General features: G+C 66.2%; 52 protein-coding genes. 35 read left to right on the plus strand and 17 right to left on the minus strand.

From position 1 onward, the window contains the following. Positions 1-258: 258 nt before the first annotated feature. The 6 genes from AC1DZQ_RS08165 to AC1DZQ_RS08190 all read left to right on the plus strand — a co-directional run bounded on the left by AC1DZQ_RS08165 (position 259) and on the right by AC1DZQ_RS08190 (position 6,099). Positions 259-1,362: an ABC transporter ATP-binding protein gene (locus tag AC1DZQ_RS08165; RefSeq protein ID WP_476963046.1), complete on the plus strand. Its 1,104-nt coding sequence runs from the start codon at positions 259-261 to the stop codon at positions 1,360-1,362. Continuing rightward, positions 1,362-2,117, plus strand: coding sequence for an ABC transporter permease (locus tag AC1DZQ_RS08170; protein WP_476963047.1), 756 nt, complete (start codon positions 1,362-1,364; stop codon positions 2,115-2,117). Before AC1DZQ_RS08165 ends, AC1DZQ_RS08170 begins: the two co-directional genes overlap by 1 nt. Continuing rightward, complete coding sequence (locus tag AC1DZQ_RS08175) at positions 2,114-2,860, plus strand: ABC transporter permease (RefSeq protein WP_476963048.1); 747 nt, start codon at positions 2,114-2,116, stop codon at positions 2,858-2,860. The genes AC1DZQ_RS08170 and AC1DZQ_RS08175 overlap by 4 nt, the downstream gene beginning before the upstream one ends. Beyond that, positions 2,857-3,822 (plus strand): ABC transporter substrate-binding protein, encoded by a 966-nt coding sequence (locus tag AC1DZQ_RS08180; RefSeq protein ID WP_476963049.1) that lies wholly within the window; start codon positions 2,857-2,859, stop codon positions 3,820-3,822. Before AC1DZQ_RS08175 ends, AC1DZQ_RS08180 begins: the two co-directional genes overlap by 4 nt. Positions 3,823-3,953: 131 nt before the next feature. Beyond that, a complete protein-coding gene (locus AC1DZQ_RS08185) occupies positions 3,954-5,174 on the plus strand; it encodes a pyridoxal phosphate-dependent aminotransferase (RefSeq protein ID WP_476963050.1) in 1,221 nt (406 codons plus the stop codon). A 70-nt stretch (positions 5,175-5,244) separates the two neighbouring features. After that, positions 5,245-6,099: a polyphosphate kinase 2 family protein gene (locus tag AC1DZQ_RS08190; protein WP_476963051.1), complete on the plus strand. Its 855-nt coding sequence runs from the start codon at positions 5,245-5,247 to the stop codon at positions 6,097-6,099. A gap of 37 nt (positions 6,100-6,136) precedes the next feature. Here AC1DZQ_RS08190 and AC1DZQ_RS08195 read toward each other — a convergent pair whose 3' ends face one another. Continuing rightward, a complete protein-coding gene (locus tag AC1DZQ_RS08195; protein ID WP_476963052.1) occupies positions 6,137-6,367 on the minus strand; it encodes an exodeoxyribonuclease VII small subunit in 231 nt (76 codons plus the stop codon). A gap of 106 nt (positions 6,368-6,473) precedes the next feature. Next, a complete protein-coding gene (xseA, locus tag AC1DZQ_RS08200) occupies positions 6,474-7,760 on the minus strand; it encodes an exodeoxyribonuclease VII large subunit (protein WP_476963053.1) in 1,287 nt (428 codons plus the stop codon). Positions 7,761-7,991: 231 nt separating this feature from the next. Here xseA and AC1DZQ_RS08205 point away from each other — a divergent pair, with 231 nt between their 5' ends. Together AC1DZQ_RS08205 and AC1DZQ_RS08210 are read left to right on the plus strand one after the other, a co-directional pair. Then, positions 7,992-8,852 (plus strand): hypothetical protein, encoded by an 861-nt coding sequence (locus AC1DZQ_RS08205; protein ID WP_476963054.1) that lies wholly within the window; start codon positions 7,992-7,994, stop codon positions 8,850-8,852. 9 nt (positions 8,853-8,861) lie between these two features. Continuing rightward, complete coding sequence (locus AC1DZQ_RS08210) at positions 8,862-9,950, plus strand: 4-hydroxy-3-methylbut-2-enyl diphosphate reductase (RefSeq protein ID WP_476963055.1); 1,089 nt, start codon at positions 8,862-8,864, stop codon at positions 9,948-9,950. Positions 9,951-10,013: 63 nt separating this feature from the next. On the opposite strand, the gene AC1DZQ_RS08215 is transcribed toward AC1DZQ_RS08210, so the two are convergent. Beyond that, positions 10,014-11,252 (minus strand): DNA recombination protein RmuC, encoded by a 1,239-nt coding sequence (locus AC1DZQ_RS08215; protein ID WP_476963056.1) that lies wholly within the window; start codon positions 11,250-11,252, stop codon positions 10,014-10,016. 188 nt (positions 11,253-11,440) lie between these two features. Between AC1DZQ_RS08215 and ychF the strand changes: the two genes are divergently transcribed. The 4 genes from ychF (at position 11,441) to AC1DZQ_RS08235 (ending at position 17,510) form a co-directional block, all read left to right on the plus strand. Then, positions 11,441-12,526 carry a redox-regulated ATPase YchF gene (gene ychF, locus AC1DZQ_RS08220; protein WP_476963057.1) on the plus strand — a complete coding sequence of 362 codons (1,086 nt, stop codon included), beginning with the start codon at positions 11,441-11,443 and terminating at the stop codon, positions 12,524-12,526. Positions 12,527-12,863: 337 nt separating this feature from the next. Continuing rightward, positions 12,864-14,645 (plus strand): ABC transporter family substrate-binding protein, encoded by a 1,782-nt coding sequence (locus tag AC1DZQ_RS08225; protein WP_476963058.1) that lies wholly within the window; start codon positions 12,864-12,866, stop codon positions 14,643-14,645. Positions 14,646-14,823: 178 nt separating this feature from the next. Beyond that, positions 14,824-16,365, plus strand: coding sequence for an ABC transporter permease (locus AC1DZQ_RS08230; protein WP_476963059.1), 1,542 nt, complete (start codon positions 14,824-14,826; stop codon positions 16,363-16,365). 26 nt (positions 16,366-16,391) lie between these two features. Further along, a complete protein-coding gene (locus tag AC1DZQ_RS08235) occupies positions 16,392-17,510 on the plus strand; it encodes an ABC transporter permease (protein WP_476963219.1) in 1,119 nt (372 codons plus the stop codon). A gap of 24 nt (positions 17,511-17,534) precedes the next feature. Here AC1DZQ_RS08235 and AC1DZQ_RS08240 read toward each other — a convergent pair whose 3' ends face one another. Then, the gene (locus AC1DZQ_RS08240; RefSeq protein WP_476963060.1) at positions 17,535-18,161 is read right to left on the minus strand and encodes a PH domain-containing protein; all 627 of its coding nucleotides are present in this window, start codon (positions 18,159-18,161) and stop codon (positions 17,535-17,537) included. A gap of 77 nt (positions 18,162-18,238) precedes the next feature. Here AC1DZQ_RS08240 and AC1DZQ_RS08245 point away from each other — a divergent pair, with 77 nt between their 5' ends. The 5 genes from AC1DZQ_RS08245 (at position 18,239) to AC1DZQ_RS08265 (ending at position 25,884) form a co-directional block, all read left to right on the plus strand. Beyond that, on the plus strand, positions 18,239-20,065 hold the full coding sequence (locus tag AC1DZQ_RS08245) for an ABC transporter ATP-binding protein (RefSeq protein WP_476963061.1): 1,827 nt from the start codon (positions 18,239-18,241) through the stop codon (positions 20,063-20,065). A gap of 304 nt (positions 20,066-20,369) precedes the next feature. Continuing rightward, on the plus strand, positions 20,370-22,010 hold the full coding sequence (locus tag AC1DZQ_RS08250; protein WP_476963062.1) for a peptide ABC transporter substrate-binding protein: 1,641 nt from the start codon (positions 20,370-20,372) through the stop codon (positions 22,008-22,010). A gap of 223 nt (positions 22,011-22,233) precedes the next feature. Beyond that, on the plus strand, positions 22,234-23,163 hold the full coding sequence (locus tag AC1DZQ_RS08255; RefSeq protein ID WP_476963063.1) for an ABC transporter permease: 930 nt from the start codon (positions 22,234-22,236) through the stop codon (positions 23,161-23,163). After that, positions 23,153-24,151: an ABC transporter permease gene (locus AC1DZQ_RS08260; protein WP_476963064.1), complete on the plus strand. Its 999-nt coding sequence runs from the start codon at positions 23,153-23,155 to the stop codon at positions 24,149-24,151. Before AC1DZQ_RS08255 ends, AC1DZQ_RS08260 begins: the two co-directional genes overlap by 11 nt. A gap of 11 nt (positions 24,152-24,162) precedes the next feature. Further along, positions 24,163-25,884 carry an ABC transporter ATP-binding protein gene (locus tag AC1DZQ_RS08265; RefSeq protein ID WP_476963065.1) on the plus strand — a complete coding sequence of 574 codons (1,722 nt, stop codon included), beginning with the start codon at positions 24,163-24,165 and terminating at the stop codon, positions 25,882-25,884. Positions 25,885-26,036: 152 nt separating this feature from the next. Here AC1DZQ_RS08265 and AC1DZQ_RS08270 read toward each other — a convergent pair whose 3' ends face one another. Next, a complete protein-coding gene (locus AC1DZQ_RS08270) occupies positions 26,037-26,819 on the minus strand; it encodes an SGNH/GDSL hydrolase family protein (RefSeq protein WP_476963066.1) in 783 nt (260 codons plus the stop codon). Between the two features lie 450 nt (positions 26,820-27,269). Between AC1DZQ_RS08270 and typA the strand changes: the two genes are divergently transcribed. From typA to AC1DZQ_RS08285, 3 genes are all read left to right on the plus strand, one after another. After that, complete coding sequence (gene typA, locus AC1DZQ_RS08275) at positions 27,270-29,198, plus strand: translational GTPase TypA (protein WP_476963067.1); 1,929 nt, start codon at positions 27,270-27,272, stop codon at positions 29,196-29,198. 48 nt (positions 29,199-29,246) lie between these two features. Then, a complete protein-coding gene (locus AC1DZQ_RS08280; RefSeq protein WP_476963068.1) occupies positions 29,247-29,603 on the plus strand; it encodes a hypothetical protein in 357 nt (118 codons plus the stop codon). Between the two features lie 226 nt (positions 29,604-29,829). Then, positions 29,830-30,639 (plus strand): type IV toxin-antitoxin system AbiEi family antitoxin domain-containing protein, encoded by an 810-nt coding sequence (locus tag AC1DZQ_RS08285; protein WP_476963069.1) that lies wholly within the window; start codon positions 29,830-29,832, stop codon positions 30,637-30,639. A gap of 341 nt (positions 30,640-30,980) precedes the next feature. Here AC1DZQ_RS08285 and AC1DZQ_RS08290 read toward each other — a convergent pair whose 3' ends face one another. Then, the gene (locus AC1DZQ_RS08290; RefSeq protein WP_476963070.1) at positions 30,981-31,229 is read right to left on the minus strand and encodes a putative acetyltransferase; all 249 of its coding nucleotides are present in this window, start codon (positions 31,227-31,229) and stop codon (positions 30,981-30,983) included. Between the two features lie 150 nt (positions 31,230-31,379). Between AC1DZQ_RS08290 and fdxA the strand changes: the two genes are divergently transcribed. The 5 genes from fdxA (at position 31,380) to AC1DZQ_RS08315 (ending at position 35,923) form a co-directional block, all read left to right on the plus strand. Continuing rightward, positions 31,380-31,706 (plus strand): ferredoxin, encoded by a 327-nt coding sequence (gene fdxA / locus AC1DZQ_RS08295; protein ID WP_028275689.1) that lies wholly within the window; start codon positions 31,380-31,382, stop codon positions 31,704-31,706. A 12-nt stretch (positions 31,707-31,718) separates the two neighbouring features. Continuing rightward, positions 31,719-32,867 (plus strand): succinyldiaminopimelate transaminase, encoded by a 1,149-nt coding sequence (dapC, locus tag AC1DZQ_RS08300; protein ID WP_476963071.1) that lies wholly within the window; start codon positions 31,719-31,721, stop codon positions 32,865-32,867. A 228-nt stretch (positions 32,868-33,095) separates the two neighbouring features. Further along, positions 33,096-34,379: a citrate synthase gene (locus tag AC1DZQ_RS08305; protein WP_476963072.1), complete on the plus strand. Its 1,284-nt coding sequence runs from the start codon at positions 33,096-33,098 to the stop codon at positions 34,377-34,379. 207 nt (positions 34,380-34,586) lie between these two features. After that, a complete protein-coding gene (locus AC1DZQ_RS08310) occupies positions 34,587-35,264 on the plus strand; it encodes a TetR/AcrR family transcriptional regulator (RefSeq protein WP_476963073.1) in 678 nt (225 codons plus the stop codon). Between the two features lie 47 nt (positions 35,265-35,311). Continuing rightward, positions 35,312-35,923: a hypothetical protein gene (locus AC1DZQ_RS08315; protein ID WP_476963074.1), complete on the plus strand. Its 612-nt coding sequence runs from the start codon at positions 35,312-35,314 to the stop codon at positions 35,921-35,923. A gap of 50 nt (positions 35,924-35,973) precedes the next feature. Here AC1DZQ_RS08315 and AC1DZQ_RS08320 read toward each other — a convergent pair whose 3' ends face one another. Both AC1DZQ_RS08320 and dapD read right to left on the minus strand, forming a co-directional pair. After that, positions 35,974-36,825, minus strand: a complete 852-nt coding sequence (locus AC1DZQ_RS08320; RefSeq protein WP_476963075.1) for a hypothetical protein — start codon at positions 36,823-36,825, stop codon at positions 35,974-35,976. A gap of 110 nt (positions 36,826-36,935) precedes the next feature. Then, positions 36,936-37,946, minus strand: coding sequence for a 2,3,4,5-tetrahydropyridine-2,6-dicarboxylate N-succinyltransferase (dapD, locus tag AC1DZQ_RS08325; protein WP_476963076.1), 1,011 nt, complete (start codon positions 37,944-37,946; stop codon positions 36,936-36,938). A gap of 159 nt (positions 37,947-38,105) precedes the next feature. Between dapD and dapE the strand changes: the two genes are divergently transcribed. Then, entirely contained in the window at positions 38,106-39,203 is a 1,098-nt protein-coding gene (dapE, locus tag AC1DZQ_RS08330; RefSeq protein ID WP_476963220.1) for a succinyl-diaminopimelate desuccinylase, read from the plus strand. Positions 39,204-39,305: 102 nt separating this feature from the next. Here dapE and AC1DZQ_RS08335 read toward each other — a convergent pair whose 3' ends face one another. From AC1DZQ_RS08335 to AC1DZQ_RS08350, 4 genes are all read right to left on the minus strand, one after another. Further along, positions 39,306-40,142: an amino acid ABC transporter permease gene (locus AC1DZQ_RS08335; RefSeq protein WP_223913897.1), complete on the minus strand. Its 837-nt coding sequence runs from the start codon at positions 40,140-40,142 to the stop codon at positions 39,306-39,308. Next, entirely contained in the window at positions 40,139-40,789 is a 651-nt protein-coding gene (locus AC1DZQ_RS08340) for an amino acid ABC transporter permease (protein ID WP_476963077.1), read from the minus strand. Before AC1DZQ_RS08340 ends, AC1DZQ_RS08335 begins: the two co-directional genes overlap by 4 nt. Before the next feature lie 98 nt (positions 40,790-40,887). After that, a complete protein-coding gene (locus AC1DZQ_RS08345; protein WP_476963078.1) occupies positions 40,888-41,772 on the minus strand; it encodes a glutamate ABC transporter substrate-binding protein in 885 nt (294 codons plus the stop codon). Positions 41,773-41,830: 58 nt separating this feature from the next. Next, positions 41,831-42,586, minus strand: a complete 756-nt coding sequence (locus AC1DZQ_RS08350; RefSeq protein WP_476963079.1) for an amino acid ABC transporter ATP-binding protein — start codon at positions 42,584-42,586, stop codon at positions 41,831-41,833. Between the two features lie 209 nt (positions 42,587-42,795). Here AC1DZQ_RS08350 and AC1DZQ_RS08355 point away from each other — a divergent pair, with 209 nt between their 5' ends. The 4 genes from AC1DZQ_RS08355 to AC1DZQ_RS08370 all read left to right on the plus strand — a co-directional run bounded on the left by AC1DZQ_RS08355 (position 42,796) and on the right by AC1DZQ_RS08370 (position 45,804). Beyond that, positions 42,796-43,695 carry an LOG family protein gene (locus AC1DZQ_RS08355; protein WP_476963080.1) on the plus strand — a complete coding sequence of 300 codons (900 nt, stop codon included), beginning with the start codon at positions 42,796-42,798 and terminating at the stop codon, positions 43,693-43,695. A 48-nt stretch (positions 43,696-43,743) separates the two neighbouring features. Then, a complete protein-coding gene (locus AC1DZQ_RS08360) occupies positions 43,744-44,100 on the plus strand; it encodes a DivIVA domain-containing protein (RefSeq protein WP_476963081.1) in 357 nt (118 codons plus the stop codon). A gap of 101 nt (positions 44,101-44,201) precedes the next feature. Then, on the plus strand, positions 44,202-45,383 hold the full coding sequence (locus AC1DZQ_RS08365) for a hypothetical protein (protein ID WP_476963221.1): 1,182 nt from the start codon (positions 44,202-44,204) through the stop codon (positions 45,381-45,383). A 253-nt stretch (positions 45,384-45,636) separates the two neighbouring features. Beyond that, entirely contained in the window at positions 45,637-45,804 is a 168-nt protein-coding gene (locus AC1DZQ_RS08370) for a DUF3117 domain-containing protein (protein ID WP_079550332.1), read from the plus strand. Positions 45,805-45,936: 132 nt separating this feature from the next. Here AC1DZQ_RS08370 and AC1DZQ_RS08375 read toward each other — a convergent pair whose 3' ends face one another. Then, complete coding sequence (locus AC1DZQ_RS08375) at positions 45,937-46,569, minus strand: O-methyltransferase (protein ID WP_476963082.1); 633 nt, start codon at positions 46,567-46,569, stop codon at positions 45,937-45,939. Positions 46,570-46,840: 271 nt separating this feature from the next. On the opposite strand from AC1DZQ_RS08375, the gene sigE reads away from it, so the two are divergent. The 3 genes from sigE (at position 46,841) to AC1DZQ_RS08390 (ending at position 49,308) form a co-directional block, all read left to right on the plus strand. After that, entirely contained in the window at positions 46,841-47,494 is a 654-nt protein-coding gene (sigE, locus tag AC1DZQ_RS08380; RefSeq protein WP_476963083.1) for an RNA polymerase sigma factor SigE, read from the plus strand. A 104-nt stretch (positions 47,495-47,598) separates the two neighbouring features. Then, complete coding sequence (locus tag AC1DZQ_RS08385) at positions 47,599-48,831, plus strand: hypothetical protein (protein ID WP_476963084.1); 1,233 nt, start codon at positions 47,599-47,601, stop codon at positions 48,829-48,831. An 81-nt stretch (positions 48,832-48,912) separates the two neighbouring features. Beyond that, entirely contained in the window at positions 48,913-49,308 is a 396-nt protein-coding gene (locus tag AC1DZQ_RS08390) for a twin-arginine translocase TatA/TatE family subunit (protein ID WP_476963085.1), read from the plus strand. Between the two features lie 74 nt (positions 49,309-49,382). On the opposite strand, the gene AC1DZQ_RS08395 is transcribed toward AC1DZQ_RS08390, so the two are convergent. Genes AC1DZQ_RS08395 through AC1DZQ_RS08405 form a run of 3 tightly spaced genes read right to left on the minus strand, consistent with a single transcriptional unit; the run spans position 49,383 to position 52,619 of the window. Next, complete coding sequence (locus AC1DZQ_RS08395) at positions 49,383-50,510, minus strand: Mrp/NBP35 family ATP-binding protein (RefSeq protein ID WP_476963086.1); 1,128 nt, start codon at positions 50,508-50,510, stop codon at positions 49,383-49,385. 11 nt (positions 50,511-50,521) lie between these two features. Next, positions 50,522-51,343 carry a DUF1003 domain-containing protein gene (locus AC1DZQ_RS08400; protein ID WP_476963087.1) on the minus strand — a complete coding sequence of 274 codons (822 nt, stop codon included), beginning with the start codon at positions 51,341-51,343 and terminating at the stop codon, positions 50,522-50,524. Then, positions 51,336-52,619 carry a magnesium transporter MgtE N-terminal domain-containing protein gene (locus AC1DZQ_RS08405; protein ID WP_476963088.1) on the minus strand — a complete coding sequence of 428 codons (1,284 nt, stop codon included), beginning with the start codon at positions 52,617-52,619 and terminating at the stop codon, positions 51,336-51,338. Before AC1DZQ_RS08405 ends, AC1DZQ_RS08400 begins: the two co-directional genes overlap by 8 nt. Before the next feature lie 77 nt (positions 52,620-52,696). On the opposite strand from AC1DZQ_RS08405, the gene AC1DZQ_RS08410 reads away from it, so the two are divergent. After that, entirely contained in the window at positions 52,697-53,581 is an 885-nt protein-coding gene (locus tag AC1DZQ_RS08410) for a YflT domain-containing protein (RefSeq protein WP_476963089.1), read from the plus strand. A 99-nt stretch (positions 53,582-53,680) separates the two neighbouring features. Here AC1DZQ_RS08410 and AC1DZQ_RS08415 read toward each other — a convergent pair whose 3' ends face one another. Next, positions 53,681-55,264, minus strand: a complete 1,584-nt coding sequence (locus AC1DZQ_RS08415; RefSeq protein WP_476963090.1) for an aminopeptidase P N-terminal domain-containing protein — start codon at positions 55,262-55,264, stop codon at positions 53,681-53,683. A 124-nt stretch (positions 55,265-55,388) separates the two neighbouring features. On the opposite strand from AC1DZQ_RS08415, the gene AC1DZQ_RS08420 reads away from it, so the two are divergent. Then, on the plus strand, positions 55,389-56,234 hold the full coding sequence (locus AC1DZQ_RS08420) for a PHP domain-containing protein (protein ID WP_476963091.1): 846 nt from the start codon (positions 55,389-55,391) through the stop codon (positions 56,232-56,234). Positions 56,235-56,297 lie beyond the last annotated feature (63 nt).

Below are 56,297 nucleotides of genomic sequence, written 5' to 3' on the forward strand. Positions count from 1 at the left end.
GGCGGCATGGGGGGCTGGCGGCGCCCCCGCTCAAGCACCCCGCGCTGACGCAACGGGTCCCGGGGGCGCGCCGGAAGTTCTTCCGGCGCGCCACCCATCCAAAATCGTTGTGCTTCCGAAGCCTTACGGGAGCCCCGCGCCGCTGACATAGGCCGGGGTGCTGGTTAGTCTATGAGCTAACTGCTTTACTGCCAGCACACTGACTAAGAGTGCGCTGGCCCGACCCATGTTGCCGCCAACAGTTAGGTAAGCCCGGAAATGGCCGAAGCCATGATCGAGTTCCAGAACGTCACAAAGCAGTACCAAGGCGGTCAGGCCGCCGTTGACGGGCTGACCATGTCCATCGATAAGGGCGCCATCACTGTCTTCGTCGGACCCTCCGGCTGCGGAAAGACCACGTCCCTGCGGATGATCAACCGCATGGTGGAGCCCACGTACGGGATCATCACCGTCGACGGGGCCGATGTCACTTCAATGCCTGCCGCGAAGCTGCGGCGGTCCATGGGCTACGTCATGCAGTCCTCCGGGTTGATGCCGCACCGCTCCGTGCTGGACAACATTGCCACCGTTCCCCGGCTCAACGGAGTGTCCAAAGCCGAGGCCCGCAAGCGCGCCCAGGAACTGCTCGACGTTGTCGGGCTGGCCTCCTCCCTCGGCAAGCGGTACCCGTCCCAGCTATCGGGCGGCCAGCAGCAGCGCGTGGGCGTGGCTCGGGCGCTCGCGGCCGATCCTCCGGTGCTGCTCATGGACGAGCCCTTCAGCGCCGTGGACCCGGTGGTCCGCGATGAACTCCAGAAGGAGCTGCTCCGGCTCCAGCATGACCTGGCCAAGACGATCGTCTTCGTCACCCACGACATCGACGAGGCCACCGTCCTGGGCGACAAAGTGGCCGTGTTCGCCGTCGGCGGCAAGCTGGCGCAGTACGCCGCCCCGGCGGAGATCCTGCGGGCCCCGGCGAACGAGTTCGTGGCCTCCTTCGTGGGCCGCGACCGCGGGTTCCGGCACCTGGCGTTCAGCCCCTCGGACGGTGTCACCATCCACCCCGTCCACACCGTCACGCCAGATCAGCTCCGGGCGGAGGGCAGCTTCGATGAATGGCGGCTGGTGATCGACGACGCGCTCCGGCCCCTGGGCTGGGCCGGGCCAGGCAGCGCCACCGGAGCCGGCCCCGTGATGGTTCCCGGAGGTTCCCTGTTCCGCAAGGGGGACACGCTCCGCCGGGCCCTGGACGCGGCCCTGTCCTCACCCTCGGGCCTTGGTGTCGCCGTGGACGACGACGGCCGGGTGGCCGGAGTAATCGCAGCCGCCGAAGTCCTCGCCGTCATCGAGTCAGACCGCAGCGTCCGGCACGGAGGGCTCTGATGGAGTGGTTCCTGGCCAACAGAGCGGAAGTCTTCAGCCTCGCCGGCCAGCACCTCGTCCTGGCCATCCTGCCGATGGTGTTCGGGGTCCTAATTGCCGTCCCGCTGGCGCAGCTCGCCCGGTTGAGCGGCGGGCTCCGGTCCGTGGTGCTGACCGGGTCCTCGCTGCTGTATACGATCCCCTCGCTGGCGCTTTTCATCATCCTGCCGACCGTCCTCGGAACCCGGATCCTGGATCCGGTCAACGTGGTGGTGGCCCTGACCATCTACGCCGTCGCCCTGCTGGTGCGCGCCACGCTGGATGCCTTTGACTCGGTGGATGAGGACCTCCGGCAGGCCGCCGTCGCCATGGGGTTCAAACCCTTCGCCCGTTTTATGCAGATCGACCTGCCGCTGTCCTTGCCGGTGCTGTTCGCTGGGCTGCGCGTGGTTTCGGTCAGCAATATCTCGCTGGTCAGCGTCGCGGCACTGCTCGGCATCGGCAACCTCGGAATGCTCTTCACCTCTGGCCTGCAACGTGACTTCGTCACCGAAGTGGTGGTGGGCATCATCGCCATCCTTATCCTGGCGCTGCTGATGGACGCCGTCCTGGTCCTGCTCGAACGGCTGCTGACGCCTTGGACCCGGGCCGCGGCGGCCACGGGTGCCGGCACCGGTTCAGGTGCGGGCGCGGAGAAGACGGCCCCGGAGAAGACTGGCCCTGCCGCCGCGGCGATGCGGCTTTCGCGTCCCAAGACCGGAGGGGGAAACGCGTGAGCAACGTCGTTACGGACACCTTTGCCTGGCTCAGCGATCCGGAGAACTGGTCCGGCAGCGCCGGAATCCCCGTGCGGCTGACCGAACACCTGTTCTACACGGGCCTGGTGATGGTGATCGCCATCGCCATCGCCGTCCCCGTCGGCCTGTACGTCGGGCATACCGGCCGCGGGCGGGTTGCCATCGTGGCACTCGCCGGCGCGCTGCGCGCCCTGCCCACCCTCGGCTTGCTCACCCTGTTCGTCCTGCTCGCCGGCATCGGGCTGATGCCGCCGATCTGGGCGCTCGTGATCCTGACCGTGCCGCCCCTTCTTGCCGGCACCTACGCCGGCATCTCCAGTGTCGACCGCAATGTGGTGGACGCTGCCCGCGCCATGGGCATGACCGAGTGGCAGGTCCTGTTCCGGGCGGAATTCCCCAACGCGCTGCCCGTGATGTACGGCGGGTTCCGGACAGGGGTGCTCCAGGTGATCGCCACCGTCTCCGTGGTCGCCTACATCAACCTGGGCGGCCTGGGCCGTTACCTGTTCGACGGGCTCGTGCTCTCCGACTTCCCGCAAATGCTGGGCGGCTCCCTGCTGATCGCCGCCCTTGCCATCAGCGTCGACCTTGTCCTTGCCCTTATTCAGAGGCTGTTCCTGTCACGGGGCGCCTCGTCCCAGCCGAACCGCAGCCAACAGGCTGCGGTTGATCTCACAGACCCCGTAATCGCGGGGACTGTTGTTCAAGGAGGTACGTCATGAAGGAATCCCGCCAACGAGGCCTTGGCCGGCGCGCATTCGGCGGCCTGGCCGTCGGCGTCGGCCTGGCCATGGCTCTGTCCGCCTGCGGAGGCTCATCAAACCCGCTGAGCTCGGCCCCGGCCAGCAGCGGTGCCGCCTCCGGTTCCGGCGGCGCTCTGGTGATCGGCTCGGCTGATTTCCCCGAGAGCCAGATCCTGGCCGAGGTCTATGCCGGAGCCCTGAACGCCGCGGGCGTCACGGCCAGCACCAAGCCGAACATCGGCTCGCGCGAGGTCTACATCAAAGCAGTCCAGGACGGCTCGGTGGACGTCGTTCCCGACTACAGCGGCAACCTGCTGTTGTATGTAAACAAGGACGCCACCGAGGTCTCGGCCGAGGACATCGCGAAGGCCCTCCCGACCAAGCTCCCGCAGGGCCTGGCCGTGCTGGATGCCTCCAAGGCCGAGGACAAGGACGCCATGGTGGTCACCAAGGCTACGGCCGAGAAGCACCAGCTGAAGTCCATCGAAGACATGGCGAAGGTCTGCAGCGAGTTCGTCGTCGGCGCCCCGGCGACGTTCGCCGAGCGCGCGTACGGCCTGCCCGGCCTGGAGAAGAACTACAACTGCGTACCCAAGAAACTGGAGCCGTTCAGCGACGGCGGCGGCGCCGTCACGCTCAAGGCACTCCTCTCGGACCAGGTCCAGGTCGCGGACATCTACACCACCACCCCGTCCATCCCGGACAACGACCTCGTGGTCCTGGAGGATCCGAAGAACAACTTCATCGCCCAGCAGGTGCTGCCGCTCTACAACACGGCCAAGATGACGGACAAGGCGAAGGAAGCCCTCAACAACGTGTCCAAGGTCCTCACCACAGAAGACCTCATCAACCTCAACCGTGCCGTCAGCGGCAGCCAGAAGCAGAACCCGAAAGATGCCGCCGATGCGTGGCTGAAGGAAAAGGGCCTCGCCCAGCAGTAGACCACTGGCGACCCTGCGACGCCGGTGTCCGGGCTTACAGCCTGGGCGCCGGCGTCGTTGTTGTTACTGCCGGGCCTGCCTGTGAGTCATGTCTCAACGGAAGTACATCCTCCATATGGCATATTTGATGAATGGCAGAATTCAAGCAGTCCACCAAGCTTCATAATGTCCTTTACGACATCCGTGGACCGATTCTTCAGGCCGCCCAGCAGATGGAGGCGGAGGGTCATCGCATCCTCAAACTGAACATCGGAAACCCGGCCCCGTTCGGGTTTGAAGCGCCGGACGCGATCCTGGTGGACATGATCCGCCACCTGCCGCACGCCCAGGGCTACAGCGACTCGCGCGGTATTTTCTCGGCCCGCACCGCCGTCTCGCAGTACTACCAGACTCGCGGGATCCAGAACATCCACGTGGATGACATCTACCTCGGCAACGGCGTCAGTGAACTGATCACGATGTCGCTCATGGCCCTGCTTGACGACGGCGACGAGGTTCTCATCCCCACCCCGGACTACCCGCTGTGGACTGCCTCGGTTGCCCTGGCCGGCGGGAAGCCCGTGCACTACCTCTGCGACGAAGAAACCGGCTGGCAGCCCGACCTCGAGGACATGGAAGCGAAGATCTCGCCGCGCACCAAGGGCATCGTGGTCATCAATCCGAACAACCCCACAGGTGCGGTGTACCCGAAGGCGACGCTGAAAAAGATCGTCGCCCTGGCCGAGAAACACGGCTTGGTGCTCTTCGCCGACGAAATCTACGAGAAGATCCTCTACGAAGACGCGGTACACGTAAATCTCGCGTCGCTCACGGGCGACGATGTCCTGTGCCTGACCTTCAGCGGGCTCTCCAAGGCCTACCGGGTCTGTGGCTTCCGGGCCGGCTGGATGGCCATCTCCGGGCCGAAAAAGGACGCCGCGGACTACCTGGAGGGCATCAACCTGCTCGCCAACATGCGACTCTGCGCCAACGTTCCGGCCCAGCACGCCATCCAGACCGCCCTCGGCGGGTACCAGAGCATCAACGACCTGATCCTGCCCGGCGGACGCCTCCTGGAGCAGCGGAACAAGGCCTACGACATGCTCAACGCCATCCCGGGCGTCAGCACGCAGCAGGCTCGCGGGGCCATGTATCTGTTCCCGAAGCTGGACCCCGAGGTCTATCACATCCGCGACGACGAGAAATTTGTCCTGGACCTGCTCCGCGAGCAGAAGATTCTCCTGTCCCACGGCAGGGCGTTCAACTGGGTCCGGCCCGACCACTTCCGGATGGTGACGCTGCCCAACGTCAAGGACCTCGAGGAAGCGATCAACCGCATGGCGGACTTCCTGAGCCGGTACAAGGGGAACTAGGCTTCGGTCAGCAGCGGAGTTCGGGGACTCGCCCGCGCAGTGGCTGCACGAAACTGGAAAGAGGCTTTCCATGACAGATGCTGTGATGTTCGAACGGCGCCCCGCCGAGATGCTGCTGGTCGGAAAAAAATTCAAGCTTAAGGACTGCGACCCGGACTCCACCCCGGGCTACCCGGGCGGGAAATCTGACGGCGAGGCGCTCCTGGCAGAGCTCGATGGCAAGCTGACCACCCTGCAGGAGCAGCTTTTCGCCGAATCCCGGTTCGGCGGCACCAAGCGCGTCCTGCTGGTCCTGCAGGCGATGGATACCGCAGGCAAGGGCGGGATCGTCAACCATGTCATGGGCCAGATGGACCCGCAGGGTGTCCAGCTCAAGTCCTTCAAGGCGCCGACCCCGGAGGAGAAATCCTACGATTTCCTCTGGCGGATCGAGAAGGCAGTGCCGGGGGCCGGCATGGTGGGCGTCTTTGACCGCTCGCATTACGAGGACGTCCTGATTCACCGGGTCCACCGCTGGGCCAGCCCCGAGGAGCTGGAGCGGCGCTACAAGGCCATCAACGAATTCGAGGCAAGGCAGGCGGCAGCCGGGACCACGGTGGTCAAGGTCATGCTCAACATCAGCCGGGACGAGCAGAAGGACCGGTTGCTCGCCAGGCTGGATGACGAATCCAAGGTGTGGAAGTACAGCAACACTGACCTCAAGGAGCGCGCCTTCTGGAGCGACTACATGGATGCGTACCAGGAGGCGTTCGAGAAGACGGCCACTAACATCGCGCCCTGGTACGTCGTGCCGGCCAACAAGAAGTGGTACGCCCGCATCGCTGTCCAGCAGCTGATGCTGGACGCCCTGGAAGGGCTGAAGCTGCAGTGGCCGAATCCGGAGTTCGACGTCGATCTGGAACGGGATCTGGTCGAGCGCTCCTAGTACGGAGGGAACCGGCGCGCCGCGGCGGAGTCCGGCGTCAGCTGTCCTGGGTGGCCTGGTCCCGGGCTGCGGCGAGCCGCTTGCGGGCGCCTTCCAGCCACTGTTCGCAGCGCTTGGCCAGTGCCTCGCCCCGCTCCCACAGCGCGAGCGATTCCTCCAGGCTGGCGCCGCCGGCCTCCAGCTTGCCCACTACGGCGACCAGCTGCTCGCGGGCGTCCTCGTAGCTGAGGGCCTCGATGTCGGCGTTCGGGTTGGATGCTGCTGCCATGTGGGTGCTCCTTGGTTGTCGCGGTTTCGGCCGCGGTAGTGCCGTTCGGTGATGCTGTTCGGTGGTGCTGAAGGGTGGCCGTGTGGCCCGGTTCTGGTCCTCTGGGTTATTCCTCGGCCGGTTCCTGGCCGCCGGTGGATTGTGCGGTGAACCGGCCGCCGGCCACGCGTACGGTGAGGTCCGTGCCGGCGGGTGCCTGCGAGGGGTGCCGCACCACGTCGCGGTGCGTCGCGGGGGCGGTTCCCGCGTCGGCGAGCTGGACCACCGCGTAGCCGCGATCTAGCGTCTTTTGCGGCGAGAGCGCACGCACCTGCGCCTTGAGGTGGACCAGTTGGTCCGCTGCCCGCACGACGGCGGCGGTGATGGCCGAGTGTGAGCGGACTTTGAGCCGTTCGACGTCGTCGTGGCGCTGGCTGATCATGACGTCGGGGGAGAGCAGCACGGGGCGGGAGCGCAGGGACGCCAGCCGGTCGCCCTCGCGTTCGACCAGCCGGGTGACGCCGCGACGGAGCTGATCCCGGGCCTGGCGGACCCGGACGAGCTCCTCTGCGACGTCGGGGACTATCCTCTTCGCGGCGTCCGTGGGCGTGGACGCCCTGAGGTCTGCGACGTCGTCGAGGATGGGCCGGTCCGCTTCGTGCCCGATTGCGCTGACCACGGGGGTGGACGTGTCCGCGACGGCCCGGATGAGCTCTTCGCTGCTGAACGGCAACAGGTCCTCGAGGGCGCCTCCGCCGCGGGCGATGACGATGACGTCGACCACCGGGTGGGCATCGAGCTCCCGCAATGCCGCGATCATCTGGGCTACGGCGGTGTTCCCCTGGACCGCTACTTCGCGGATCTCGAATTCGACGGCAGGCCAGCGCAGGGCGGCGTTGCGCAGCACATCCTTCTTGGCGTCAGAGTCGCGGCCGGTGATCAGGCCGATCCGGTGCGGGAGCAGGGGGAGCCGCTTTTTGCGGGAATCGGCAAAGAGCCCTTCGGCGGCAAGGGCCTGGCGCAGCCGCTCAATCCTGGCGAGGAGATCGCCCAGCCCCACGGGCCGGATGTCCTTCACGGACATGTTCAGCCGGCCCGTCTTGAGCCAAAATTCGGCCTTGATCAGGGCGACCACCCGGGAGCCGCGTTCCAGCGGGGCGGCCTGGCGGTCCAGCACGGTGGTCCACACCGATGCCGGCAGCGAGATTTCGGCGTCGATGTCCCGGAGAGTCAAGTAGGCGTTGCTGCCGCGCCGGTTGAGCTCAATTACCTGACCCTCAACCCATGCCGAGGGCGCGCGGTCGATATGCATCTTGAGTTTCTGGGACAGCAACTGCAGCGGCCAGGGGTTGTCGGGGCTGGTTTGGGCCGCGGTGGCCGGTAGCGTGGTGGCCGCCGCCGCTTCCTCAGACATGCGTGGGCTCCATGGCCGAGAGCGCCTGGTGGAGTGCCTTGTGCATATGCGTGCGTGTCCTTTGCCCGAGGGGGACTGCCGGCGGCCCGCTCCCCGGCGGGTGGGCCGGCCGGCAGCCGGAAGTTGTCTCTTTCAACTCTATCCATAGCTCTACCACCGGGGCCCGACTTTATGGCCGGGCCCGTCACCGCCCTAGGATGGAAGGGATGCCACCAACCTCCTAGGAATCCCTTGCGCACTTTTGTCTCTGCCGTCGCCGTCCTTGTCGGGCTCCTGATGGCAGCCGTCGCCGTTCCAGCTATGTGGGTGGACCAGAACATCGTCCAGGAAGAGGGCTTCGTGGCCCTGACCGCGCCGCTGGGCAAGGACCCGGCGTTCCAGCAGCGGCTGGCCACGGCCGCCGTCGACGGGCTGGCCTCCAGCGCCGGCATTCCCGAAGTCTTCACGGAGCTTGCCCGGCCGGTCCTGAATAACGCGGCGCGCTCGCTGACGGGACTGCCCGGCTACGCCGAGGCCTGGGCGGAAACCCTGCGCAAGAGCCACCGCCTCACGTTTGCCGACCCCAGCACGCTGCCGCCGGAGGTTGACGGCACCTCGTCGCTCACCCTGGATGTCGCCCCGCTTGCCGGGCTGGTGGCCAAACAGGTAACTGAGGCGACCACACTTCCGCTGGAGGCGCCCGGCCAGGTGCTGATCCATATCGGGCAGTCCAACCAGCGCCAGATGATCGAACGCGTCATCGCCTACGCCCCGATGGGCTACGCCGTTGCCGTCGGCGCGGCCATCGCCTTCCTGCTGGCGTTCGTTGCGGCCCGGCGCCGGTGGACCGTGCTGGTCGGAATGGGCGTTGGAGCGCTGGTGCTCGCGGGGGTATGGAAGCTGGCCAGTGATGCCGCCGGCGCCGCCGTCGCCGGGACCTCGAGCGGCAACGATGTGGCGGAGCTCTTCAAGAACGAGTTCGTGGCGGCATGCGCTGCCAGCTTCGGCCAGTGGATCGTCGCTGCCGCAGTCGCTGGAGCAGCGCTGCTGGCCGCGGGAGTGGCCGTCCGCGTCGCCGACGGCCGCAAACGGAGCAGGATTGAACACCGGTAGCATGGGAGCATGACCACCACCGCTGTTTCCGTTCCGATGCCATCCGTACCGCGCCGGCGGCGTTCACCGGAAGACGTCCTGGCGGCGGCCCCTGTCGCCGGTCCCAAAAAGGTCCTGCTGGCAGCCCCGCGCGGCTACTGCGCCGGCGTTGACCGTGCGGTCATCGCGGTGGAAAAAGCCCTGGAGCACTACGGCCCGCCGGTCTACGTCCGCAAGCAGATCGTGCACAACGTCCACGTGGTCAGCTCCCTCGAGGCGAAGGGCGCCATCTTCGTCGATGAAACCGACGAGGTCCCGGAAGGTGCCCTCGTGATCTTTTCCGCGCACGGAGTATCGCCCGCCGTCGTCCAGTCCGCCGAGGACCGCGGCCTGCGCACCATTGACGCGACCTGCCCGCTGGTCACCAAGGTGCACCGCGAAGCCGTCCGGTTCGCCAAGGATGACTTCGACATCCTGCTGATCGGCCACGACGGCCATGAGGAAGTCGAAGGCACCGCCGGCGAGGCTCCCGAACACATCCAGATCATCAACGGCCCGCACGAGGTCGACAAGGTCACGGTCCGCGACCCGGAAAAGGTCATCTGGCTCTCGCAGACCACCCTCAGCGTGGACGAGACCATGGAGACTGTGCGCCTGCTCAAGGAGCGGTTCCCCACTCTGCAGGATCCGCCCAGCGACGACATCTGCTACGCCACCACCAACCGCCAGGTGGCCATCAAGAAGATCTCGCCCCAGGCGGAACTCGTGATCGTGGTGGGCTCCGCGAACTCCTCAAACTCGGTCCGCCTTGTGGAGGTGGCACTGGAATACGGTGCCAAGGCCTCCTACCGGGTCGACTTCGCCAACGAGGTCGACGAGAGCTGGTTCGAGGGCGTCGCCACGGTGGGCGTGACATCGGGGGCCTCCGTACCGGAAGTCCTCGTCAAGGACGTGCTGCGGCTCCTGGCCGACTACGGCTACGGATCGGTCGAGGAAGTCGTCACGGCCGAGGAAGACCTCCTGTTCTCCCTGCCGAAGGAGCTCCGCGCCACCCTGAAGCAGGCCGGCGACGTCACCCGCGCCCTCGGCGGCCGCGGCACCCGCCCCGAACAGTCCTAGGGACTGAACAGCCTCGGCGTTGAACAGCATTGGGCGCTGATCAGTCCCGGGCGCTGATCAGCCCTAGGCTGCGGACTCTTCCGACTCGTCACGGGACTGCAGTTCCGGGGCTGCGACTGCCCGCGGCGTGACCTCGACGGCGGGAGGAGTGGCCAGGCCGGCGGCTTCCAGGGCGTTCAGCTTCCTCGCGGTGGGCAGGACCCGGGCCTCCAGGGTGCCGACCATGGAGTTGTACCGCTCCACCGAGGTCTTCAGCGAGGACCCCAGCTTGGTGACGTTCTCGCCGAGCGTGCCCATCCGGTCGTAGAGCTGCCGGGCGAGCTCAAAGAGTTCCCGGGCGCTGTCCGTCAACACATCCTGCCGCCACGTGAACGCCACGGACTTCAGCACGGCCAGCAAGGTTCCGGGGGAGGCCAGGACCACGTTCTTGGCCAGTGCATAGTCCAGCAGGGCCGGGTCCGCCGTGAGGGCGGCGGCCAGGATCGACTCCGCCGGCAGGAAGCAGACCACCAGCTCCGGAGAGTTGCCGGGGATGTCCCAGTACTTCTTGCTGCCCAGCGCGTCCACGTGGGCCTTCAGGGCCTTGGCATGGGCGGCGAGGTGCGCCTGCTGGCTGCCGGGCAGCTGTGAGGACTGCTGGCCTGCCTGGGCGGCGCCGAGGTCCTGGGCGGCGAGATACGACGCCAGCGGGACTTTCGCGTCGACAACCAGCTGCTTGTCGCCGGGGAGCTGCACCACGAGGTCGGGCCGGAGGCTGCCGTCCGGGCCGGAGCTGTGGGCCTGCCCGCTGTGGACCTGTTCGTGGAAGTCCACGTGCCGCAGCATGCCTGCTGCCTCGACCACCCGGCGCAGCTGGACCTCGCCCCACTGGCCGCGGGCGCTGTTGGAGCGCAGGGCAGACTCGAGCGCATGAGTGGACCGCAGGAGCTGCTCATCGGACAGGCGGGCCTCCTGCAGCTGCTGGGCGAGCTGGCCGTACTGCTCCAGCCGGTCGCGTTCGAGCAGGGACACCTGCTGCTGCACGGCGGTGAGCTTTTCCGCCACGGGCGCCAGCGCGCGGAGCACACTGCCGTCCTGGTTCCGGGATTCTCCGAGCTCCCGGTTCTGGGCCGCGAGAAGGCGCCTCTCGGCGTCGGCGGCGGCGAACTGGGCGCTGACGTCGGAGAGCCGGGCCGATACGCCGTCGAAGTCCTGTTCCACGGCCTGATAGCGCCTGCGCAGCAGGACATAGACGGCGGCGGCGCCCGCGACGGCGCCCGTGAGCAGCATGAGCAGGGCAAGAATCAGTGCAAAAGCATCCATGACTTCACTGTGGCATGCCCCTGTGACAGTTTTGGCTTCGACGCCCGGAACACCCCGGATCTACACGCGGGAACACCCCGGCAAGGCCCACACTGCCACGCACACGCGCCCGCCTCGGCGGCCCCCACACCGGCCCACGCACCGGCCGCAGCAAGGATCGCCGGCGGGTGCGGGTAGAATATATGCTCGTGGCTCTTACTATTGGCATCGTCGGACTGCCCAACGTCGGCAAATCAACCCTTTTCAACGCACTGACCCGCAATCAGGTCCTCGCAGCGAACTACCCGTTCGCCACGATCGAACCGAACATCGGCGTCGTGAACCTGCCGGATGCCCGGCTTGAAAAGTTGGCCGGCATCTTCGGCTCGGCGCGCCTGCTGCCCGCCGCTGTGTCCTTCGTGGACATCGCCGGCATCGTCAAGGGCGCCTCCGAGGGCGAGGGCCTCGGCAACCAGTTCCTCGCCAACATCCGCGAGGCCGAGGCCATCGCGCAGGTTGTCCGCGTCTTCGATGACCCGGACGTCATTCACGTCGACGGCAAGGTCGACCCCAGCTCCGACATGGAGACGATCAACACCGAGCTGATCCTGGCCGATCTGCAGACCATCGAAAAGGCCATCCCGCGGATCGAAAAAGAAGTAAAGATCAAGAAGCGGGATGCGGCCGAGCTGGCAGCCATCCTGGCGGCGCAGGCAGTGCTGGAACGCGGCGACACCATCTTCTCGTCCATCAAGAGCGACAAGCTGGAGATGGAGCACCTCAAGGAACTCGGCCTGCTCACGGCCAAGCCCTTCATCTATGTCTTCAACTCCGACGAGGGGATCCTCGGCAGCCCGGAGAAGCAGGCGGAACTGCGTGCCCTCGTGGCCCCGGCCGACGCCATCTTCCTGGACGCCAAGCTCGAGTCCGACCTGGTGGAGCTCGACGAGGCAGAAGCCCGCGAGATGCTGGAAATGAACGGCCAGGATGAATCCGGGCTGGACCAGCTGGCCCGCGTCGGCTTCCACACCCTCGGACTGCAGACCTACCTCACCGCCGGCCCCAAGGAAACCCGCGCGTGGACCATCCGCCAGGGCGACACCGCCCCGCAGGCGGCCGGTGTGATCCACTCCGATTTCCAGCGCGGCTTCATCAAGGCCGAGGTCGTCTCGTTCGATGACCTGATCGAGGCCGGCTCCATGGCCGAGGCGAAGGCCCGCGGCAAGGTCCGGATCGAAGGCAAGGAATACATCATGGCCGACGGCGACGTCGTCGAATTCCGCTTCAACGTTTGACGCCCGCCGCCCGGCAGCGCGGTAATTCTGCCAAGTAATTAAGGATTAACTGGAGGAGCCCCGATTTTCGGATCGGGGCTTTTTCTGTGTGCGGCACATTTACCTTTTTGTTACGCCGCCGTCAATGTTTTGTGGGAAAGCTCGCCCCGCGGAACCTGCCGAATGTTGCAGCTCGATAACGAACTTTACGGTGAGTCAACTTTGGTGGCTCCGAACGGCCTTTAGGGTTACGCTTCATGCCATGTGAGACGGGCCACACTGCCGCTGGGGGAGTGTGGACGTCTGTCTGGCGCTTTCAGCGCCGGTCTCACCCACACCACAGAAACAAGGAGGCGGAATGCGCTTGGGTCGTATTTCCAAAGCAGTGGGCGTGGCGGCAGCAGCTGCCATCGCCCTCAGCGCCTGCGCGGGCAACAGCGGCGGGACAACCCCGACCACTGCGGCGGCAGCAAGCAAGCAAGGCGGATCGGCAACTGTAGTAGAGGTGAACGCGTTCAATACGTTCAACCCGAACACGGCCGATGGCAACACTGACATCAACTCGAAGATCAGTTACGCCACGCACTCGGGCTTCTTCTACATCGACAACAAGCTCAACGTTGTCCGCAATGAGAAGTTCGGCAAGATGGAAAAGGTCTCCGACGATCCGCTGACGGTGAAGTACACCATCAACGACGGCGTGAAGTGGTCCGACGGCACTCCTGTCACCGCGGCTGACCTTGTGCTGCAGTGGGCCGCCTTCTCGGGTTACTACAACGATGCAGATGCGGAAGGTAAGACTGGAACGTCCTACTTCTCCTACGCCGGTGACCCCACCGGTATCGCCCTCACCGACTTCCCGGAACTCGGTGACGACGGCCGCAGCATGACGCTGAAGTACTCCAAGCCCTTCGCGGACTGGGAAATCGCCATCGGCGGCCCCGGCATCGACATCCCGGCGCACGTCCTGGCCAAGAAGGCGGGCCTGGCGGACACCAAGGCCTTCATTGACCTGCTCAAGGGCATGCCCCGCGGCGATTCCAAGGCCCCGAAGCCGGCGAACGCACAGCTCAAGGCTATGGCGGACCTGTGGAACACCGGCTTTGACACCAAGACCCTGCCGGCTGATCCGAGCCTCTACCTCTCCAACGGCCCGTTCCTCGTCAAGAGCGTCAACCAGGACCAGTCCCTGACCATGGTCAAGAACAAGGACTACAACTGGGGCCCGGAAGCCCAGCTGGACGAAATCACCGTCCGCTACATCGGCGAGGCACCCGCCCAGGTCCAGGCGCTCAAGAACGGCGAGGCCGACATCATCGCCCCGCAGGCATCCGCGGACACCGTGGAGCAGCTCAAGGCACTCGAAAGCCAGGGCGTGACGGTCGACGTCGGAAACCAGCTCGCGTACGACCACATCGACCTGAACTACTCGGGCCCGTTTGCCGACAAGAACGTCCGCGAGGCGTTCATGAAGGCCGTCCCGCGTACGGACATCGTCGACAAGATCGTCAAGAAGCTGGATCCGAAGGCTGCACCGCTTGACTCCCAGCTCTTCGTTCCGGACCAGGCCCCGTACTCCGAGTCGGCCAAGAACAACGGTTCCTCTGCCTACCAGGGTGTGGACATCGAGGGTGCCAAGAAGCTCCTCAACGGCGCCACCCCCGAAGTTCGCATCATGTACAACAAGGACAACCCCAACCGTGTTGACGCCTACTCCCTGATCAGCGAGTCCGCCACCAAGGCCGGCTTCAAGATCGTCGACGGCGGCCTCGGCAAGTCTGACTGGGGCAAGGCCCTTGGCGACGGCAGCTACGACGCCACGATCTTTGGCTGGAGCAACTCCGGTGTCGGCGTGTCCGGCGTTCCGCAGATCTTCAAGTCCGGCAACGACTCCAACTTCAACCAGTTCAGCGACCCCGCAGCCGACAAGCTGATGGACGAACTGATTGTCACCACCGACAAGAGTAAGCAGGATGGCCTCGTAACGCAGATTGACAAGATGATCTGGGATTCGGCCTATGGCCTGCCGCTGTTCCAGTCGGTTGGCGTGGACGCGTACAGCGACCGCGTCACCGGTGTGAAGTACATGCCGAACCAGACCGGCGTTTGGTGGAACTTCTGGGAATGGGCACAGAAGTAGCCCGCGACCCCAAGTAACACTGCTGGAAAGGCGTCGGGACCACAGCTTCTTCGGTCCCGGCGCCTTTCTGGCGATATCCTGACGATGCCGTGGTCCCGCCGCCACATCGGCGGGAACCTGCCAAACTCCGCGACCGGTCCGGGCGATCCCTGGGCCCAAATTCCGAGGTTCTATTTCAATGGTGACCTACATCTTCCGGCGGCTCGTGACTGCCGCCCTCATCCTTCTCGGTGCGTCCTACCTCGTGTATCTCCTGACAGCGGCGTCCGGCGATCCCTTGGAGGAATTCCGCGCCAACCCCTCGCCGCAGAAGCAGCAGCTCATGGACGCAAGGACCGAGCTCCTGCAACTGGACACCCCTGCCCCGCTGCGGTACTTCAAATGGTTCGGCGGCGCGGTCCAATGCCTCGTTCCGTTCGCCAACTCCTGTGACCTCGGGAAAAACATCGCCGGCCAGCCCATCACCGAGGCCCTCGGCTTCGCGCTCATCCAGACCCTGACCCTCGTCACCGCGGCAACGGTGCTCGCCATCCTGATCGGCATCACCCTGGGTATCATCACCGCCCTGCGGCAGTACAGCACCCTGGATTACGGCGTGACGTTCATGGCCTTCCTGTTCTTTTCCCTGCCGATCTTCTGGGTCGCCGTCCTGCTCAAGGAATTCGGCGCCATCGGCTTCAACGACTTCCTGCGAAATCCCGACGTGCCGCTGACCGCGGCCCTCGGGATCGGCGTCGTCGTCGGTGCAGTGACGGTCGTCGCGGTGGGCGGACCCATGCGGCGCCGGCTGCTGGCCGGCGCCGGCGCCTTCGCCTTCGTCGCCGCGGTGCTCACCTACTTCTCCGCCACGGAGTGGTTCAAGACGCCGGGCCTGGGCCCAGTGGTCATCGCCATCGCCGGTGTGGGTATCGCGTTCGCCGTGACCCTGCTCACTGCCGGATTGAAAAACCGCAAAGCCCTGCAGTCGGCCCTGATCTCCGTCGGCGTCGGCGTTGTGCTCTACTTCCTCCTTCAGCCGCTGCTGAACGAGGCCACGTTCCTGATGATCGTGCTCCTGGCGGTCGCCTTCGTCCTGATCGGGATGGGCATCGGCTACCTGGTGGGTGGCTACGACCGCGGACAGTCCATGCGGGCCGCGGGCATCACCTCGTTCCTGGTCGGCTTCCTGATCCTGCTGGACCGGTACATGCAGGCATGGCCCAGCTACTTCAACAACAGCCGTGTGCGCGGCCGGCCGATCGCCACCATCGGTGCCAGCACGCCGAACATCCAGGGCGACTTCTGGGTCCTGAGCCTCGACTCCTTTACCCACCTGATCCTGCCCACCCTGGCCCTGATCCTCATTTCGCTGGCCAGCTACACGCGGTTCACCCGGGCTTCGATGCTCGAAATCATGAACATGGACTACATCCGCACGGCCCGGGCCAAGGGCCTGAGCGAGCGGACCGTCATTATGCGCCACGCCTTCCGCAACGCCCTGATCCCGATCGCCACGATCGTGGCCTTCGACATCGGGGCACTGATCGGCGGTGCCGTCATCACCGAAACAGTCTTCGCGGTCCGCGGCATGGGCTTCCTCTTCCTGGACGGGATCCAGCACACCGATCCCAACCCGGTCATGGGCGTTTTCATCTGCGTGGCCATCACGGCCATGGTCTTCAACCTCATCGCGGACCTCGCCTATTCCGCACTGGATCCGCGTGTAAGGGTAAAAGCATGAGCCAGCCAAGTCAGCAGGAAGTAATGATGGCCGAAGACGAAGCCTCGCGGGTATCAGCCGCGGCCGGCATTGAGCCGGTCCTTGAGGCCAAGGGCCTCAGCCAGGGCCAGATCGTCCGGAAGCGGTTCCTCGGACACTCCGGCGCCATCATCGGCCTCGTGGTCTTCTCCTTCATTTTCATCCTGGCCTTCACCTCGGTGGGATACCTGGGGATCCCCGGCTGGTGGAAGTACAACCACACGCAGGTCTCGCCCCTGGTCAACGGCGGCGCGCCCACCTCCTCGTTGTGGCCGCTGGCCTGGGGCGAACATCCGTTCGGCCAAGACCGGATCGGCCGCGACCTTTTCGCCATGACGATGCGCGGCGCGCAGCAGTCCATCACCATCATGCTCGTGATCGGCCTCATCGCGGGCCTCATCGGCGTCGTGGTCGGCGCCATCTCCGGCTACTTCCGGGGCTGGGCCGAGGCCATTCTGATGCGCCTGACCGACATCATCATCATCGTTCCCGCGCTGCTGCTGGCCGCCGTCATGGCCGCTCTCGCCGGACGCCGGGACCAGGGAAGCTGGTTCGCTTCGTTCGCCAGCACCAACGGCGTCCTGGCCCTCGGAATCTTCCTGGGCCTGATCAGCTGGGTCGCCCTGGCCCGCCTGATGCGCGGGGAGTTCCTGTCCCTGCGCGAACGCGAGTTCGTGGATGCGGCCCGGATATCCGGCGCCAGCAACGCGCGGATCATCTTCAAGCACATCCTGCCCAACGCCGTCGGCGTGCTGATCGTGAACGTGACCCTGACAATGTCAGCCGCGATCCTCACCGAAACGGCGCTGAGCTACCTCGGCGTCGGCGTCAAGGCCCCGGACACGTCCCTGGGCCTGCTCATCTCGCAGAACCAGCAGGCCTTCGCCACGCGGCCCTGGCTGTTCTGGTTCCCGGGCATGTTCATCGTGCTTATCTGCCTCAGCATCAACTTCATCGGTGACGGTCTGCGGGACGCCTTTGACCCGCGGCAGAAGAAGTTCAACGCCAAAAAGGCGGCCGATCAAGGGGACCCCGCGGTGCAGGCAGGCGCCGGCACTGGCCTCGACGCTTCCGCGCCCGAGTATCCCCGCAACGACGGGCCGGCTGACGGAACACGGGGCCAGTAGATGCCGGCCCCGTGCAGGACGGTTCTAGCCGGCGGTAATCGCCAGGTAGCTCGCCGCCAGGAGCAGTACGACGGCGCCAATCGCCACCCAGCGGACGGTGACGGTCGCGGTGCTGGAGGCGTCGTCGGCGGCGAGCTGCCCGCCCTCCACCAGGTCCTGCCACCGGGCCCGCACCAGCATGGCAGCCTGGCCGGAGTCTGTGGTCTTCAGATCTCCCGGACGGACCGACTTGCCAGGACCGTAGGTGGTGGCCGGCAGGCCGTGGAGGTCTTCCGGGCGGGCGTGGCGGCCACCCCAGATGCCGGGGGCGGGCGCGGCCCAGGACGTGTAGCTCTTCTCGGCGGTGACCAGCGTGAGGGCAAAGCGGGTATCGACGTGCACCAGCGCGGCCCAAGGGACCTCAATCGAGCGGAACGGATTTTCCAGGGTGACGCCGGCGTCGTGGACTACGACGGACGGCATCCAGAACAGTTGCCAGCCCATGAAGGCAATAAAGGCCAGCGGGGCAATGCCGCCCAGCGCCCCCGGACCTGCCATGACCACCGTTACCACGACACCGAACGCGGCCACCGCCCAGGACAGCCAGGCGAACCATTTGTTGGTTCGCGCTTTGAAGACTTCAACTTTTCCGGCGTGCGGCGCAGAGCTCATGCCCCCCATAATTCAGTATTCCGAGCCGCAGCACTAATCCCCGGTGCACCGGCGGCCCGGCGGAAGGATAGCCCATCATGACTGACTTCATCACCATCGATCCGCCGGCGTCACCCGTGCCAGGCAGAGGTGAACCCGTCCTGGAGGTCCGGGACCTCAGCGTGGATTTCGGCGTGGACAAGAAATGGGTCCCGGCCGCGATCGGCCTGAACTACGAGGTCCGGGCCGGTGAAGTGCTCGCAATTGTGGGGGAGTCCGGCTCCGGAAAGAGTGCCAGTTCAATGGCGCTGCTTGGTCTGCTGCCCAGTAACAGCCGTGTGACAGGAAGTGTCAAGCTCGCCGGCCGGGAGCTGCTGGGGACCAATGAGGCCAATATCCGCGCAGTGCGCGGCAAAGACGTCGCGGTGATCTTCCAGGAGCCGATGACGGCCCTGAATCCGGTTTACACCGTGGGGTCGCAGATTGTGGAAACTGTGCGTCTGCACAACGAAGTTTCCCCGGATGAAGCCCGGCTCCGGGCCCTGCGGATGCTGGAACTTGTCGAACTGCCCGATCCGGAGAAGGCCTTCCGGTCTTACCCGCACCAGCTTTCCGGCGGCCAGCGCCAGCGCGCCATGATCGCGCAGTCGCTCTCCTGCGACCCGAAGCTGCTCATTGCCGATGAGCCGACCACGGCCCTCGACGTGACCGTCCAGGCCGAAATCCTTGACCTGATGCGCAACCTGCGGAACAAACTGGACAGCGCCATTGTGCTCATCACCCACGACATGGGGGTGGTGGCAGACCTCGCCGACCGGATCGCCGTCATGCGTAGAGGCGTCATCGTGGAGACGGGGACGGCAGCGCAGATCTTCCACAACCCGCAGCACGAGTACACCAAGGCGCTGCTGGCTGCGGTCCCACACCTGGGCCAGGGTGGCGCGGATTCCGTGGCGGACGTGGACGTCACCGCCGCCCTCGCCGCTGCGACCCACGTCGAGATCCTCTCCATTCCGGAAGACGAGCTGATCCGGAGGGAGCGCGAGAATGCCGCCGCCCTGGCCGCGGCCGAGGCGGCCAAGCCGAAGGGTGATCCGGTCCTGGAGCTCAGCGATGTCGCCATCGAGTACCCGAAGCAGGGCCGGGTGCCGGCCTTCCGGGCCGTGGAAGGGGCCAACCTGGTCATCTATCCCGGACAGGTGGTCGGCCTCGTCGGCGAGTCCGGTTCCGGCAAGACCACGATCGGCCGGGCCGCTGTCGGCCTGCTGCCGGTGGCGGCAGGCACCATGCGGGTGGTCGGGCAGGACATTTCCGCCGCCAAGAAGAACGGCCGCCAGCTCCACGAGATGCGCCGGCACGTCGGCATGGTGTTCCAGGATCCGTCGTCGTCCTTGAACCCCCGGCTGCCCATCGGCGAAAGCATCGGGGAGCCGATGTTTCTCTCAGGTGTCGCGAAAGGCGCCGAATTGCAGCAGCGGATCGAGGCGCTCCTGGACCAGGTCGAGCTGCCGCGGAACTACCGCAACCGCTACCCGCACGAACTCTCCGGCGGGCAGAAGCAGCGCGTGGGGATCGCGCGTGCCCTCTCGCTCAAGCCCAAGCTCATGGTCGCCGACGAGCCCACCTCCGCCCTCGACGTCTCCGTCCAGGCCAAGGTGCTCGACCTGTTCCAGAATCTGCAGAAGGAGCTTGGGTTCGCCTGCCTGTTCGTCACCCATGACCTCGCGGTGGTGGACGTGCTCGCGGACCGGATCTGTGTCATGCAGCGCGGCAGGATCGTGGAGCAGGGGACCCGCGACCAGATCCTCCGCAACCCCCAGGAGCCCTACACCCAGCGGCTTTTGGCCGCGGTTCCGCTGCCGGATCCTGACAAGCAGCGCGAGCGCCGCGAGCTGCGCGCGCAGCTGCTGTCCGGGGCCAGCTAAGGCTTACCGGGAGGCTCGGAATATGCGCGAAGAACCGGCAGATTCCAGTTAATCGCAGGTAACCCAGGTCACACCGCGGGCGAATACTACCAGTCGGTAGCGTGTGACTTGAAATACACCCTACTTGACGGTAACGGTCATGAGATTGTCGGATCACGGTTTGGCAACAGAGTTCCAACATTTGGACGTTTTAGGGCTAGGCTACTTCCATATGTAGGCCACGTCACAGGGGATACCCCTGTGCCTGCTTACGGGGAAGCATAAGTTTTTCCCTCACGAACTCCCACAACTCATAGGAGGCGGAATGCGTTTTTCGCGCACTTCCAAAGCACTGGGCATGGTGGCTATCGCCACCCTCGCCCTGACCGGATGCGGTGCCAGCGGCTCCGCGACCGGTAGCGGCAGTACCGGCGGCGACACCAGCAAAGTGATCCTCGCCGATGGCTCCGAACCCCAGCGTCCCCTCATGCCCGCCGACACCAACGAAGTTGGCGGCGGCAAGGTCATCGACATGATCTTCGCGGGCCTGGTCAGCTACGACCCCAGCGGCAAGCCGGTCAACGAACTCGCCGAGTCCATCGAGGGCAAGGACGGCCAGCACTTCACCATCAAGGTCAAGAAGGACCAGAAGTTCACGAACGGCGAGGCCATCACGGCCAAGTCCTTCGTCGATTCCTGGAACTTCGGCGCCGCAGCGAAGAACGCCCAGCTCAGCGGTGGCTTCTTCGAAAGCATCAAGGGCTACGACGAAGCCAGTGCAGAAGGCTCCACGGTCGAGACCATGTCCGGTCTGAAGGTCGTTGACGACCAGACGTTCACCGTTGAACTGAAGCAGCCGGAATCTGACTGGCCGCTTCGCCTGGGCTACACCGCGTTTGTTCCGGTTCCCTCCGGCGCCCTGAAGGACCCGAAGGGCTTCGGCGAGAAGCCGGTCGGCAACGGCCCGTACAAGCTGGCGGACGGCGGCTGGCAGCACAACGTGCAGATCCAGCTCGTTCCGAACCCGGAATACAACGGCCCGCGCAAGGCCAAGAACGCCGGCGTGACCTTCAAGATCTACCAGAACGACGACTCTGCCTACCAGGACCTGATGTCGAACAACCTGGACATCCTGCAGACCATCCCGACCAGCGCGCTGAAGAACTTCAAGTCTGACCTCGGCGACCGCACCATCAACAAGCCGTACGCCGGCAACCAGACCATCGCCATCCCGGAATACCTGCCGGAGTGGAGCGGCGAGGCCGGCAAGCTCCGCCGCCAGGCGATCTCCATGGCGATCAACCGCGAAGAGATCACCAAGGTGATCTTCAACGGCGCCCGCCAGCCTGCCAAGGACTTCACGGCCCCCGTGCTTGACGGCTACAGCGACTCGGTCGCCGGTGCCGACAACCTCAAGTTCGACGCCACCAAGGCCAAGGAAGCCTGGACCAAGGCCGACGCGATCCAGAAGTGGGACGCCAACAAGACCTTCACCATTGCCTACAACGCCGACAAGGGCGGACACAAGGCTTGGGTTGAGGCAGTAGTCAACCAGCTCAAGAACACGCTCGGCATCAAGGTTGAAGGCAAGCCGTACGCCACCTTCAAGGAAGCCCGCAACGACGCCACCGCCAAGACCCTCACCGGCTCCATCCGTGCCGGCTGGCAGGCAGACTACCCGTCGCTGTACAACTTCCTCGGCCCGATCTACAAGACCGGTGCCGGCTCCAACGACGCCAACTACGCCAACCCGACGTTCGACAAGGCCATCTCTGAGGGCCTGAACGCCGCGTCGGTCAGCGACGGCAACAAGGCCATGAACAAGGCCCAGGAGATCCTTCTCCAGGACCTGCCGGCCATCCCCCTGTGGTACCAGGTTGCCCAGGGCGGCTGGAGCGACAAGGTCTCCAACGTCGACTACGGCTGGGACGGCGTCCCGCTGTACTACAACGTAACCGGTAAGTAACAACAAAACGACGGCGGGGGCCGCCCATACTGGGGCCTCCGCCGTCGTCGTGCTTCCCCTCCATTTATTTTCTTGATGCCCGGCTCTTTCGGGCGAACTTTTCGCAGCCCTGCCGCCGTGAGTGAACCGGCGCCGGCCTGCATCCATAGTGAAAAGGTTCTTTGATGAACAACTCCGCCGCATCCCTGGACAGGATGCCTGCCAACGAGGGTGTGACTCGCTGATGTCGACATACATCCTCAAGCGTTTCCTGCAACTGATTCCCGTCTTCCTGGGCGCAACACTGCTGGTCTATTTCCTGGTCTTCAGCCTGCCCGGTGACCCAATCGTGGCCCTCTTCGGCGACAAGCCGGTGAACGAGGCCGTGGCTGCCAAGCTGCGTATGCAGTACCATCTGGACCAGCCGTTCTGGATGCAATACCTGCTTTACCTCAAGAGCATCTTCACGTTTGACCTCGGTCAGGACTTCTCCGGACGCCCGATCGCCGCCGTGCTCGGCGAGGTCTTCCCTGTCACGGCGCGGCTGGCCATCATGGCCCTGATCTTCGAGGCCTTTTTCGGCATCGTCTTCGGCCTCATCGCCGGCCTGCGCAAGGGCAAGTTCTTTGACGCCACGGTCCTGGTCGCGTCCCTGGTAGTGATCGGCATCCCGATCTTCGTCCTGGGATTCCTGCTGCAGTTCACCATCGGCGTCCAGCTCGGCTGGGCCAAGCCGACCGTCAGCTCCGCCGCGACCGTCCCGGACCTCATCCTGCCGGCGATCGTGCTGGGACTGGGTTCCTTCGCCTATGTCCTGCGCCTGACCCGCACGTCCGTGATCGAAAACATGAACGCCGACTATGTGCGCACCGCCACCGCCAAGGGCCTCTCCCGGTTCCAGGTAGTCCGCGTCCACATCCTGCGCAACTCCCTGATTCCCGTCATTACGTTCCTGGGCGCCGACCTCGGTGCCTTGATGGGCGGGGCAATCGTCACGGAAGGAATCTTCAACGTTCCGGGCGTAGGCAACCGGCTCTACCGGGCCGTGCTGTCCGGGGAAGGGCCCACGGTGGTCTCGATCGTCACCGTCCTGGTCCTGATCTACTGCCTGTCCAACCTGCTCGTTGACCTGCTTTATGGCTGGCTTGACCCGAGGATCCGTTATGACGCCTGATAACACCACCACCACCGCACGGCACGCCGATTCCCGCCGCCCGGCCCGCCGTACCGAGCACTTCGTGGCCGATGTCTCCGAGACCCCGCTCCAGACGACGGACCGGGTCAAGGACGAAGCCGCACCGCTGAGCCTTTGGGGCGAGGCCTGGAAGAACCTGCGCAAGCAGCCGCTCTTCCTCATCTCCGCATTCCTGATCCTGGTGGTCGTGGCGGTCTCCGTCTTCCCCGGATTCTTCTCGCAGATCGACCCGACCTCGGAGGCCTGCCAGCTGGCCAACTCCGACGCCGGCCCCGCCGCGGGCCACCCGCTGGGCTTCACCCAGCAGGGCTGCGACGTCTACGCCCGCGTCATCTTCGGTACCCGGTCCTCCGTGACGGTGGGCCTCTTCACGACCATCGGAGTGCTCTTGATCGGCGGCATCCTGGGGGCCGTGGCCGGCTACTACGGCGGCTGGATCGACTCCGTACTGGCACGCATCAATGACATCTTCTTCGCCCTGCCGCTGATCCTGGGCGCGATCGTGCTCATGCAGCTGCCGATGTTCCGGACGAACCGGACGGTCTGGACGCTGGTGCTCATCCTGGTTGCCTTCGGCTGGCCGCAGATCGCCCGCATCACCCGCGGCGCCGTCATTGAGGTCCGGAACGCCGACTTCGTCACGGCCGCCCGCTCGCTGGGCGTCTCGAAGTTCGGCGCCCTCATGCGCCACGTGATGCCGAACTCGCTGGCCCCGATCATCGTCGTCGCCACCATCTCCCTCGGCACGTTCATCGTGGCCGAATCCACGCTGTCCTTCCTGGGCATCGGGCTGCCGCCCAGCGTCATGTCCTGGGGCAATGACATCCAGGCGGCGCAGGCCTCACTCCGGTCCAACCCGATGCCGCTGCTCTACCCGGCCATCGCGCTGTCCATTACCGTCCTGAGCTTCATCATGCTGGGCGATGCCCTGCGTGATGCCCTCGATCCCAAAGCCCGCAAGCGATGAAAGGGGACACCATGAGCGCCTCTGTTGACTTCCAGGAAGCTGAGTACGCCACTGAGCGCCCGCTGCTTGAAATCAAGGACCTGGCCATCGGGTTCACCACCAGCAACGGCGAGGTCAACGCCGTCCGCAACGCCCACCTCACCGTCATGCCGGGCGAAACCGTCGCGATTGTGGGCGAGTCGGGCTCCGGCAAGTCCACCACCGCGCTGGCTGCCATCGGCCTGCTCCCGGGCAACGGGCGCGTCGCGGCAGGCCAGATCCTGTTTGATGGCGAGGACATCTCCAACGCCAGCGAAAAGCGGATGATCGAACTCCGAGGCAACAGCATCGGCATGGTCCCGCAGGACCCGATGTCCAACCTCAACCCGGTGTGGAAGATCGGCGACCAGGTCCGCGAGACGCTGAAGGCCAACGGACTCCCGAGCGGCCCCGACGACGTCGCCAAGGTCCTGTCCCAGGCCGGGCTGCCCGACGCCGGCAGCCGCGCCAAGCAGTACCCCCACGAGTTCTCCGGCGGCATGCGCCAGCGCGCGCTGATCGCGATCGGGCTCGCCTGCCAGCCGCGCCTGCTCATCGCGGACGAGCCGACGTCGGCGCTCGACGTCACCGTGCAGCGCCAGATCCTCGATCACCTGGACAAGATGACCACGGAACTGGGCACCGCGGTGCTGCTGATCACGCACGACCTCGGCCTCGCCGCCGAGCGCGCCGACCAGGTGGTGGTCATGTACCGCGGCCAGGTTGTCGAATCCGGGCCCTCGCTGGAGCTGCTGCAGAACCCGCAGCACCCGTACACCCAGCGGCTGGTCGCCTCGGCGCCGTCGCTGGCGTCCCGGCGCATCCAGGCCGCCAAGGAACTCGGCGTGGAAACCGACGACATGCTCGCCCCGAGCGAGACCGGAGTGGTTGAGCCGGCCAAGTCCGACGACGTCCTGCAGATCCAGAACCTCAGGAAGGTCTTCAAGCTGCGTTCGGGCCTGGGCAAGTCCACGGACTTCACCGCCGTCGACGACATCTCCTTCAACGTCAAGCGGGGAACCACGACGGCGATCGTGGGGGAGTCGGGATCCGGCAAGTCCACGGTGGCTCAGATGGTCCTGAACCTCCTGACGCCGACCTCCGGCAAGATCATCTTCGACGGCGTGGACACCTCCACGCTGAACAGCAAAGAGCTCTTCGCCTTCAGGCGCCGCGTGCAGCCGATCTTCCAGGACCCGTACGGTTCACTGGACCCGATGTACAACATCTTCCGAACCATCGAGGAACCGCTGCGGACCCACAAGATCGGGGACAAGGCCAGCCGCGAGAAGAAGGTGCGCGAGCTGCTGGACCAGGTGGCGCTGCCGCAGTCCACCATGCAGCGGTACCCCAATGAGCTCTCGGGCGGCCAGCGCCAGCGCGTCGCGATCGCCCGCGCCCTGGCCCTGGATCCCGAGGTGATCATCTGCGACGAGGCTGTCTCCGCACTGGATGTGCTGGTGCAGGCACAGGTGCTGAACCTGCTCGCCGAACTGCAGTCCCGGCTCGGCCTCACCTACCTGTTCATCACCCACGACCTCGCGGTGGTCCGGCAGATCGCCGACCGCGTGTGTGTCATGGAGAAGGGCAAACTGGTGGAGACGGGCTCGACGGACGACGTCTTCGAGTCGCCGCAGCAGGACTACACCCGGGCGCTGCTCAACGCCATCCCCGGCGCCGGCCTCATGCTGCCGCCGGAAATGGAAGTGGCCTGAGCGGCCGCTTTCCTTAGGGCTTGAACAAGTCCGCCGCCAGCAGCCTCTACCAGCAGTTGGCAGCACCGGAGCCGGTGTCCTCCCCTTGGGGCGGGCGCCGGCTCCTTTGCTGTGCTGTGGGCCGCGTCCTGCGCTAGCGGGACGGGCCCACGCTAGTGGCCCGTCCTGGGCCAGCGGGACAAACCGACGAGCATGCCGGGGTCAGCGTAGTCAAACCCCATGAACTGCAGTCGCTGGCCGAAAACGGCGCCCAGGGCCGCGTGGCCCTGCCTGTTCAGGTGGACGCGGTCCGCCATCGAGCCCGTCAGGTTGTACCGGGTGAGCCAGTCGCCCGCGCTGACGAACGGCAGCCCGTGGCGGTCCGCCACCTGCCCCAGAAGCGTGTCCACTTCGCTCCGGCGTCCTCCGCCATAGTGGGCGCCACGCGCAAGCGTGCCGACCATGAGCATCCGGGCAGCGGGGTAACGCCGTTGGATGCTGGCGATCAGCCGATCCGCGTTGGCGACGATCTGCGCATTCGAGGCGCCGCGTGCGGCGTCGTTCCCGCCGCCTTCGATCACCACGAGGGGAGGAGTACCGTACGGGAGTTTCCAGTCTCCACGCTGGAGTGCGTCAATGAAGTTGCCGGTTTTGCCGCTGGACGCCACGAAACCGGTGCCGCCCCGGCCGCAGAAGAAGACTTTGTACCCAGCCGCGGCCAGACCCTGCCTGGGCCAGCCATAGGACGGTTCCGATTGTGAGTCGCCAATCAGCACGGCGATTTTGCCGGTGTCCTTCACGATGATCTCGTTGCGGCCGTTGGCGGGATTGCGATAGATCGAGCCGCTCGGCAGAGCGGCGGGGTCGATGGTGGATCCGATACGCGTCTTCGCCGCGGACCCGGCCGCGACCGGCACGCCGGCGCCAATGGCCGATCCCGCCTCGCTGCCAGTCATTGGGGCGCCCGAAGATCCCGCCTCTGATGATCCCGCGTCGGAAGAGCCCACTTCGGAAGAGCCTGCGTCCTGCGCAGGTGAAAAAGAGGCCTGTCCGCAGCCGCCAAGAACCGCGCCGGTGGCGATCATCATTGCGACGAAGCGGGACAGGGCCGAGGCGTTTCGCATGAATGTCTCCGGGCTTGCTTGCTGCTATCAGAGCAATGATGGTGCATGCGCGCCGGAATATCCAGTGACTTTACTCACATGTAACCGACCACCTCCGTGCACCCGTCCTGCTCTGGTGACGGTGCGGCAGCCGGTCGCCGTTCCGCATTTTAGGCCAATAAATGACCTAGCGTTTAGAATGGTAGTAGGTGCCCTGTGCCAAAGGGACTTATCCGTCGTGCGTTCCGGTTGGAAATGTCGCGATACCACAGCTGACTTCACCACTGAATCGAGCAATAACGCATGTCTGAAACCACCACCAACACCGCGGTAGCCACTGCATCGCGCAGTGACCTGCGCAACGTCGCGATCGTGGCCCACGTTGACCACGGCAAGACCACTCTGGTCGACGCCATGCTCAAGCAGACCAACTCCTTTGCCGCGCACAACCACCTCGAAGACCGGGTCATGGACTCCGGTGACCTCGAGCGTGAAAAGGGCATCACCATCCTGGCCAAGAACACCACCGTGGCCTACAACGGACCGTCCTCCAAGGGCGAGACCATCACCATCAACGTCATCGACACCCCCGGCCACGCCGACTTCGGTGGCGAGGTCGAGCGCGGCCTGTCCATGGTCGACGGCGTCGTCCTCCTCGTCGACGCTTCTGAGGGCCCGCTGCCCCAGACCCGCTTCGTCCTGCGCAAGGCCCTGGCCGCGCACCTTCCGGTGATCCTCCTGGTCAACAAGACCGACCGTCCCGACGCCCGGATCGAAGAAGTCGTCCACGAGTCCATGGACCTGCTCCTGGGCCTGGCTTCGGACCTCGCCGACGAAGTTCCGGACCTCGACCTGGACAAGATCCTCAACGTCCCCGTCGTCTACGCCGCCGCCAAGGTTGGCCGCGCGTCCCTCGAGCAGCCGGCCGACGGTTCGGCTCCCGACAACGAGGACCTCGAGCCGCTCTTCCAGGCCATCATCGAGCACATCCCGGCACCGACGTACAACCCGAACGGTGTCCTGCAGGCCCACGTCACCAACCTGGACGCCTCCCCGTTCCTCGGCCGCCTCGCGCTGCTGCGTATCTACAACGGCACCCTGCGCAAGGGCCAGACCGTTGCCTGGGCACGTGCCAACGGCGAAATGAAGAGCGTCAAGATCACCGAACTGCTGGCCACCAAGGCCCTGGACCGCGTTCCGGCCGAGTCCGCCGGCCCCGGTGAGATCGTCGCCGTCGCCGGTATCGAGGAGATCACCATCGGTGAGACCCTGACAGATGTCGACAACCCGCAGCCGTTGCCGCTGATCACTGTTGACGATCCGGCCATCTCCATGACCATCGGTATCAACACCTCGCCGCTCGCCGGCCGGGTCAAGGGCGCCAAGGTTACGGCCCGCCAGGTCAAGGACCGCCTGGACAAGGAACTGATCGGTAACGTCTCCATCAAGGTGCTCCCGACCGAGCGCCCGGATGCCTGGGAAGTCCAGGGCCGTGGCGAGCTTGCGCTGGCCATCCTGGTTGAGCAGATGCGCCGCGAAGGCTTCGAGCTGACCGTCGGCAAGCCGCAGGTTGTCACCCGGACCGTCGACGGCAAGATCCACGAGCCGATGGAGCACATGACCATCGACGTGCCGGAAGAGTACCTCGGCGCCGTCACCCAGCTGATGGCCGCGCGCAAGGGCCGCATGACCAACATGGCGAACCACGGCACCGGCTGGTGCCGCATGGAGTTCATCGTTCCGGCCCGTGGCCTGATCGGGTTCCGCACCAAGTTCCTCACGGACACCCGCGGCGCCGGCATCGCAGCTTCCATCTCCGAGGGCTACGAGCCCTGGGCCGGCCCGATCGAGTACCGCACCAACGGTTCGATGATCGCTGACCGCGCCGGTGTTGTGACGCCGTTCGCCATGATCAACCTGCAGGAACGTGGCTCCTTCTTCGTCAAGCCCACGTCCGAGGTCTACGAGGGCATGATCGTGGGCGAGAACTCCCGCGCCGACGACATGGACGTGAACATCACCAAGGAAAAGAAGCTCACCAACATGCGTGCAGCCTCCTCCGACACCTTCGAGAACCTGACACCGCCGCGTGATCTGACCCTCGAAGAGTCCCTCGAATTCGCCCGCGAAGACGAGTGCGTCGAGGTTACGCCGGACTCCATCCGCATCCGGAAGCTCATCCTGGACATCAACCAGCGCGCCAAGTCCAACCGCGCCCGCGCCAAGGTCTAATCCCGGTCTCCGGGCTTCGGCCACAACGTGACTAAGAGAGCTGCCGGTATGGCAGGCGGCATTGCCGCCGCCGTACCGGCAGCTCTTTTTGTTGCCCTGGCCGGGACGGCGCTGCACCGCCACGATCTGGTCCTGGGCGGCGTGGACGTCCCGTGGGGCGCCGTCGCGGCGCTCGTGCTGCTGGGCTCGGTCCAGCTATGGCTCGGGGCGGCGTTCCGTTCAGTCGTCCCGACGGTGGCCTGCGGAGTCCTCTGTTACGCGCTGGCAGGCTGGTGGTCCACCCTGGAAGCCGGGAAGCGCCTGGTCATCGGCGACACCGCGGGCAATATCTGGGTTTTCGGCATCGCAGGCATCACTGTGGCCATGCTCGCCTGGTGCCGGCGCTACAGGCGGCCGACCGGCTAAGCCCGGCCCGGACTGGCCGGCCCTGCTCCCCGCCCCGGACATGCCCATTTCTCGATCGCCCGAGTGGGCACAGTGGCATTATGTCCGGCGCCCGGTTGGTGCGCGGGACATGTCCAGTCGCTGGCTCCGGCCGAGTTTTACGCGACCCTGGCCCGGCCGGCACAGTTTTCCACATACCGCGGGATCCGACTTCCAGGGCGCAGAGTGCGGACTCCAACATGGGTGAATGGCCAACATCATCGAGGTGCTCTCGAATTACGACGGCGTCGCCCGCGCCAAATATATTGCCGCTGCGGGGGTTTCCGATTTTCAGCTCAAGTCGGCGATGGCCTCGGGATCCGTGTCCCGGGTGGCCCGCGGCATCTATGCCTTGCCCGGTGCGGACGCGCAGCTGATCGCCATACGCTCGCTTCCGGCGGAACCGGCGTGCATCACCGCGGCCCACTTCAGCGGCCTGTGGGTCCTCGAAGCCCCGGCCCAGCCGCACGTTGCCCTCACCCACAGCAGGAACTACCAGGGCTTCGTCTGTCACCGGGCTTCCGTGCCGCCGACGCTCCTGGACACGGTTATCCAATGCTTGCGCTGCTTGCCCGAACCTGACGGGCTGATCATCGCCGAATCCGCCGTCGTGTTGAAGGGGCTTCCGCTGGGTTCGTTGCGTCAGCGGCTCGATGGCCGGAACGACTCCCGGGAGCGCCGGATCGTGTCGGCGATTGTCCCGCAGTCGCAGTCGGTCATTGAGTGCCTGGCCCGGTTCCTGCTGCGGCGGGCCGGCTTCCATGTTGAATCGCAGGTCAACGTTCCGGGGATGGGACACCTGGACCTGATGGTCGATGGCCGTCTCGGCATCGAAACTGATGGGGCCGGATTCCACATGGACAGAGCGAGCTTCGAGGAAGACCGGCGGCGTTGGAACGTCGCGACCCGCCGGGGAATACCGACACTTGTTGTGACGTACCCGCTGCTGAGGGACCATCCCGAGGATTTCATCACAATGGTCCGGGAAGCACTGAACAGGCTGTCTGCCGCCGCCTAGAAGCGGGCTCGACGTCCATCTTTGTGCGCTCTTGCGCTGCGCCTTGGCACGGTGGTCCTGCACTGCGCTCAGCCACCACTGGACATATCCATTGCACTGTCAGTGCACCACTGGACATGTCCCTTGCACTGTCAGTGCACCACTGGACATGCTCCGCGCTGGCTCGCGGCGATGAGCATGGCGCTGAAATGTTCATCTCCGGCAACGAGAGGAGGGCATGTCCAGTGGTCGCGAGGGGTGGGRCTGGACATGTCCGCTGGTCGGGTKGTKCGGAGGGCATGTCCAKTGGTCGGCGGGTGGGGAGGGCATGTCCACTGGACCAACCACCCGGGAACCGCGGGTCAGGTGCCCTGAACGCGCGGGGCCCGGCGCGGTGGGGGCGGCGGGACTTCCTTGGCAGCCACTACAAGGGGGAGTGCAATGGCGACGTCGGCGCGGCGGGTGCGGACGGTACACACGCCGTCGGCGCATTCCACGAGCTCGCCAAGGGCATCCGTCAGGCCGCCGTCGATCCGGTACCGGACCACAACGCGGGTGCCGAGCGGGGCGCCGGAGAGGAACTGTTGGGGCAAGGGCAAAGGCGAGCTCATCAGATCATCGTAAGACGCGGAGCGTGTATGACGTCCCGCTAGGTTCGCGGGAACAGGCTGGGAGATAATAGGCTCAGAAGTCAGCAGCCCGGCTCAGGGCCTGGAATTCATCCGGCCGGTCGCCGGAACCAACGTGGAAAGGCCAGGGACGTGACGTACGTAATCGCGCAGCCGTGTGTAGATGTCAAAGACAAGGCATGCATTGAGGAGTGCCCCGTCGATTGCATTTACGAGGGTGAGCGTTCCCTGTACATCCACCCCGACGAGTGCGTGGACTGCGGTGCCTGTGAGCCGGTCTGCCCCGTGGAGGCGATCTACTACGAGGACGACACCCCCGAAGAGTGGGCCGACTACTACAAGGCCAACGTCGAGTTCTTCGACGAACTCGGTTCCCCGGGCGGCGCCGCGAAGGTCGGGAACACCCACACCGACCACCCCATGATCGCCGCCCTGCCGCCGCAGAACCAAGAAAACTAGGACGGCACTACGGTGACATCCGCGGTGCGCACCTTCGGCCTGAGCCTGCCCGACTACCCGTGGGAGGCCATGGCGCCGTATCTCGCCAGGGCAGCCCGGCACCCGGCAGGAGCCGTCAACCTTTCCATCGGAACCCCGGTGGACCCGACGCCGGCCCTCATCCAGGACGCGTTGCGCGCCGCCGCGGACGCCCCCGGCTACCCCACGGTCCACGGGACGCCGGCCCTGCGGGAAGCAATCGCCGGCTGGTTTGCCCGTCGGCGCGGCGTTCCGGGGATCGATCCGCAGAATGTGATGCCGACGGTGGGTTCCAAGGAACTCGTCGCTTGGCTGCCGTTCCTGCTCGGCCTGAAGCCGGGCGACGTCGTCGTCCGCCCCACAGTCGCGTACCCCACCTATGACATCGGTGCCACCTTCGCCGGTGCGGAGCAGGTCGCCGCCGACGACCTCGACGAACTTGACGCCAGCACCCGGGCCCGCGTGCGCCTGGTCTGGGTCAATTCACCGGCCAACCCCACCGGCAGCGTCCGTGACATCGCGTCGCTGCGGCGGATCGTCCGGCAGGCCCGCGAGCTCGGCGCCGTCGTCGCGTCCGACGAATGCTACGCCGAACTCGGTTGGGGGGAGTGGGACGTCCAGCGCGGCGGCACCCCGGTCCCCAGCATCCTGGACCCGCAGGTCGCAGAAGGCTCCCACGATGGCCTGCTCGCCGTTTATTCGCTGAGCAAGCAGTCCAACGTGGCCGGCTACCGGGCGGCATTCATCGCCGGCGATCCGGTGATCATGGCGAACCTGGTCAACAGCCGCAAGCACGCCGGGATGATTGTTCCTTATCCGGTCCAGGAGGCCATGCGGGTGGCCCTCGGCGACGACACCCACGTCCAGGCCCAGAAAGACCGGTACAGGGGCCGGCGGGAACGGATCGTGCCCGCGCTGGAGGGTTTCGGCCTGGCAATCCACGAGTCGAGGGCGGGTCTCTATCTGTGGGCCACCGCCGGCGAGGCGACGTGGGACACCGTGGGCCGGCTCGCGGACCGCGGAATCGTCGTCGGCCCCGGAGTGTTTTACGGCGACGCCGGCAACGGGTTCATCCGTGTGGCGCTGACCGCCAGCGACGAAAGGATCGACACCGCCGTATCGCGGCTGGCCCCGGAAGCGTAACAATGCTGTGACGCGTGCCACATGTGGCACGTTTTTGGCGTTTTGCGGGCCCCCCGGATTAGTGCCACCCGCGAAGTGAAGGTACTTTTTAACTGACGATCAATGGTGGCTTTCCACAAGAAGGCAGCGCGGCCTTTGGAAATCCTGTCCGCACAGGATCCGCGGGCAGCTTCACCAGATGTTGGACCAGCTTTCGACAGAGGCCCCGATGCCTCATGAGGAGACTCCATGACTGAAACCACCAGCGCAACCCTGCGCCATGCCGGCGGCGAACTCGAACTCCCGCGCATCAAGGTTGTAGAAGGAAACGAAGGCTACGACGTTTCCAAGCTGCTGAAGCAGACCGGCGCCGTCGCTTTCGACCCCGGTTTCATGAACACCGCCGCCACCACCTCGGCCATCACCTATATCGATGGTGACGCCGGCATCCTGCGCTACCGCGGCTACCCGATCGAACAGCTGGCCCAGCACTCGAGCTTCCTGGAAGTCTCCTACCTGCTGATCTACGGCAACCTGCCGACCCCCACCGAGCTGGAGTCCTTCGACCAGCGGATCCGCCACCACACCCTGCTGCACGAGGAGCTCAAGGGCTTCTTCAGCGGCTTCCCCCGTGACGCCCACCCGATGCCGGTGCTGTCCTCGGCCGTGTCTGCGCTCTCGACGTTCTACCAGGACTCGCTGGATCCGTTCAACGTCGAGCAGGTGGAGGTGTCCACCATCCGCCTCATGGCCAAGATGCCGGTCATCGCCGCCTACGCCCACAAGAAGTCGATCGGGCAGCCCATGCTGTACCCGGACAACTCGATGAACCTGGTGGAGAACTTCCTGCGCCTCAGCTTTGGCCTGCCGGCCGAGCAGTACGAGGTGGACCCGGTTATCGCCAAGGCCCTGGACCTGCTCCTGATCCTGCACGCTGACCACGAGCAGAACTGTTCGACGTCGACGGTCCGCCTGGTCGGCTCTTCGAACGCCAACTTGTTCGCCTCTGTCTCCGCCGGCATCAACGCCCTCTTCGGCCCTGCCCACGGCGGCGCCAACGAGGCCGTCCTCAAGATGCTGCGCCAGATCCAGGCCGACGGCATCAAGCCCGAGGACTACATGGAGAAGGTCAAGAACAAGGAAGACGGCGTCCGCCTCATGGGCTTCGGGCACCGCGTCTACAAGAACTACGACCCGCGCGCCAAGATCATCAAGGCGACGGCGCACGAAGTCCTCAGCAAGCTCGGCGGAAACGACGAGCTTCTCGACATCGCCATGCGCCTTGAAGAGAAAGCCCTGGGCGACGACTACTTCATCCAGCGCAAGCTCTACCCCAACGTGGACTTCTACACCGGCCTGATCTACAAGGCCATGGGCTTCCCCGAGAAGATGTTCACCGTGCTGTTCGCAATCGGACGCCTGCCGGGCTGGATCGCCCAGTGGCGCGAGATGATCAGCGATCCCAACACCAAGATCGGCCGCCCGCGCCAGCTCTACGTCGGCGAACCGGAACGCAACTACCCGTCGCTGTAGCCCGCCGGCAACGGCACGCGAGCGATAACAAGTACGACGCCGGCCGCGCACCTTTCGTTGAGGTGCGCGGCCGGCGTCGTTCCTCTGGAGCCCCGTGCCGCTGTCAACCATGCCGCTGTGAACCATGCCGCTGTGACCCGCGCCACGTCCCCGGGGTAAACGGTGTGCCCCGGAGCGGCAACGGCACGGACGTGCTAAAAAAGACCAGTGCCTAAATTTGTCGACGCCGTAATCCGGCGCCAGGAAGTAGTTGACGCAGTCTTCAGGATCATCGCAGCGGATGGTCTCGAGCGGGCCTCCCTGCGGGAAGTCGCAGATGAAGCGCAGTTGGCCGTCGGCTCGGTGCGGCACTATTTCGCCAGCAGCGACGAGCTGCTGACCCACGCGTTCGCCGTGGTGGTGGACCGAATCGTCGGCCGCCTCACCGACGCGGACTCCCGGCTGGGCGACCTGCCGCTAGGGTCGGGGGAGCACCATGCTGCCGTCCTGGCACTGCTGGGTGAGTTTCTTCCGCTGGACGAGGAACGGGCAGTCGACGCCTGCGTCTGGATGGCCTTCAAGAATGCCGCCCGGACGAAGCCGTTCCTGGCCGCCGAGGCCGACCGCAGCCACCGGGCGGTGGCCGCCGTCGTGGGCGGACTCATCCTGGGCCTGGCCGGCCCCGAGGGCGCCGACGCCGACGGCGATGGCTCAGTCGGCGTCGACCAGCAGGTGCTCGTCACTGAAGCGGAACTGCTGCTGGCAGTCCTGGACGGTCTGACGATGCACGCCCTGCTGCAGCCAGAGTGGATGACGGCCCTGATGTGCAGGGATGTGCTCGAAGCCCACTTGGAGGGCCTGAACCGCCGGGTGGCGGCCGGGCAGCCAGCCTTTAACGCGTCATAACAACAGGAATAGACTGGGATCGTACGTCTTGCCAAGGAGGCAATTGGATGCACCACACCGGCGGGCCTGGCTGGCGGATCACGATGGATACCTCCGGTCCCATGCTCATTGCCCTCTACGTTCGTGACGCCGCCGGTCTGGACACTGCGGGGCACCCGGCGCTCTGCCATGCGGCACCGAAGATCCGCGCCTCGGACCACTCTCACCTGATCGCCGAAGTCGGCGGCCCGGCTGCGCTCAAGACCGAATGGGAGGCCTGGTGGGAGCAGCTGCTGAAGGCCCACCCGGAAATGTCCCCGGAGCTCTCTCCGCCGGGCTTCCGTGCGTTCAGCAATTCGCCGGCCCTCCGGCGCGTGCTGCAGGCCCATTTCGGGGCGGCTTTGACGTGGGCCCGGGAACGCCGCGGGGAATACGTGGCCCTCGAAGCGGAGCGCGACGCCAACGGGAACAACGAACTGCTGGCCGACATGGTGGAGGACCGCCTGCTGGACGTGGGACGCGCTTCAAAGGATTTCGGCCTGACGATCATCGAGCTGCCGCTTGCGGAGCCGCGGGCCTGGTATCTCGAGCCCGACAAGATCATCATGAGCCACGAGCTGCTGTCCCAGCCGGAGCTGTTCCGCAGCTACGTGCAGCCGGTGGTCGACCTCCTCGTGTGAGCCCGCCCAATGACGACTGATTGACCAGTAACTGACCGGCCGCTGGGGGATCAGGTGCCGGGCGCGTCGGCGACGGTTACCCTGACCTGGCCGGCCGGGACTTGTGCCGGCTGCCAGCCGTCGCGGGACTGCCGGTTCCAGGCACGGCCATCGACCTCCACGCTGGTGATTTCGAGCGCCTTGGCGTTGGCCACGGCCCATTGACCCACGGCCCAGGCCTGTGTACCTTCGGCATCCACGAGCAGGGTCCTGCCGTCGGTGGACGCCTGGACGTCCCCCAGCGCAGCGGTCAGCTCTGCGGTGACGGTGGCAGGATCCCCGGCGGTGTCGGGGGAGCGCAGCGAGCAGTCCAGGCCTGCAGGCGTCTGGCCGCTCAGGGCAGAGGCGAAGGCGCGGGCCATCGCCTCGTGCTGGGCATAGGCGTCCGGGTACGCCGAGCGCTGGACGCGCTGGGCGGCCTCGGTGATCTCCAGCGACTCGTACCCGGAGACCTCCACGAGCGCATCGTAGAACGCATTGCTGGCGTGGTACGGGTCCATCACCTGGGCCGTGGTGCCCCAGCCCTGGGACGGCCGCTGCTGGAACAACCCGCGCGAGTCGGGACCGGCCTGGTCGCCATGGCCGATGTTGCGCAGTTTGGATTCCTGCATCGAGGTGGCCAGCGCGATGCTGGCGGCCCGGGCGGGAAGCCCGCGCCGGACCGCGACGGCAGTGATGAGGGAAGCGTTGGCCGCCTGGTCTGTGGCGAGGTCATCGCCTCCGCTGCCCGCGGCCGTGCAGCGTTCGGTGATTAACGTTTCCGATCGCTGCAGGAACGCCACCGCGGTGTAGATCGCGCCGCCGACCATCGCAAGGGTCAGCAGAAGGACGATCCGGCGCCGCCAGCTCCCTCGTCGTGCCACGAACATACTCCCTCAGGCCCCAGCGGGCTGCGTCATCGGCTACTTCGTCGTTGCGGGGGGCCCCGCCGGGGCGGTCTTCGCCGCCCGCCATACCGTACCAGCCGGTGCGGTCAGTTGGCGTGCAGGGCCTCATTGAGCTCCACGGTCTGGCCCTTGCGGGGGAGGACCTCAACCTCACCGGTGGTGGAATTGCGGCGGAAGAGCAGGTTGGGAACGCCGGAAAGGTCCACGGCCTTGACGATCCGGCTGGTGTCTTCACCGTCGGCGTCCTTGGGTCCGATCACGCGCACACGGGTGCCGGCGGTGACGTAGAGCCCGGCCTCGACGACGGAGTCGTCACCGATGCTGATGCCCACACCGGAGTTGGCGCCGAGGAGGACCCGCTCGCCGAGGGCGATCTTTTCCTTGCCGCCGCCGGAGAGGGTTCCCATGATCGAGGCCCCGCCGCCGACGTCGGATCCGTCGCCGGCGACGACGCCGGCAGAGATCCGGCCCTCGACCATGGAGGTACCCAAGGTTCCGGCATTGAAGTTCACGAAGCCCTCGTGCATGACGGTGGTGCCTTCGGCCAGGTGCGCACCCAGCCGGACCCGGTCGGCGTCGGCGATCCGGACGCCGGAGGGAATCACGTAGTCCACCATGCGCGGGAACTTGTCCACACCGAAGACTGTGACGGCGCCGCGCTTGCGCAGCCGGGCCCGGGTCAGTTCGAAGTCCTCCACGGCGGCGGGGCCGAAGTTGGTCCACACCACGTTGGGGAGCTTGCCGAAGATGCCGTCAAGGTTGATGCTGTTGGGCTGGACCAGCCGGTGGGAGAGCAGGTGCAGGCGAAGGTAGGCGTCCGCCGTGTCCGCCGGCGCCTCGTCCAGGTTGATCTGGGCGAAGACGACCTTCTGCTCCGTGCCCCGGTCCGGGTCGATGCCGCTGGCGGCGATGTCGATCAGCGACTGGTCCGCGTTCTCCACCTCGCGCAGGTGCTCCGCAGCGACTCCGAGCGCCGGAGCCGGAAACCATACGTCCAGCACGGTGGCGTTACCGTTGCGGGTGGACACGGTGGCCACCCCGTAACCATAGGCGGAGCGGGCGTAGGTGGGCACAGCGGAAGCAGCAGTTTCAGTCATGGCCCAAGTCTATCGAGAGGGTCCGCGGGCGCTGAAACTCATGACAACCCGGGGGAGGCGAACCGATAAAGTGGGACGGTGACCCCCACGAACCCGAGCACCCCTGCCAGTGCCACCGCCAGCGTCCCTGTCCACACCCCTGTCCGCACGCCGGTCCATTTGGATCTCCGCCAGGACGTTGCCCTGCTCACGGCCGCCCTGATTGACATCGACAGCGTCTCCGGCAACGAGGGGATCCTGGCCGATGCCGTGGAGCATGCCCTCCGCCGGCTGCCGCAGCTGGAGCTGGTCCGCGACGGCGATTCGATCATCGCCCGCACCAACCTGGGCCGGAGCGAGCGTGTCATCCTGGCCGGCCATCTGGACACCGTGCCGCTCCCCACCACCGAGGGCTCGCTCGGCACGTTGCCGGCGTACTGGCCATCCGGGGCCCCGGGGGAGGGGATCCTCTACGGCCGCGGCGCCACCGACATGAAGGGCGGCGTCGCCGTGCAGCTGGCGCTGGCGGCCACCATGTTCGACGGCGGGGCGGAGCCGGTCAAGGATGTCACGTTCGTCTTCTACGACCACGAGGAAGTCGAGGCCGTGAAGAGCGGCCTGGGCCGGCTGGTGCGCAACCACGGGTCCCTGCTCGGCGGGGACTTCGCGATCCTGCTCGAGCCGACAGACGGGACGGTGGAGGGCGGCTGCAACGGCACCAGCCGCTTCGAGGTGACCACGATTGGCGAGGCTGCCCACTCGGCCCGGGCCTGGATGGGCAGCAACGCCATCCATGCCGCGGCCCCGATCCTGGCCCGGCTGGCGGCGTATGAACCGCAGACCGTGACGGTTGACGGCCTGGACTACCGCGAAAGCCTCAACGCCGTGAAGATTCACGGCGGCACGGCCGGAAACGTCATTCCGGACAAGTGTGTCGTGGAAATCAACTACCGCTTCGCGCCGGACAAGACCCTGGACGGCGCCGAGGCCGTGGTGCGCGAACTGCTGGACGGATTCGACGTTGTGCGTACCGACGGCGCGGCCGGAGCGCGGCCCGGGCTGCAGCACCCCGCCGCCGCGTCCTTCGTCGCCGCCGTCGGCGCGGAGCCGAAGCCCAAGTACGGCTGGACCGACGTCGCACGCTTCAGTGAACTGGGCATCCCCGCGGTGAATTTTGGACCCGGCGATGCGCTGCTGGCGCACAAGGACAGCGAGCACGTCGAGGCGGACGCCATCCGTGAATGCCTACGGGCGCTGCGGACCTGGCTCAGCGCGTAGCAACCCTCAATAGGCAGCGCACAAAAATACAGCACACAACGCGCAACGCACAAAGGGTCCGGAACCTCCGAGAGGTTCCGGACCCTTTGCGCGTGGGGCGGCTTACTTGGCGGCCGGGATCCCGGCGACCGGCACGTGCGCCACGCCGCCGGCGGCCCGCTTGGAGCCGCGGCGTTCGAGCCAGATGGCCAGGCGGGAGACCGCCAGGTCGATCGCGATGTAGATGGCCGCGGCCACGAAGAACACCGGGAACAAGTACTGCGGGCCCAGGAAGTCGGCCATGACCTGCACGGCCCGGAGCAGCTCGCCATAGGCGACGATGTAGCCGAGCGAGGTGTCCTTCAGCAGCACCACGAGCTGCGCGACCAGGGACGGCAGCATGCGCCGGATGGCCTGCGGCAGCTCGATGGTCAGCCGGCACTGGAAACTGGTGAGGCCGATAGCCAGGCCGGCCTCACGCTGGCCCTTGGGCAGCGACTGGACGCCGGCGCGGATGATTTCGGCGAAAATCGCCGAGTTGTAAAGGACCAGGCCGGCCACGACGGCGATGAACGAGCTGGTGGCAAAGACGAGCAGGACGAACAGCATCATGAGCACAACGGGCATGCCGCGCAGGAATTCCAGCACGATCCGGGTGGGCACCCTGATCCAGGCGTTGTCCGAGATGCGCATCAGGCACAGGAGCAGGCCCAGCGGGAAGGCAATCACGGCCGACACGGCCGCGGCGGCTAGCGTGGCGCCGATGCCGGCGGCGATCAGGGCCCAGACCTCGGGAAGCTGGAAGACCGCCCAGCGTTTGGGGTCGAAGATTCCCTGCTGGGCGAGGGTCACGACTGCCAGGACGAGGAGGCCGCCGATCACGATCACGCCGATGATGGAGCCGATCAGCGAGACCCGGCGGGCTTTGGGGCCGGGGACGTCATAGAGAACAGAGCTCATCGTGCGATCGCCACCTTTCGTTCAACGACGCTAGCGAGAAAGCCAAGCGGGATGGTTATCAGCAGGTAGAAGAATGCGATGCCGACCAGAACCCACATGACGGCGTCGCCGTTGGCATTGGCCAGCTGCTTGCCCTGGCCGAAGAGTTCCAACACATAGAACGCGCCGGCCACAGAAGAGTTCTTGACCAGGGCGATCAGAATGTTGATCAACGGCGGAATCACGGTGCGCAGGGCCTGCGGCAGGATGATCAGCGAGAGCACCTGGCTGAACTGCATGCCGATGCTGCGGGCGGCCTCCGCCTGGCCCACCGGGACACTGTTGACGCCGGAGCGCACGGCTTCGGCGATGAAGGCCGAGGTGTAGGCGCTCAGGGCGATGATGGCGGCGACCTCGAACTGCTGGAACGTGACGCCGAGGCGGGGCAGAACCACTGCTGCGAAGAAGAACGCGATGGTCAGCGGGGTGTTCCGGACGATCTCGACGTACGTCATGCTGAAGCCACGCAGCGCGGCGACGGGCGAGACACGGGCGGCAGCCAGGATGGTGCCGAAGACCAAGGCAATAATCCCCGAGACCAGGGACAGGAAAAGGGTTCGGAGAAAACCGTCCCAATACTGGGGGAGGTTATCAATGATGACGTCCATAAGTTCCTTCAGCTGCGTTGAGGGGATTCCAAGCGAAAGACGGGAGTGGCGGCCGTCGGGCTGCGGAAAATCCGCGGCCCGGCAGCCGCCACAGCCGGCTAGTAGCGGTCGATCGTGGGAAGCGCGGGCGTGGTCTTGATGACGGTGCCGGCGGTGTCTTCCCAGGCCTTCTTGTAGGACCCGTCCTTGTCGGAGGCCTCCAGCTGGTCATTGACCCACGCGCGGAAGGCGGTGTCGTCCTTCTTCAGGCCGATGCCGTAGGGCTCCTTGGTGAAGGTCTGATCCGATGCCAGCTTGAAGGCGTCCGGTTCCTTGGACACGAAACCGGCCAGGATGACGTTGTCGGTGGTGACGGCTTCAACCTGGTGGTTCCGCAGCGGTTCCAGGCAGGCTGAGTAGGTCGCGGCCGGAACCAGGACAGCTCCGTACTTCTCCACGATCGTCGAGGCTGGCGTGGAACCGGTCACGGAGCAGACGTTCTTGCCCTTGACGTCTTCGGGCTTGGTGATGGAGTTGTTGTCCTTGTTCACCATGAGAGCTTGTCCGGCCTCGTAGTACGGGCCGGCGAAGTCGACCTCGGCCTTGCGCTTGTCGTTGATGGTGTAGGTGGCGACGATCATGTCCACCTTGCCCTGCTTGAGGAACTGCTCGCGGTTGGCGGAGACAGTTTCAACCCACTCGATCTTGTCGGCGGGAATGCCCAGCTTGGCGGCCATCAGCTTGCCGATTTCGACGTCGAAGCCGACGGGCTTGCCGTCGAGGCCCTTCTGGCCGAAGAGCGGCTGGTCGAACTTGGTGCCGATGGTGATCTTGCCCGCGGATGCAAGCTTGGCCATGGTGGAATCGGCGGGAAAGCTCGGCTTCTCGGCTACGGGCGGGTTGGTGGTCGTGGAGGAGCTGCCGCCACAGGCGCTCAGGCTGAGTGCCAGTGCTGCGGAAGCGGCAACCAGAAGGGATTTCCTTCGGGTCAAAAATGCCTTCATGACATTCCTTTCATTGGGCGGCCGCCGTCCGGCAGCCAGGGTGCGAAATCGTAGTCGGTCAGTGTGTCAGCAGCTTGGACAGGAAATCCTTGGCCCGGCTGCTCTTGGGGTTGTTGAAGAATTCCTCGGGGGTCGCGTCCTCAACGATCTGGCCGTCGGCCATGAACACGACGCGGTCGGCCGCCTTGCGGGCGAAGCCCATCTCGTGGGTGACCACGATCATGGTCATGCCTTCTTTGGCGAGCTGGACCATGACGTCCAGAACCTCGTTGATCATTTCCGGGTCGAGGGCAGAGGTGGGCTCGTCGAAGAGCATCACCTTTGGCTTCATGGCCAGGGCGCGGGCGATGGCAACGCGCTGCTGCTGGCCGCCGGAGAGCTGCGCCGGAAGTTTGGGTGCCTGATGCCCGACGCCGACGCGCTCCAGCAGCGCCATGGCGTCCTTGTCGGCCTCGCCCTTGGGGACGCCCTTGACCTTGATCGGGCCGAGGGTGACGTTTTCCAGGATGGTCTTGTGGGCGAAGAGGTTGAAGGACTGGAAGACCATGCCGACGTCGGCGCGCAGCTTCGCCAGTTCCTTGCCCTCCGCGGGCAGTTCCTTGCCATCGATCTTGATGTCGCCGTCATCGATGGTCTCGAGACGGTTGATAGCGCGGCAGAGCGTGGACTTGCCGGAACCCGAGGGACCGATGACAACAACAACCTCACCCTTGCGGACGTTCAGGTTGATGTCCTTCAGGACGTGCAACTGGCCGTAATGCTTGTTCACGGCCTTCAGGGAGACGAGAGCATCGCCGGGCACTTGAGTAGTCATAGAAAGAATCTAGCGAAGATTGACGCAATATGACCGCAATCACTCCGTTTAGTGCAGATCGTGATTCAAGAGATACCTGCACGTCAGCGTCCCTTGCAGGCCCGCCGCAGGCCTCCCTCTGCTGCCTCCCTCTGGGGGCCCGGCCACCGCCTGCCCCCGCTCCCGCGCCGACGCGCCGACGCGGCGGCGGCCGAGTTCCGCGCTAGCCTATGGGCATGAGTACCGATCCGCAGCACGGCCCCAAGCAAAACGCCGAACAGAATCCCGCCGGAAAGCCGGCCCACGAAGCCCGCAGCACCCCGGCGCCCAACGGGATCCGGCACAAGGGCCCGCTTGAGCTGCGCCGCAAGGCCGCCAAGGTCACGATGTCCGACCAGACCCTGCTGGACACGACGGGCGCGGGCCAGTTCGTCCACACCGATCCGTGGCGCGTGCTGCGGATCCAGAGCGAATTCGTGGAAGGATTCGGCGCCCTGGCCGATCTTGGTCCGGCAGTCAGCGTCTTCGGCTCCGCCCGCACCGTGCCGGGCAGCCGAAACTACGAGCTCGGCGTCGAGGTCGGACGCCGCCTGGCCGAGGCCGGACTGGCCGTGATCACGGGCGGCGGCCCCGGCTCGATGGAGGCCGCGAACAAGGGCGCCGTGCAGGGCAACGGCGTCTCCGTAGGCCTCGGGATCGAACTGCCCTTCGAGCAGGGCATGAACCAGTGGGTGGACCTCGGCATCAACTTCCGGTACTTCTTCGCCCGCAAGACCATGTTCGTCAAGTACGCCCAGGGGTTCATCGTGCTCCCCGGCGGCCTCGGCACCCTGGACGAGCTCTTCGAAGCCATGGTCCTGGTCCAAACCCGCAAGGTCACCTCCTTCCCGATCGTGCTGCTGGGAACCGCGTTCTGGAGCCCCATGCTCGAGTGGGTCCGTGACACCCTCGTCGCGGAGGGGATGGTTTCGGCGGAAGACCTGGACCTCGTGCAGGTGGTGGACGACCCCGCGCTGGCCGTCGAGCTGGTCGTGGAAGGCGCCGCTCGCCACCGGAACCCGAACGCCGGCTCCACCAACGGGACCGGCAACGCGAACATCAAGGGAAACGTCGAGGGAACGCGGGGCTGATCCGTCCGCCTGAGCGCTCCGGCGTCCGGCTTCTGGCACGATGGTCTAGTGAGTCTCTTTTTGGTTTTCCTGGCGATTGTGCTGATCGGCGTCGCCGTCCTCCTGGGCACCGGCCTGGCGCCGAAAATCTTCAGCCGACGCCGGGACCGCGGTGCGGGCGGTTCTTTTGACGACGGCTTCGACGAGCCGGTCGCGTCCCTGCCTCCGGTGCTGCTGCCCGAGCGCGCGGCCGCGGCGGACATCGACCGTCTGCGCTTCGCCGTCGGACTCCGCGGCTACCGGATGGACCAGGTGGATCAGGTCCTGGATGACCTGCGGGAGCAGATCATCGCCAAGGACCAGAAGATCGAGGCTCTCGGGGAGGAACTGGAACGCCTCCGTCCGCCGACCGAACAGCGTCCGTGAGCCACGTGGAAGACCCGGAGACCGTCGCGGCGCCTGAGGCCCCGAAGCCCCAGGGGTTGAACGCGGCGCTGTGGAGCCGCATCGCCGCCGCGGGCGCCGGGATGGCGCGGTGGCCGTGGTGGGCTCAGGTGGCCGGCCTGTACATCGCCGCCCGGCTGGTCAGCGCCTGCATCTTCATGGCCGCAGCCCTGCACCAGGGCGTGAATCCGTGGTTTCCCGCCAAGCCCGACTATTGGAACTTCATCAATATCTGGGACGCCCGCTGGTATGCCCAAGCGCTACAGGCCGGGTATCCGGCGCTCCTGCCGATCGACGACGCCGGCATCGTCCAAGAGAACACGTGGGCCTTCTACCCCTTGTTTCCCGTGCTGGGCCGGGTGGTTTCCGGGCTGACAGGCACGGGTCCGGGGTGGTCCCTGACGGCCATCGCCCTGGTCTCGGGAATGGGTGCAGCCCTCGTGGCGTACAGGATTTTCCGGCACCGGGCCACGCACCGCACGGCGCTCTGGGGGACCGTGTTCCTGGCGGCCTTCCCGGTGGCGCCGGTGCTGCAGGTGCCCTACGCCGAATCCCTGAACCTTCTGCTCCTCGGCGCCGCGCTGCTGCTCGTCATGGAGCGCCGGTACCTGTGGGCCATGCCCGTGGTGGTCCTGATGTGCCTTTCCCGGCCCACCGGGGTTCCGTTTGCCGTGATGATGGGGCTCTTGTTTCTCTACCGCTGCTGGCAGCGGGTCACGGCGCAGCGCAGGGAGGACGTCGCGGTTCCCGGCAACGCGGAGCTTTGGTCCCTGGGCGGTCTCACCGCCGTCAGCGGCCTCGGTGCGCTGCTGTGGCCGGCCATCGCCTGGGCCGCGACCGGCGATCTGGGCGCCTATACCAAGACCGAAACCGCATGGCGCGGCGATGACCTGGTGCCGTTCAAGCCATGGTTCGACGCCGGCATCATGCTGTTCGGGCCGACGCTCGGCGTGCTGGCTCCCTTCGTGTTCGTTGCCGCGTTCACCCTGTTGATGATGTCCCGGCCCGTCGTCGCCCTGGGCACTGAGCTGAGGCTCTGGTGCTGCTGCTACATGGGGTATCTGCTGGTCTTCCTGCACCCCCAGACCAGCACGTTCAGGATGCTGCTGCCGCTGTTCCCTCTCGCCCTCAGCGCTGCACTTCTCTCGCGTTCCCGCGCTTACCGCGGCACCGTGGTGGTCATGTTCGTGCTGCTGCAGATCGTCTGGATTGTGTGGCTGTGGGCGTGGGCGCAGCTGCCGGGCGGAGGAGACTACCCGCCGTGACGCACAGCACCATTTCGCGGCGCCGGCCCGGCCTGGCGGGACTCGCTGGAAAGTCCAACGATTAGCTACGGGCGCATTGTTACGCGATAATAGAGGATAAGCAAGGACAAGAAGCGCACAGTTTGTAAGCAGTTTATTTGTGAGTTTGCCTGTCATGGCGGCCTCTTGGAGCGCTGCCGGACGGCTTGATTGGCCAAGCGGACGCAGCCCGGCCGGGCTGGTATGTCAGGGACTAATGGAGGGGATATTCCTTATGGCGGCAATGAAACCACGCACCGGCGACGGCCCTATGGAAGTGACGAAAGAGGGACGAAGCCTGATCATGCGTGTTCCGCTCGAAGGCGGGGGGCGGCTTGTAGTCGAACTCAATGCCGCAGAGGCGACGAACCTCAAGGAATGCCTCGTCGGCGTCACCGAATAGCGTCACGCCAAGAGCTTCGCACTAGGGCGGGGCCCCGGCCATCAGGCTGCGGACCCCGCCTTTTGCTGTCTGCGCCCGACCCCGTGCCCGACGCGCCTGGCCTGTTAGCTCCTGGCTGTTACGTCTTAGCTGTTACTTCTTGACCGCGATCAGCAGGCCGTCGCCGGTGGGCAGCATGGCGGAGGCGAGGCGGTCGTCGTCGCGGATGGACTTGCCGATCTGACGCAGCACTACGGTGGTGGCTTCCCGGACGGCCGGATTCGCGACCCGGTCCTTGTCGAGGGCATCGTTGACGATCAGCAGTCCGCCGGATTTGAGCAGCCGCACGGCCTGTTCCACATAGCTGGGGTAGTTCGGTTTGTCCGCGTCAATGAATACGAGATCATAGGCCCCGTCCGTGAGCCGGGGCAGGACATCCCCGGCCCGGCCCGAAATGGTGCGGGTGCGGTTGGCGGGGCTGCCTGCCTCTTGGAACGCCTCGCGCGCGGCCTTGAGGTGTTCGACGTCGACGTCGATGGTGGTCAGGACAGCCTGCGGGCCCAGCCCGCGCAGGATGCACACGCCGGACACGCCTGCGCCGGTGCCGATCTCCACCGCGGTCTGTGCCTTGGACGCCGCCGCCAGCACCGTCAGCACGGCGCCCACGCCCGGACCGATCGGGGTCACGCCAAGCTCGAAGGACCGTTCGCGCGCGTGCAACAGGACCTCATCCTCGGCAGGCAGATCTTCTGCGTAGGACCAGCTCGTGGACTTATCGGCGCTCATGGGATATCGCTTTCTGGGCGGCAGGGGAGTGTTCCCTACAGCGTACTGTGTCCGGCGGGACGGGACGCGGAGGCGGCAACACCGTGGCCCCGGCCGGAGGGGTCGTTCTGCCTTCGGCGGAAGACCGCGATGGATCAGGAAATTCCCAGCTTATTTTGAAATGATGGGTATCCGCTCATCCGCGTGGTGATCGGCGTCGAATGAAGGGTGCAGGAATCTGCGCGAGCAGGCACAATTCAGGCGTAGGTACCATCCACGAGGGGAGTGGACGATGTCGATTCTGGCACCTGTCCCGGCAACTGAGGCAACAGATTCAACCGGCCAGTCCCGGACCGCGGCGGAAGCCGAATGGGTCCGGCCGACCTGGGAGGAAGTGGTGACGAACCACTCCGCCAAGGTCTACCGCCTTGCGTACCGGCTGACCGGAAACAAGTACGACGCCGAGGACCTCACCCAGGAGGTGTTCGTCCGCGTCTTCCGTTCGCTCGAGAACTTCAAGCCGGGCACGCTGGACGGCTGGCTGCACCGGATCACCACCAATCTGTTCCTGGACCAGGCGCGGCGCAAGAACAGGATCCGCTTTGATGCCTTGGCCGACGACGCTGAGTCGCGGCTGCCGGGCCGGGAGCCCGGGCCGGAGCAAAGCTTCGAATTCAACAACCTCGACGTCGATGTTCAGGCGGCGCTCGAGGAACTCCCGCCCGACTTCCGCGCCGCCGTCGTGCTGTGCGACCTCGAAGGGCTGTCCTACGACGAAGTCGCCGCCGCGCTGGACATCAAACTCGGGACCGTCCGGTCCCGGATTCACCGCGGCCGGACAATGCTCCGTGAAAAGCTCGCGCACCGCGACCCGCGCCCGGCGCAGCCGGCCAAGCAGTCCCTCAAGCCGCGGCTCAAGATGCCGCGCATCGCCGGCCTCCTCTGAACCGGTCAATGGGTCTACTGAGACGTTTACTGGGAGCACCGGGCTGCAGGTTCTGGGGCAGGGCCGGCGCTACCCGGAAATGGGCCGCCAGCCGCCACGATCATGTGGAATCGTGTGCCGAATGCCGTGCCCGGCAACAGCGCGAGCGCCAGTACCTCGAGAAGCTCCGCGGCGCCGCCGTGCCCGAGGCCAGTGAGGACCTGACTGCACGGCTCCTGGCACGGACCGGGCAGTTGGCCGCGGAACGGGCGGCGGCCGAACGGACAGCGCCGGAACGGCTCGAGGCCGAACGCGCGGACGCGGCCGGCCCAGCGGACACGTTGGGCACAGCGGAACGGCTGGACACGGCGGACGCCGTCCGGGCCGGCCACCATCAGTGGCCGTCAGACTGGTTCCCGGCAGAACACACCGTGCCGGATCGGGCAGGGACCGCCGGGACGGTCGCCGGGTCGGCAGCCGGTAGTGCAGCCGCTGCCGCGCATCCACAAGGCGTCCGCCGCCGCGGCCCGCGCCTGCCGGTGCTGGCAGTCGGAGGAGCCGTCGCCGCCTTGGCACTCATGGCCGGCACCGCCTACGTCATGGGAGGCGACGACGCGGTGCCCGCCGACGGCGCAGAGGCTGCCGCCCTCGCCCATCCGGATACCGCGGGGCTGCCCGCCGGCGGTGAACCGCTTGGTGCAAGGGAGCGGTTCGGCGCCAGCGGATCCGGCAACCCGGACGACCCCGGCGCTGAGGGAACCGCGCCCCGTGTTGCGTTCGGACTGGGCGGTGAGCCCGACTTCACCCCTGCCGGGACGCTGAGCACCGGTCAGCTTGCCGCGTTCCGTTCGCAGGGATGGACCTGTCCGGAGCTGCGCGACCTCGGATTCCACCTCATCTGGGCCCGGGCCGGCGTCATCTCCGGCGACGAGGTCCTGGAACTTCGTCTCACGGATGGCCGGCACTTCGCCACGGTCCTCGAGCAGCACGCCTCGACGCGTGCCCCCCGCACGCACCCCGCACCCGCCCGGGCCGAAGTTTCACCCATCAACGTGCTGACCGGACACGCCGCCGTGGCGGACGGGTTCATCCCGGCCAAGGCCGGCACGCCGTCGGCCGCCCCCGAACCCGGAAACGGCTTTCTCTGGGTCAACCCCGCCCCGCCTTACCGGGCCATCTACCAGACCTCGGCGGCCACTTACACGTACATTTCGGACCTGCCGGCCGAGCAGGCCGACGACGGCGTTGCCGCCCTGACCGGGGCCAGCAGCGGCGCTCCCGTGCCGGCCTCGCACAACGGAATTCCGGAACGGATCGAGCGGGGACTGAGCCGAATCCTGGAGCACCTGGCACCGTGAGGCAGGGACGGGCCGGACATAGCCGGCTTTCGGACTTAGCGGAATCGTCGCCAGCCCGAGCGAGAGGGTAACCTTCCTAAAGTGCTTGGAATCAATGGACCGGAATTCTTACTTCTGCTGATCATCGGCCTTCTGGTGATTGGTCCCAGCAGGCTGCCCGAATACACCCAGAAACTTGCCAATATCGTCAAGGAAGTGCGCCGGATGGCGTCCGGTGCGCGGGAACAGATCAAGGAAGAAGTCGGCATCGATATCGATGAGGTCGACTGGAAGAAGTACGATCCCCGCCAGTACGATCCCCGCCGGATCATCAAGGAAGCGCTCCTTGACGATGACACCAAGCCGATGAGCGCCGGGGCACCCACAGCGGTGTCCACGGCCGCCGCCGCGACTGCGTTCGCAGAGCACCGCCCGGAACGGGTTCTTGAACGGCTGCCCGAGGGCGAACCTGCGCCCTTCGACTCAGAAGCGACCTAGGACTTCCCGCGGCACCTGGGCAGGGATGCTGCGGGGCACTGCCTATATCCGTCGGCATTCCGCCCGGAGCGCTGTCAGCGGGGCTGCAGGCCCAGCGGCCTGCCCTTGAGGCCGCGGGGAACCGACGCCAACTTGCCGGCTATTCCCGCCAGGGCCACGGCCGCAGGCGTCTCCGGACGGCCCAGCACCAGCGGCACGCCGGAATCCCCGCCCTCACGGAGCAGGACTTCGAGCGGAATCTGGCCCAGCAGGGGCACGTCCTCACCCACGGTGGCCGAGAGGCGCTCGGCGAGCACGGCGCCGCCGCCGCTGCCGAACAGTTCCATCCTGCCGCCGTCGGGCATTTCAAGGTAGGACATGTTTTCCACGACGCCGGCCACGGTCTGGCCTGTCTGGGTGGCGATCGCACCCGCCCGCTCGGCAACATCCGCGGCGGCCGCCTGCGGGGTGGTCACGACGAGGATCTGCGCCTTGGGCAGCAGTTGGGCGACAGAGATCGCGATGTCGCCGGTGCCAGGGGGCAGGTCCAGGAAGAGGGCGTCGAGGTCGCCGAAGTAGACGTCGGTGAGGAATTGCTCCAGCGCCCGGTGCAGCATCGGGCCGCGCCACGCCACGGGCTGGTTCCCGGTGACGAACATGCCGATGGAGATGACCTTGACCCCGTAGGCCACGGGCGGCAGGATCATGTCGTCCACCCGCGTGGGCGCCTGCGTGATGCCCATCAGCGCCGGAACGGAGAAACCGTACACATCCGCGTCCACAATCCCCACACGGAGCCCCTGGGCGGCCAGGGCGCACGCCAGGTTGACCGTCACCGAGGACTTGCCCACGCCGCCCTTGCCGCTCGCGACGGCGTACACCCTAGTCAGCGAGCCCGGCGCGTTAAACGGGATGCCGCGCTGGCCGCCGGCGCCCCGCAGCCGCTCCTTGAGGGCATCGCGCTGCTCCTGCGTCATGACTTTCAGGTCCACGTCCACGCCGGTGACGCCCGGGACGGCGGACAGGGCCGCCTCGGTGTCCGCCGTGATGGTGCCGCGCAACGGGCAGCCCGCGATGGTCAGCAGCACCGCGATCCGCACGCGTCCGCCGTCGCCGATCTCCACGGAGTCCACCATGCCGAGCTCGGTGATGGGGCGGCGGAGCTCAGGGTCGATCACGGTGGCAAGTGCGCCGTGCACTGCCTGTTCCAGCGGGGTGCTCATGCGGGCGATGCTCAGCTTTCGGGGAAGGTGCGGTGTGCGGGCTGGCGGGTTGTATCGGCAGCGACCCCAGACGGGTTCACCGCAGGGTTCGGCAGTGGTTTCTCCGAGGGGTCCTCCGCAGGGGGCTCCGCAGAGCCCGCCGCAGGGTCCTTCGCCGGGTCATCCCGCTTACGGCCGGCCTTGACGCGCGGGATCTGCTGGGTCCGGGGGCTGCGCTGCTTGTCGCGCCGCTCCTTCATCTTCTCCTTGACCTTTTCCCGTGGGGTCTCGTGGGCGCCGTTGGAGGGATCGTGGGTGCGCAGTTCCTCCTGGGCCTCCAGCATGTCCTCCAGCAGGCTGCGCAGTTCGGCGCGGACGTAGTCGCGGGTGGCGACCTCGCGCAGCGCGATGCGCAGGGACGCAAGTTCCCGGGTCAGGTATTCGGTGTCGGAGAGATTGCGCTCGGCCCGCTGGCGGTCCTGCTGGAGCGAGACTTTGTCGCGGTCGTCCTGGCGGTTCTGCGCCAGCAGCAAGAGCGGGGCGGCGTAAGAGGCTTGCAGGGACAGCATGAGGGTCAGCAGCGTGAAGCCCAGTGCCCGTGAATCGAACTGCCATTCCTCCGGCGCCCACGTGTTCCAGCCCAGCCAGAAAAGGCAGAACACCGTCATGTACATCAGGAACGCGGGGGTGCCCATGAACCGGGCGAAGCCTTCCGTGGCGTGGCCGAAGGCGTCCGGGTCGGGACGGAAATTGGGCAGGATCCGCTGCCGGCCGCTCAGGGGCGTGTCGAGGCCGCCGGTGGTCCTGTTGCCAGGGCGGACATTGGTGGTTCGTGGTGCTGGGGAATCAGCCAATGCGGCCTCCGAGCTTCCTTATCGGGGCGTCGTCATCGTGGGCGCGCCAGTCGTCCGGCAACAGATGATCAAGCACGTCGTCAACAGTCACCGCCCCCACAAGCCGTCCGTCCTCATTGACAACAGGGAGGGAGTTGAGGTTGTACGTTGCCAGCGTGCGCGCGACCTCGCTGATGTGGGCCTGATCGGAGACCGGTTCCAGGTTCTTGTCCACCAGGTTGCCCAGCGGCTCCGGCGGCGGGAAGCGCAAGAGCTGCTGGATGTGGACGACGCCGAGGAAACGTCCAGTCGGGGTCTCCAGCGGGGGCCGGGCGACGAAGATCGAGGACGCCAGGGCGGGGGAGAGTTCCTCCCGGCGGACGTGCGCGAGTGCCTCGGCGACGGTTGCTTCCGGGGGCAGGATCACCGGAACCGGCGTCATGAGGCCACCGGCGGTGTCCTCGTCGTATTCGAGCAGGCGGCGGACGTCCTCGGCGCCTTCGGGTTCCATCAACTGCAGGAGTTCCTCGGCCTGCGCACTGGGGAGTTCGGCAAGGAGGTCGGCGGCGTCGTCGGGATCCATTTCCTCAAGGACGTCGGCGGCGCGGTTGACGTCCAGGGCCGAGAGGATCTCCACCTGGTCGCCTTCCGGCATCTCCTGCAGGACGTCGGCGAGACGTTCGTCCTGAAGTTCGCTCGCAACCTCGAAGCGGCGTTTATCGCTCATTTCCTGAAGGGCTTCGGCGAAGTCGGCCGGCTTGAGGTCCTCGTGCGTGGCCACGAACTGGGTGGCGGCCTGCGGCTCGGTCTTGGCGCCCTGCAGGGCATCGGCCCAGTCGATGATCATGGTTTCGTTGCGGCGCAACCGGCTCAGCGGCGAGAGGGAGTGGCCACGGCGGACGAAGAGCTTACTGACGAACCAGTCGCCGGACCGGTGCCGGTCCATGGCGATGTCCTCGATGGTCGCATCGCCGCTGCCGTCCGCGAGGGTCACCCGGCGGTCGAACATTTCAGCCACCACAAGGGTTTCCGCGCCGCGCTGTTCGAAACGGCGAAGATTGACCAGCCCGGTGCAGATGACCTGGGTTTGGTCTATGGACGTAATCCGGGTCATCGGGACGAACACGCGCTTCTTCCCGGGAACCTCGACGACGATGCCCACCACGTGCGGGGCGCCCCTGGTCCCGCGGGAGAGCACCACGACGTCGCGCAGCCGGCCCAGACGGTCGCCCAATGGGTCGAAGACGTCCAGTCCGAGGAGGCGCGCGACAAACACCCGCGAAAGATTCGTGCTCACTCCTACAGGCTACCGAGTCTGCTCTCTTTTAGCTGAATTTCCAGCCGCACCCCAGCCCGATAGGTGAGAATGGGCATATGTCAAACATTTTTGGTGCTCCCAGGGCCGGTGCCCCCAACGGCTCGGACGAGGCCCGCACCGTCCCGCGAGGCGACGTTGTCGGTTCCTACAACTCCTACCTGGATGCCCAGAAGGCGGTGGACTACCTCGCTGACCAGCAGTTCCCCGTGCAGATGGTGTCGATCGTGGGCAATGACCTGAAAATGGTGGAGCGGGTGACCGGCAGGCTGACCTACCCCCGCGTCGCCCTCTCCGGCGCCCTCAGCGGCATGTGGTTCGGCCTGTTCGTCGGCGTCATGCTGTCCTTCTTCTCCACGACGCCAGGATATTTCTCGATTGTGACGTCCGTGCTGATGGGTGCCGCGTTCTTCATGCTGTTCGGCATCGTCACCTACGCCATGCAGCGCGGCAAGCGTGACTTCACCTCAACCAGTCAGGTGGTGGCGACCAATTACGACGTCGTGGTCTCCTTCGAGGCCGCCGGCGAAGCGCGGCGCCTGCTCCACCAGCTGCCCATGTCGCCGCGCGACGCGTCCGGTGCCGCCGCTGGCGGTTACGCGCAGCACGACTACCGCCATCAGGCACCGCAGCAGCCCGGCCCGCAGCAGCCGGGCCCGCAGAGTCAGCCGCCGCAACGCCCGGCGGGCTGGAACGACCCGTACGGCCAGAGGACGCCGGAGACCGGCGGCGAGCAGGCCGGACAGTACCAGGGCGGTGCGCCCCAGCAGGAGGGCGCCGCAGGCCCCGCCCAGACGGCACCGGCCACAGAGGAGACGGCCCGGCCGGCGGGCCGGGTCTCGGGGGTGACCTATCCGGACCTCCCGGACGGCCGCCCGCAGTACGGGGTCAGGGTCACTGACAGCGACAAGCCCGCGGCGGGCCAGGACGGCCAGCAGCACTGATTCCAGGCGGCAAAACAGGCAACAGAAAAGGGAGGGTCCGGACATCCGGAACCCTCCCTTTTCTGATCTGAGCCTTTTTCGGATCGAGGCCTTTTTGATTTACGGCGTCTGGCCGTCGACCTCCAGGTAGATGCCCGCCATCCAGGACTCGACGTCGTCGGCCTTGCGCGGCAGCGCAGCGCTGAGGTTGACCGGGCCGCCGGCCGTCATGAGGATGTCGTCCTCGATCCTGACGCCGATGCCGCGGTATTCCTCGGGGATGCCGATGTCCTCGTTCTTGAAGTACAGGCCGGGTTCGATCGTGAACACCATGCCGGGCGTGAGCACTCCGTCGAGATAGAGTTCCCGCTTCGCCTGGGCGCAGTCGTGGACGTCGAGGCCGAGGTGGTGGCTGGTGCCGTGCGGCATCCACCGGCGGTGCTGCTGGCCCTCGGTGCTGACGGCCTCCTCCACGGAGACGGGCAGGAGGCCCCATTCGGCGAGCCGCTCGGCCAGCACTGTGGTGGCTGCGGTGTGGATGTCCCGGAACTTCGTGCCCGGCTGGGCCGCGGCAAAGCCGGCGTCGGCGGCGTCGAGCACTGCCTCGTAGACCTTGCGCTGGACCTCGGAGAACTTGCCGTTGGCCGGCAGGGTGCGGGTGATGTCCGCGGTGTAGAGGGAGTCGGCCTCCACCCCGGCGTCCAGGAGCAGCAGTTCGCCGGCGTTGATCTTGCCGGTGTTCCGGGTCCAGTGCAGCACGGTGGCGTTGTTGCCGGAGGCGGCGATGGTGTCGTAGCCGAGCTCGTTGCCTTCCTCTCGGGCCCGGGCGAAGAACGCCCCTTCCACGACGCGCTCGCCGCGGTGGTGGGTCAGCGCCCGGGGGATTGCCTTGACGACCTCCGTGAAGCCGGCCACGGTGGCGGCGACGGCGATCTTCATCTGTTCGATTTCCCACTCGTCCTTGAGCAGGCGCAGTTCCGAGAGGGCCTCGGCGAGTTTCTCGTCCAGGGCGTCGAGCACGCTCAGGTCAAGGTTGTCGGGGTCCTTGGCCGTGTTGTAGCGGGCGGTGTCGACGAGGGCGTCAATGTTCTCGTCAACCTTGCGGACCAGCCTGATGGAGATTCCGCCGATCTCGGGCGCGCCGACGTTCTTGGTGATGGCGAGTTCGAGTTCGGCGATGTCCGCCGTGTCCACTCCGAGCTTGGCTTTGAACTCGGCCAGGGTCGGGCGTGCGCCGATCCAGAACTCCCCGGAGCGGGAGTCGGCGTAGAACTGCTCGGTGTCGCGGCCGGCCAACGGGCGGAAGTACAGCGTCGCGTGGTGGTTTCCGCCGTCGTCGCCGGTGCCCTCCGCAACCGGTTCCAGGATCAGGACCGCATCAGGTTCGTGGTCCAGGCCGAGGCCGGTAAGGTGCGCGAAGGCAGAGTGCGGCCGGAAGCGGTAGTCGCAGTCGTTCGAGCGGACCTTCAGCGGGCCGGCGGGGATGACCAGGCGTTCACCTTTGAACAGGCCTGAGATGGAGCGGCGCCGGGCTGCGGCGTGGCCCGCGACGGCGTCCCGCTCGGGGAGCTGTTGCGTGGCCGGCGCCCAGTTGCTGGCCATAAAGGCCTTGAAGGCGTCGGAGCTGGGCCGCTGCGAGCGGTTGTTGACGCGCTCTTCGAGGGGCTGGGAAGCGGAGACTAGGGTGTTATCTGCATCGTTCACCGTCCCATAGTCTCACCAGCGCCGCGGCTAAGGCCAACGGCGCGCTCGCGCTGCAGGGCGGCTGCGGGGCGCCGGCACGACGGAGCCGAGGGCTTTGGATCCTGCCATCTACTAGGCTGGTGAGGTGAGGATCGACCTGCATGCGCACTCCAACGTTTCCGACGGCACCCAGGCGCCGGCTGATGTCATGGAGTCCGCCGCCGCTGCCGGCCTCGACGTCATCGCCCTGACTGATCACGATTCCACCGCCGGGTGGGCGGAGGCCGGCGTCGCTGCCCGGAAAACCGGGGTCGCCTTGGTCCCGGGCATGGAGATCTCGTGTCGCACGGCGGAAGGCATCAGCGTCCACCTGCTCAGCTACCTCCACGACCCCGCGCACCCCGGACTGCTTGAGGAAATCACCAAGTCCAAAGACGCCCGGCACACGAGGGCACAGAAGATGGTCACCCTTTTGTCAGAGGACTACCCGTTGACATGGGACGACGTGATTCACCACGTCGCGCCGGGCGCCACCCTGGGCCGCCCGCACATCGCCGACGCGCTCGTCGCCGCCGGCGTTGTGGAAGACCGGGCCGAGGCCTTTGGTTCCATCCTCACAGCACGATCGCGCTACTGGGTCCAGCACTACGCGCCGGAGCCGGCGCTCGCCGTCGAACTGGTCCGTGCAGCCGGCGGCGTCCCGGTGTTTGCGCACCCCGTCGCGTCTGCCCGCGGGCGGATCGTGGGGGAGGGGACCTACCGGGAAATGATCGACGCCGGGCTGGCTGGCCTGGAAATCTACCACCGGGACAATCCCGAGGAGGGCCGGACGTTCCTGCGCCGCATCGCCGAACGCTACGGCCTGCTGGTCACGGGGTCCTCCGATTACCACGGTGCAGGCAAGCCGAACCTGCTGGGGGAGAACCTGACCTCAGCAGAAGTCTTTGCCCGGATCGAGGAACTGGGCACGGGCTCGTCCGTAGTGCGCTGAGACCCGCGTTGCGCTATCACTTTGCGTCCCTCAGAGGCCCGAATAGCAGCCCCAAGTGATAGC

The sequence above is a fragment of the Arthrobacter sp. P1_C12_2 genome, assembly GCF_056406415.1.

Coding starts and splice junctions, on each gene's coding strand:
- AC1DZQ_RS08165 (WP_476963046.1), top strand. CDS start 259: ATGGCCGAAGCCATGATCGAGTTCCAGAACGTCACAAAGCAGTACCAA.
- AC1DZQ_RS08170 (WP_476963047.1), top strand. CDS start 1,362: ATGGAGTGGTTCCTGGCCAACAGAGCGGAAGTCTTCAGCCTCGCCGGC.
- AC1DZQ_RS08180 (WP_476963049.1), top strand. CDS start 2,857: ATGAAGGAATCCCGCCAACGAGGCCTTGGCCGGCGCGCATTCGGCGGC.
- AC1DZQ_RS08185 (WP_476963050.1), top strand. CDS start 3,954: ATGGCAGAATTCAAGCAGTCCACCAAGCTTCATAATGTCCTTTACGAC.
- AC1DZQ_RS08190 (WP_476963051.1), top strand. CDS start 5,245: ATGACAGATGCTGTGATGTTCGAACGGCGCCCCGCCGAGATGCTGCTG.
- AC1DZQ_RS08195 (WP_476963052.1), bottom strand. CDS start 6,367: ATGGCAGCAGCATCCAACCCGAACGCCGACATCGAGGCCCTCAGCTAC.
- xseA (WP_476963053.1), bottom strand. CDS start 7,760: ATGTCTGAGGAAGCGGCGGCGGCCACCACGCTACCGGCCACCGCGGCC.
- AC1DZQ_RS08210 (WP_476963055.1), top strand. CDS start 8,862: ATGACCACCACCGCTGTTTCCGTTCCGATGCCATCCGTACCGCGCCGG.
- AC1DZQ_RS08215 (WP_476963056.1), bottom strand. CDS start 11,252: ATGGATGCTTTTGCACTGATTCTTGCCCTGCTCATGCTGCTCACGGGC.
- AC1DZQ_RS08225 (WP_476963058.1), top strand. CDS start 12,864: ATGCGCTTGGGTCGTATTTCCAAAGCAGTGGGCGTGGCGGCAGCAGCT.
- AC1DZQ_RS08230 (WP_476963059.1), top strand. CDS start 14,824: ATGGTGACCTACATCTTCCGGCGGCTCGTGACTGCCGCCCTCATCCTT.
- AC1DZQ_RS08235 (WP_476963219.1), top strand. CDS start 16,392: ATGGCCGAAGACGAAGCCTCGCGGGTATCAGCCGCGGCCGGCATTGAG.
- AC1DZQ_RS08240 (WP_476963060.1), bottom strand. CDS start 18,161: ATGAGCTCTGCGCCGCACGCCGGAAAAGTTGAAGTCTTCAAAGCGCGA.
- AC1DZQ_RS08245 (WP_476963061.1), top strand. CDS start 18,239: ATGACTGACTTCATCACCATCGATCCGCCGGCGTCACCCGTGCCAGGC.
- AC1DZQ_RS08250 (WP_476963062.1), top strand. CDS start 20,370: ATGCGTTTTTCGCGCACTTCCAAAGCACTGGGCATGGTGGCTATCGCC.
- AC1DZQ_RS08255 (WP_476963063.1), top strand. CDS start 22,234: ATGTCGACATACATCCTCAAGCGTTTCCTGCAACTGATTCCCGTCTTC.
- AC1DZQ_RS08260 (WP_476963064.1), top strand. CDS start 23,153: ATGACGCCTGATAACACCACCACCACCGCACGGCACGCCGATTCCCGC.
- AC1DZQ_RS08265 (WP_476963065.1), top strand. CDS start 24,163: ATGAGCGCCTCTGTTGACTTCCAGGAAGCTGAGTACGCCACTGAGCGC.
- AC1DZQ_RS08270 (WP_476963066.1), bottom strand. CDS start 26,819: ATGACTGGCAGCGAGGCGGGATCGGCCATTGGCGCCGGCGTGCCGGTC.
- typA (WP_476963067.1), top strand. CDS start 27,270: ATGTCTGAAACCACCACCAACACCGCGGTAGCCACTGCATCGCGCAGT.
- AC1DZQ_RS08280 (WP_476963068.1), top strand. CDS start 29,247: ATGGCAGGCGGCATTGCCGCCGCCGTACCGGCAGCTCTTTTTGTTGCC.
- AC1DZQ_RS08285 (WP_476963069.1), top strand. CDS start 29,830: ATGGCCAACATCATCGAGGTGCTCTCGAATTACGACGGCGTCGCCCGC.
- AC1DZQ_RS08290 (WP_476963070.1), bottom strand. CDS start 31,229: ATGAGCTCGCCTTTGCCCTTGCCCCAACAGTTCCTCTCCGGCGCCCCG.
- AC1DZQ_RS08305 (WP_476963072.1), top strand. CDS start 33,096: ATGACTGAAACCACCAGCGCAACCCTGCGCCATGCCGGCGGCGAACTC.
- AC1DZQ_RS08315 (WP_476963074.1), top strand. CDS start 35,312: ATGCACCACACCGGCGGGCCTGGCTGGCGGATCACGATGGATACCTCC.
- dapD (WP_476963076.1), bottom strand. CDS start 37,946: ATGACTGAAACTGCTGCTTCCGCTGTGCCCACCTACGCCCGCTCCGCC.
- AC1DZQ_RS08335 (WP_223913897.1), bottom strand. CDS start 40,142: ATGAGCTCTGTTCTCTATGACGTCCCCGGCCCCAAAGCCCGCCGGGTC.
- AC1DZQ_RS08340 (WP_476963077.1), bottom strand. CDS start 40,789: ATGGACGTCATCATTGATAACCTCCCCCAGTATTGGGACGGTTTTCTC.
- AC1DZQ_RS08345 (WP_476963078.1), bottom strand. CDS start 41,772: ATGAAGGCATTTTTGACCCGAAGGAAATCCCTTCTGGTTGCCGCTTCC.
- AC1DZQ_RS08350 (WP_476963079.1), bottom strand. CDS start 42,586: ATGACTACTCAAGTGCCCGGCGATGCTCTCGTCTCCCTGAAGGCCGTG.
- AC1DZQ_RS08355 (WP_476963080.1), top strand. CDS start 42,796: ATGGGCATGAGTACCGATCCGCAGCACGGCCCCAAGCAAAACGCCGAA.
- AC1DZQ_RS08365 (WP_476963221.1), top strand. CDS start 44,202: ATGGCGCGGTGGCCGTGGTGGGCTCAGGTGGCCGGCCTGTACATCGCC.
- AC1DZQ_RS08370 (WP_079550332.1), top strand. CDS start 45,637: ATGGCGGCAATGAAACCACGCACCGGCGACGGCCCTATGGAAGTGACG.
- AC1DZQ_RS08375 (WP_476963082.1), bottom strand. CDS start 46,569: ATGAGCGCCGATAAGTCCACGAGCTGGTCCTACGCAGAAGATCTGCCT.
- sigE (WP_476963083.1), top strand. CDS start 46,841: ATGTCGATTCTGGCACCTGTCCCGGCAACTGAGGCAACAGATTCAACC.
- AC1DZQ_RS08395 (WP_476963086.1), bottom strand. CDS start 50,510: ATGAGCACCCCGCTGGAACAGGCAGTGCACGGCGCACTTGCCACCGTG.
- AC1DZQ_RS08410 (WP_476963089.1), top strand. CDS start 52,697: ATGTCAAACATTTTTGGTGCTCCCAGGGCCGGTGCCCCCAACGGCTCG.